Annotated in this window: 45 protein-coding genes (2 of these 45 cut by a window edge); 20 read left to right on the top strand and 25 right to left on the bottom strand. The window is 74.1% G+C overall.

Going from position 1 to position 57671, the window contains the following annotated elements:
* Positions 1-593: the start of an FAD-dependent monooxygenase gene (locus tag AB0F71_RS12360; protein WP_360231599.1), read on the bottom strand. 898 nt of this gene lie to the left of the window's left edge; only the first 593 of its 1491 coding nucleotides appear in the window; its start codon is at positions 591-593; the stop codon falls past the left edge of the window.
* 158 nt (positions 594-751) lie between these two features.
* Between AB0F71_RS12360 and AB0F71_RS12365 the strand changes: the two genes are divergently transcribed.
* Positions 752-1726, top strand: a complete 975-nt coding sequence (locus AB0F71_RS12365; protein WP_360231602.1) for an AsnC family transcriptional regulator — start codon at positions 752-754, stop codon at positions 1724-1726.
* A gap of 18 nt (positions 1727-1744) precedes the next feature.
* Here AB0F71_RS12365 and AB0F71_RS12370 read toward each other — a convergent pair whose 3' ends face one another.
* Positions 1745-2554 carry a YhjD/YihY/BrkB family envelope integrity protein gene (locus AB0F71_RS12370; RefSeq protein ID WP_360231605.1) on the bottom strand — a complete coding sequence of 270 codons (810 nt, stop codon included), beginning with the start codon at positions 2552-2554 and terminating at the stop codon, positions 1745-1747.
* 270 nt (positions 2555-2824) lie between these two features.
* Here AB0F71_RS12370 and AB0F71_RS12375 point away from each other — a divergent pair, with 270 nt between their 5' ends.
* On the top strand, positions 2825-3022 hold the full coding sequence (locus tag AB0F71_RS12375) for a hypothetical protein (protein WP_360231608.1): 198 nt from the start codon (positions 2825-2827) through the stop codon (positions 3020-3022).
* Between the two features lie 34 nt (positions 3023-3056).
* Here the strand turns inward: AB0F71_RS12375 and AB0F71_RS12380 are convergent, their stop codons facing one another.
* A complete protein-coding gene (locus AB0F71_RS12380) occupies positions 3057-3539 on the bottom strand; it encodes an ATP-binding protein (RefSeq protein WP_360231611.1) in 483 nt (160 codons plus the stop codon).
* A 242-nt stretch (positions 3540-3781) separates the two neighbouring features.
* Here AB0F71_RS12380 and AB0F71_RS12385 point away from each other — a divergent pair, with 242 nt between their 5' ends.
* Positions 3782-4345 carry a YbaK/EbsC family protein gene (locus AB0F71_RS12385; protein WP_360231614.1) on the top strand — a complete coding sequence of 188 codons (564 nt, stop codon included), beginning with the start codon at positions 3782-3784 and terminating at the stop codon, positions 4343-4345.
* Between the two features lie 31 nt (positions 4346-4376).
* On the opposite strand, the gene AB0F71_RS12390 is transcribed toward AB0F71_RS12385, so the two are convergent.
* On the bottom strand, positions 4377-4643 hold the full coding sequence (locus tag AB0F71_RS12390) for a hypothetical protein (RefSeq protein ID WP_360231617.1): 267 nt from the start codon (positions 4641-4643) through the stop codon (positions 4377-4379).
* Positions 4644-5059: 416 nt separating this feature from the next.
* Between AB0F71_RS12390 and AB0F71_RS12395 the strand changes: the two genes are divergently transcribed.
* A complete protein-coding gene (locus AB0F71_RS12395) occupies positions 5060-6235 on the top strand; it encodes a ricin-type beta-trefoil lectin domain protein (protein ID WP_360231620.1) in 1176 nt (391 codons plus the stop codon).
* Positions 6236-6364: 129 nt separating this feature from the next.
* On the opposite strand, the gene AB0F71_RS12400 is transcribed toward AB0F71_RS12395, so the two are convergent.
* A complete protein-coding gene (locus AB0F71_RS12400; protein WP_360231623.1) occupies positions 6365-7186 on the bottom strand; it encodes an ABC transporter permease in 822 nt (273 codons plus the stop codon).
* On the bottom strand, positions 7183-8112 hold the full coding sequence (locus tag AB0F71_RS12405) for an ABC transporter ATP-binding protein (RefSeq protein WP_360231626.1): 930 nt from the start codon (positions 8110-8112) through the stop codon (positions 7183-7185). Before AB0F71_RS12405 ends, AB0F71_RS12400 begins: the two co-directional genes overlap by 4 nt.
* A gap of 302 nt (positions 8113-8414) precedes the next feature.
* On the opposite strand from AB0F71_RS12405, the gene AB0F71_RS12410 reads away from it, so the two are divergent.
* The 3 genes from AB0F71_RS12410 to AB0F71_RS12420 all read left to right on the top strand — a co-directional run bounded on the left by AB0F71_RS12410 (position 8415) and on the right by AB0F71_RS12420 (position 11676).
* Positions 8415-9959: an MFS transporter gene (locus tag AB0F71_RS12410; protein WP_360231629.1), complete on the top strand. Its 1545-nt coding sequence runs from the start codon at positions 8415-8417 to the stop codon at positions 9957-9959.
* A gap of 106 nt (positions 9960-10065) precedes the next feature.
* On the top strand, positions 10066-10455 hold the full coding sequence (locus tag AB0F71_RS12415; RefSeq protein ID WP_360231632.1) for an SCO5389 family protein: 390 nt from the start codon (positions 10066-10068) through the stop codon (positions 10453-10455).
* A gap of 189 nt (positions 10456-10644) precedes the next feature.
* Complete coding sequence (locus AB0F71_RS12420; RefSeq protein WP_360231635.1) at positions 10645-11676, top strand: LLM class flavin-dependent oxidoreductase; 1032 nt, start codon at positions 10645-10647, stop codon at positions 11674-11676.
* A 118-nt stretch (positions 11677-11794) separates the two neighbouring features.
* Here AB0F71_RS12420 and AB0F71_RS12425 read toward each other — a convergent pair whose 3' ends face one another.
* Positions 11795-14329, bottom strand: coding sequence for a collagenase (locus AB0F71_RS12425; protein ID WP_360231638.1), 2535 nt, complete (start codon positions 14327-14329; stop codon positions 11795-11797).
* 330 nt (positions 14330-14659) lie between these two features.
* Here AB0F71_RS12425 and AB0F71_RS12430 point away from each other — a divergent pair, with 330 nt between their 5' ends.
* Positions 14660-17272: a collagenase gene (locus AB0F71_RS12430; protein WP_360231641.1), complete on the top strand. Its 2613-nt coding sequence runs from the start codon at positions 14660-14662 to the stop codon at positions 17270-17272.
* 105 nt (positions 17273-17377) lie between these two features.
* On the opposite strand, the gene AB0F71_RS12435 is transcribed toward AB0F71_RS12430, so the two are convergent.
* Complete coding sequence (locus AB0F71_RS12435) at positions 17378-18397, bottom strand: GDP-mannose 4,6-dehydratase (protein WP_360231644.1); 1020 nt, start codon at positions 18395-18397, stop codon at positions 17378-17380.
* Positions 18394-19644: an undecaprenyldiphospho-muramoylpentapeptide beta-N-acetylglucosaminyltransferase gene (gene murG, locus AB0F71_RS12440; protein ID WP_360231647.1), complete on the bottom strand. Its 1251-nt coding sequence runs from the start codon at positions 19642-19644 to the stop codon at positions 18394-18396. Before murG ends, AB0F71_RS12435 begins: the two co-directional genes overlap by 4 nt.
* A gap of 183 nt (positions 19645-19827) precedes the next feature.
* On the opposite strand from murG, the gene AB0F71_RS12445 reads away from it, so the two are divergent.
* Together AB0F71_RS12445 and AB0F71_RS12450 are read left to right on the top strand one after the other, a co-directional pair.
* Positions 19828-20517 carry a response regulator transcription factor gene (locus AB0F71_RS12445; RefSeq protein ID WP_360231650.1) on the top strand — a complete coding sequence of 230 codons (690 nt, stop codon included), beginning with the start codon at positions 19828-19830 and terminating at the stop codon, positions 20515-20517.
* Complete coding sequence (locus AB0F71_RS12450; RefSeq protein WP_360231653.1) at positions 20514-21902, top strand: HAMP domain-containing sensor histidine kinase; 1389 nt, start codon at positions 20514-20516, stop codon at positions 21900-21902. The genes AB0F71_RS12445 and AB0F71_RS12450 overlap by 4 nt, the downstream gene beginning before the upstream one ends.
* On the opposite strand, the gene AB0F71_RS12455 is transcribed toward AB0F71_RS12450, so the two are convergent.
* Positions 21877-22347 (bottom strand): hypothetical protein, encoded by a 471-nt coding sequence (locus AB0F71_RS12455; RefSeq protein ID WP_360231656.1) that lies wholly within the window; start codon positions 22345-22347, stop codon positions 21877-21879. The two genes, AB0F71_RS12450 and AB0F71_RS12455, sit on opposite strands and share 26 nt — an antisense overlap.
* 222 nt (positions 22348-22569) lie before the next feature.
* On the opposite strand from AB0F71_RS12455, the gene AB0F71_RS12460 reads away from it, so the two are divergent.
* Positions 22570-23577, top strand: coding sequence for an NADP-dependent oxidoreductase (locus AB0F71_RS12460; protein ID WP_360231659.1), 1008 nt, complete (start codon positions 22570-22572; stop codon positions 23575-23577).
* 76 nt (positions 23578-23653) lie between these two features.
* On the opposite strand, the gene AB0F71_RS12465 is transcribed toward AB0F71_RS12460, so the two are convergent.
* Positions 23654-24424 carry a phosphotransferase gene (locus tag AB0F71_RS12465; protein ID WP_360231662.1) on the bottom strand — a complete coding sequence of 257 codons (771 nt, stop codon included), beginning with the start codon at positions 24422-24424 and terminating at the stop codon, positions 23654-23656.
* Positions 24425-24523: 99 nt separating this feature from the next.
* The gene (locus tag AB0F71_RS12470; protein WP_360231665.1) at positions 24524-25351 is read right to left on the bottom strand and encodes a LysR substrate-binding domain-containing protein; all 828 of its coding nucleotides are present in this window, start codon (positions 25349-25351) and stop codon (positions 24524-24526) included.
* 67 nt (positions 25352-25418) lie between these two features.
* Between AB0F71_RS12470 and AB0F71_RS12475 the strand changes: the two genes are divergently transcribed.
* The 4 genes from AB0F71_RS12475 to AB0F71_RS12490 all read left to right on the top strand — a co-directional run bounded on the left by AB0F71_RS12475 (position 25419) and on the right by AB0F71_RS12490 (position 28182).
* Entirely contained in the window at positions 25419-26315 is an 897-nt protein-coding gene (locus tag AB0F71_RS12475; protein WP_360231668.1) for an NAD(P)H-binding protein, read from the top strand.
* Between the two features lie 102 nt (positions 26316-26417).
* Positions 26418-26828, top strand: a complete 411-nt coding sequence (locus AB0F71_RS12480) for a hypothetical protein (RefSeq protein WP_360231671.1) — start codon at positions 26418-26420, stop codon at positions 26826-26828.
* Positions 26829-26956: 128 nt separating this feature from the next.
* Positions 26957-27289, top strand: coding sequence for a putative quinol monooxygenase (locus tag AB0F71_RS12485; RefSeq protein WP_360231674.1), 333 nt, complete (start codon positions 26957-26959; stop codon positions 27287-27289).
* A 134-nt stretch (positions 27290-27423) separates the two neighbouring features.
* Complete coding sequence (locus tag AB0F71_RS12490; RefSeq protein WP_360231677.1) at positions 27424-28182, top strand: IclR family transcriptional regulator C-terminal domain-containing protein; 759 nt, start codon at positions 27424-27426, stop codon at positions 28180-28182.
* 25 nt (positions 28183-28207) lie between these two features.
* Here AB0F71_RS12490 and AB0F71_RS12495 read toward each other — a convergent pair whose 3' ends face one another.
* The 3 genes from AB0F71_RS12495 to AB0F71_RS12505 form a co-directional block, all read right to left on the bottom strand.
* A complete protein-coding gene (locus tag AB0F71_RS12495) occupies positions 28208-29014 on the bottom strand; it encodes a DUF4389 domain-containing protein (protein ID WP_360231680.1) in 807 nt (268 codons plus the stop codon).
* A 214-nt stretch (positions 29015-29228) separates the two neighbouring features.
* Positions 29229-30290 carry a hypothetical protein gene (locus AB0F71_RS12500; protein ID WP_360231683.1) on the bottom strand — a complete coding sequence of 354 codons (1062 nt, stop codon included), beginning with the start codon at positions 30288-30290 and terminating at the stop codon, positions 29229-29231.
* Between the two features lie 187 nt (positions 30291-30477).
* Positions 30478-31305 carry an alpha/beta hydrolase gene (locus AB0F71_RS12505; protein ID WP_360231686.1) on the bottom strand — a complete coding sequence of 276 codons (828 nt, stop codon included), beginning with the start codon at positions 31303-31305 and terminating at the stop codon, positions 30478-30480.
* A 95-nt stretch (positions 31306-31400) separates the two neighbouring features.
* Here AB0F71_RS12505 and AB0F71_RS12510 point away from each other — a divergent pair, with 95 nt between their 5' ends.
* On the top strand, positions 31401-31937 hold the full coding sequence (locus AB0F71_RS12510) for a helix-turn-helix domain-containing protein (RefSeq protein WP_360231689.1): 537 nt from the start codon (positions 31401-31403) through the stop codon (positions 31935-31937).
* Positions 31938-32016: 79 nt separating this feature from the next.
* Here AB0F71_RS12510 and AB0F71_RS12515 read toward each other — a convergent pair whose 3' ends face one another.
* The 4 genes from AB0F71_RS12515 to AB0F71_RS12530 form a co-directional block, all read right to left on the bottom strand.
* Positions 32017-33528: a condensation domain-containing protein gene (locus tag AB0F71_RS12515; RefSeq protein WP_360231692.1), complete on the bottom strand. Its 1512-nt coding sequence runs from the start codon at positions 33526-33528 to the stop codon at positions 32017-32019.
* Positions 33525-46826 (bottom strand): MupA/Atu3671 family FMN-dependent luciferase-like monooxygenase, encoded by a 13302-nt coding sequence (locus AB0F71_RS12520; protein WP_360231695.1) that lies wholly within the window; start codon positions 46824-46826, stop codon positions 33525-33527. The genes AB0F71_RS12515 and AB0F71_RS12520 overlap by 4 nt, the downstream gene beginning before the upstream one ends.
* Positions 46827-47065: 239 nt before the next feature.
* Positions 47066-48364 carry an MFS transporter gene (locus tag AB0F71_RS12525; RefSeq protein WP_360231698.1) on the bottom strand — a complete coding sequence of 433 codons (1299 nt, stop codon included), beginning with the start codon at positions 48362-48364 and terminating at the stop codon, positions 47066-47068.
* Between the two features lie 260 nt (positions 48365-48624).
* Positions 48625-50010 carry a DUF4190 domain-containing protein gene (locus tag AB0F71_RS12530; protein WP_360231701.1) on the bottom strand — a complete coding sequence of 462 codons (1386 nt, stop codon included), beginning with the start codon at positions 50008-50010 and terminating at the stop codon, positions 48625-48627.
* Between the two features lie 430 nt (positions 50011-50440).
* On the opposite strand from AB0F71_RS12530, the gene AB0F71_RS12535 reads away from it, so the two are divergent.
* Positions 50441-51553, top strand: coding sequence for an ABC transporter substrate-binding protein (locus AB0F71_RS12535; RefSeq protein ID WP_360231704.1), 1113 nt, complete (start codon positions 50441-50443; stop codon positions 51551-51553).
* 65 nt (positions 51554-51618) lie between these two features.
* On the opposite strand, the gene AB0F71_RS12540 is transcribed toward AB0F71_RS12535, so the two are convergent.
* On the bottom strand, positions 51619-52827 hold the full coding sequence (locus AB0F71_RS12540) for a lipase (RefSeq protein ID WP_360231707.1): 1209 nt from the start codon (positions 52825-52827) through the stop codon (positions 51619-51621).
* 224 nt (positions 52828-53051) lie between these two features.
* Here AB0F71_RS12540 and AB0F71_RS12545 point away from each other — a divergent pair, with 224 nt between their 5' ends.
* On the top strand, positions 53052-53636 hold the full coding sequence (locus tag AB0F71_RS12545) for a DinB family protein (protein WP_360231710.1): 585 nt from the start codon (positions 53052-53054) through the stop codon (positions 53634-53636).
* Positions 53637-53714: 78 nt separating this feature from the next.
* Here the strand turns inward: AB0F71_RS12545 and AB0F71_RS12550 are convergent, their stop codons facing one another.
* Entirely contained in the window at positions 53715-54215 is a 501-nt protein-coding gene (locus AB0F71_RS12550) for a hypothetical protein (protein ID WP_360231713.1), read from the bottom strand.
* Positions 54216-54506: 291 nt separating this feature from the next.
* Between AB0F71_RS12550 and AB0F71_RS12555 the strand changes: the two genes are divergently transcribed.
* Positions 54507-54950 carry a hypothetical protein gene (locus AB0F71_RS12555; protein ID WP_360231716.1) on the top strand — a complete coding sequence of 148 codons (444 nt, stop codon included), beginning with the start codon at positions 54507-54509 and terminating at the stop codon, positions 54948-54950.
* A 93-nt stretch (positions 54951-55043) separates the two neighbouring features.
* Here AB0F71_RS12555 and AB0F71_RS12560 read toward each other — a convergent pair whose 3' ends face one another.
* Positions 55044-55484 carry a VOC family protein gene (locus AB0F71_RS12560; RefSeq protein ID WP_360231719.1) on the bottom strand — a complete coding sequence of 147 codons (441 nt, stop codon included), beginning with the start codon at positions 55482-55484 and terminating at the stop codon, positions 55044-55046.
* On the opposite strand from AB0F71_RS12560, the gene AB0F71_RS12565 reads away from it, so the two are divergent.
* Entirely contained in the window at positions 55483-55665 is a 183-nt protein-coding gene (locus AB0F71_RS12565) for a hypothetical protein (RefSeq protein WP_360231722.1), read from the top strand. The two genes, AB0F71_RS12560 and AB0F71_RS12565, sit on opposite strands and share 2 nt — an antisense overlap.
* 4 nt (positions 55666-55669) lie before the next feature.
* On the opposite strand, the gene AB0F71_RS12570 is transcribed toward AB0F71_RS12565, so the two are convergent.
* The 3 genes in view from AB0F71_RS12570 to AB0F71_RS12580 are tightly spaced (at most 27 nt apart) and all read right to left on the bottom strand, a layout consistent with a single transcriptional unit that may run on beyond the window.
* Positions 55670-56278, bottom strand: a complete 609-nt coding sequence (locus AB0F71_RS12570) for a response regulator transcription factor (RefSeq protein ID WP_360231724.1) — start codon at positions 56276-56278, stop codon at positions 55670-55672.
* Positions 56275-57474, bottom strand: a complete 1200-nt coding sequence (locus AB0F71_RS12575; RefSeq protein ID WP_360231727.1) for a histidine kinase — start codon at positions 57472-57474, stop codon at positions 56275-56277. Before AB0F71_RS12575 ends, AB0F71_RS12570 begins: the two co-directional genes overlap by 4 nt.
* Positions 57475-57501: 27 nt before the next feature.
* Positions 57502-57671, bottom strand: partial view of a hypothetical protein gene (locus tag AB0F71_RS12580; RefSeq protein WP_360231730.1) — the end only. 244 nt of this gene lie beyond the right edge of the window; 170 of the gene's 414 nt are visible here — the last part of the coding sequence; its start codon lies off the right edge, out of view; the stop codon is at positions 57502-57504.

Raw genomic sequence — 57671 nt, forward strand, 5'->3', positions numbered from 1 at the left:
TCGGCGCCGCTCAGCCGTACGTCCGCGGCGATCGTGGTCAAGGTACCTGCCCGGCCCGGGAATTCTGCCTTGAGCAGGGACCGTACGGTGCTGTGGCCGCCGTCGGCGGCGACCAGGTGGCGGGCCCGGACCACCTGGCCCCCGGCGAAGGTCGCGGTGACGGCCTCCTCGTCCTGGGCGAGGTCGACCAGCTCGTGGTCGCGCCGGACGGTGAGGCCCTGCCCGGCGAGGTGCTCCTCCAGGAAGGCCTCCAGCACGACCTGGGGGACGGAGCGCCAGGGCCGGCGCGGGCGGAAGGCGCCCGGCCCGGGATCGTCGGCCGACCCGGGATCGGCGGCCGGGGCGTCCGGCAGCGGGATGCCCGCGAAGTGGCTCCCGCCGACGGGGTGGTCCCCGCCGGCCAGCAGCGGTTCCAGTAGGCCGCGCTGGTCCAGCAGCTCCAGGGTGCGGGTCTGCACGCCGCCCGCCCGGGACAGGGTGCTGCGAGCGGGCAGGCGGTCGGCGACTACGGTCGACACGCCCGCCAGCAGCAGCTCGTTGGCCGCCGTCAGGCCGGTCGGGCCGGCTCCGACGACCAGTACGTCGGTGTCCATGGTGTTTCTCCTCGGGTCCGTCGGGTGGTTGCGTCCGGCTCGTGGTCCCTCGACCGGCCGGGTTCCGTTGACGGGCTCAACACTCGCTCCGCCGGGGGCCGTTGGCCCAGTGACCGGCGCGATGGTGCCGGAATCCGACACCGGCTACCCTCGGCACGGTGGAATCCGACTACGACGAGCTGGACCGCCGCCTCGTCCACGCCCTGCAGATCGACGGCCGGGCCCCGTTCAGCACCATCGCCGCCGCCCTCGGGGTGTCGGACCGCACCGTCGCCCGCCGGTACGCCAGGCTCCGCTCGACCGGCGCGGTGCGGGTGCTCGGCGGGGTCGACCCGCTCGCGCTGGGCGCCGAACTGTGGCTGCTGCGGGTGCGCTGCGCGCCCTCCGCCGCGGTCGCGGTCGCCGAGGCGCTGGCCCGCCGCCCCGACACCTCCTGGGTCAGCCTCACCTCCGGCGGCACCGAGATCACCTGCACCGTCCGCGCCGAGACCGAGGCCGACAGCGAGGCCCTGCTGCTGGCCCGGCTCCCCCGCACCCCGCGGGTCGAGGGGGTGAGCGCGCACTCAGTGCTGCACTCCTTCTACGGCGGCCCGGACAGCCTGATCGCCAAGCTCGGCCCGCTGGACGGGGCCACCGTCGCGGCCCTGCGCCCGCCCGCGGCGGCCCCGGCGGCCCACCGGCCCGGACCGCTGCGGCTGGACGACGGCGACCGCCGGCTGCTCGCCGCCCTCGAGACGGACGGCCGCGCCGGGTTCGAGGAACTGGCCACCGCCACCGGCTGGTCACCGACGACCGTCCGGCGCCGGATGACGGAGCTGCGCGAACGCGGGGTGCTCTACCTGGACATCGACTGCGACCCGCACCTGCTCGGTGTCGGAACCCGGACCCTGCTGTGGATCTCGGTCGCTCCCCCGTACCTGGAGGAGGCCGGCCGGGCACTGGCCGGGCACCCGGAGGTCGCCTTCGCCTGCGCCACGACCGGGCCCACCAACCTGTACGCCACCGTGGTCTGCGCGGACCAGCGCGCGCTGTACCGCTACCTGACCACCCGGGTGGCCGCACTCCCGGCGGTCAGCCACGTCGAGACGGCGCCGGCGATCCGGACCGTCAAGCAGGCCGCGAACCGGAGGTAGGGCCCTACCGTGCGTGGGTCACGGTGTGCGACGGGCCTGGACCAGGACGCGTCCGGCCAGCGCGCCGGCGTACACGGTGTAGCCGACGCCGATCAGCCAGGACTGGACGATCAGCACGGTGCCCACCGTCCCGTAGGAGACGGCGTTGGACACCAGCAGGGGTGCGAAGACCAGCCGGGAGAACAGCCGGAGCCCGGCCAGTGCCACCATCGTGGCGACGGCTCCCGGCAGCAGGTCCCTGGCCGGGACGCGTCCGGCGAGCAGCAGGCGCTGGAGCCACCAGAACAGCACGACGCCGCCGACCGTCGTCGCGGCGATGCGGACGGAGGGCTGGACGGCCGAGTGGCGCCACGGCAGACCACTCATGGCGGCGAGCACGATGTACCCGGTCAGCGCGGCCAGTCCGAGGGTCTGGCGCCAGACGGCGTGCCACGGCCCGCGGTCGAGCTCCCAGATGCGTTCGTAGACCCCCTGGATCGAGGCCATCAGGGAGACCCCGAAGACGGCCAGCGCGGCGAGGCCGAAGCCCGTGGTGGTGCTGAGCACCTGGCCGCGGGGGACGAAGAGCTGATGGACGGCGGCGGCGCCCCGGCCGGACAGGCCCAGCCCGTCGGTGATCCACTCGGCGATCCCGGTGCCCCGCGCCGGGAAGGCGGCGGCGATGACGATCAGCAGCGGGACGAGGGTCACGAAGAACAGCGCGGCGAAGGCCATCGAGCGCTGGAGCAGCTCGACCGTACGGCCCTGTTCCCACACGCTCCGGACCACCGTCCGCAGCAGCTGCCACCAGGTACGGACGCGCGGTGCGGCCCGGCCGCGACGGGGCACCTCAACCACCCGGGGCGGCGGGCGGCGACGGTCGTTTCAGGAGCACGGCATCCTCCCTGGTCTCGGCACCCGTGGTTCACGCCTGTTCTCGGCACCCCGTTGGCACATCCCGTCAGGATGCCACCGACGGGGCGCCCCGATGCCCCGCCGGCCCTACTCCACCCGGGCGTCGGCTCCCTTCGGCGGCGATTCATGTTCTGGGTGGTTTACTGCGCTTTCCCTGGGTACACGCGCTGGGCCACCGCCTCCGCCACGAGAGGAGTCACCGCCATGCCCGCCCAGATGACCGTCCCGACTCCCCCTGATCCGGACACCGAGCCGTTCCCCCACCCCAACCCCGCACCGAAGCCGGGCCCGGGCCCCGACCCGGTGCCGCCGCCGATCCCCCCGTTCCCGGATCCCGGCCCGATCCCCGCGCCCGATCCGGCACCGCCGCCCGAGCCGTACGCCGGCCCCGGGCGGGCCTGACCCCTCGGCCTGACCCCTCACCCCGGGGTACGGATCAGCTCCCGAAGGCCCTACGGTCGATCGCGGCGCTGCCGTCCATCGGGGCCGCGACCTCCAGCCACACCAGCTTCCCCGCGCCCTCGGCCTCGCAGCCCCAGTCCCGCGCCAACCGGTCCACCACCCGGAGGCCATGGCCACCGGGACGCCCCGGGTCGGCGAGCGGGCGCAGTTGCGGCGGGTCCGGGCTCGCGTCCGAGACCTCCACCCGCAGCCGCTCACCGTTCCACCTCAGCCGCAGTTCCCGGGGGCCGCCGGGCGCGTGCAGACACGCGTTGGAGACCAGCTCCGAGACCATCAGCAGGACGTCCTCCGCCACGGCCAGTCGCTCGGCGTCCGGGGCGGGCAGCCACTGCCAACCCACCAGGGTCCGGCGGCTGAAATCCCGGGAGCGCTGCACCGCCCCCTCGGTGCCGTACAGCACCAGCCGCCTGGTCAGGTCGGAGGACGGTGGCGCGGGTCCTTCCCGGTCACGCTTCATGCCGCACTCCTCACTCCACGCCGCCGCCGGCAGGCCGACGCACTCCTGCTCCCCCGCGGTACTCCTGCCCCCGCCGGACTGCTCGGTCGGCCGTGCCATGGCGCACTCGCGGACGGCCGGGCCCGGGAACCCGCCGCCCAGGACGGGGCCGGGCTCACCACCTCGTCCACGTCCATGCCCCTCGCCTGCCCAACCCCGCCGCCGGGAAACAGCCGGTTGCCGGTCCGCGCTAGAGTCCCCCCATGAGCGATCCGGTGCGCCCTCCCTTCGGGAACTTCACGGCCGTCCTCCCGGCACTGGAGGTCTGCGACGACCTCGCCGCCCCCGTGGCCGATGCCCTGAAGAACTGGGACGCACGGGAGGCAGCCGAGTCCGTGCTGTACGTGGACACCGACCCCGAGAAGGCGGACACCGCGGTGTTCTGCGAGTTCTACGGGGCACCGCCGGAGCTCTCCGCGAACTGCGTGGTGGTCGCGGCCAAGCGCGGCGGGGAGGTCACCCTGGCCGCCTGCCTCGCCCTCGCCACCACCCGGGTGGACGTGAACAAGGCCGTCCGTACCCACCTGGGGGCGCGGAAGGCATCGTTCGCGCCGATGGACACCGCGGTCGACCTGACCGGCATGGAGTACGGCGGCATCACCCCCGTCGGCCTGCCCGGCACCTGGCCGCTGCTCATCGACGAAGCGGTGGCCGCGGCCCCCTCCGTCCTGATCGGCAGCGGCCGACGCCGGGGCAAGCTCATCCTCCCCGGTTGGGCCCTGGCCCGGCTCCCGGGCGCCGAGGTGCTGGCAGGCCTGGCCGCCTGAGAAAGCCCGAACCGCTGCGGGCGCCCCGCGATCACAGCGTGCGCAGGGCCCGCTCGCACTCCTGGCACCGCCGCTCGGCGAGCACGGGTGGGTACCACGGGTCCCCGGGCCGGGTCGGCCGGTAGTGCGCGTGCTCCAACGGTCCGGTCTCCAGCCCGCACAGGGTGTACGGCTGCGGGTCCTCCGGAACCTCGGGATCGGCCCCGGCGGCGTGCACCGCGAACACGGTGGGTTCGACACCCTCCGCGCCGATGGCCCCGTCGGATTCCAGCTCGAAGAGCACAATGATCGATCCCATGCCCCGAGCCTCGATCATCCCCTGCCGACCCACATCCGGGGGTGGGCCGTTCGAGCCCACACCCGCCACCCTGCCGACTTCGCACGCAATCACACGACCCGGCGGCTCATCCCGCTTCCGCAGAGACCGACTTGAGAAGTGCAGGTCCTGGCCAGTTCGCGGCCGCAGTCCTGAGCGGTGCGAAGTGCGACCGAATTGGGCACGAGATCGCACAATCACCCTGCGGCTGATGTGAATTCGCCGAGCGTGAATACCACTCGAACCGTGCTGTCGTCCGTACACTTCCCAACGGGTGGAGTGGAATTCACCATTCCCGTACCGCCCGGTGTGATTTTTCCGGAAGAGCTTCCGATCCGTTCGCGACATTTCGCGTCAGTGGCATTCCCCCGCATCATCACTCCACCGAGGAGGACCCTTTGCGCTTCCGCACCAGATCCACCAGACCCACCGGACTCATCGCGCGAGCAGTCGGCGCGACCCTCTCCCTGCTGATCGCCGCCCTGGGACTCGCCGGTCCGGCGGCGGCTGCGGGCTCGACCCCCGGCTCGTACAGCTACTACGGTTTCCCCGCCGCGACCTCGGCCCTGAGCTCGGTCACCTTCGGCACCACCGTCCAGTCCGACCCCGGACGGGGCAACGTCTTCTGGTCGCACCAGTTCGGTTTCACCAACGGGGTCTCCGGCTACATCGGCATGCAGCGGCACCGCACCGATCCCGGCATGTTCCTGTTCTCGCTGTGGGGCTCGACCGGCGCACAGCCCGGCGACAGCGGCACCTACTGCCAGACCTTCGCCGAGAGCGGCAGCGGTGGCTACACCTGCCGCCTCGACGCGGGATTCACCGCGGGCCACGGCTACCGCTACGACATCACACCCGCGGCCCCCGGCTGGTACCGGGCGAAGATCACCGACACCACCGCCGGGACCTCGTTCGTGCTCGGCACCCTCCAGGTCGGTTCCGGGCTGATCCAGGCGAAGGGCATGGTCGACTGGGTCGAGTACTTCGACTGGAACAACAACGCGGCGACCTGCGCCGACGAGCCCTACTCCGCCGCCCTGTTCACCGCGCCCACCGGGGTCGACGCGACCAACGGGTCGACCGTCCACGCCACCGTCACCAGCACGTCGGTCAGCAGCACCTGCTCCAGGCAGGCGACCGTCACCCCGGTATCGGGAGGCAGCACCCACCGCGACGCCATCGGCAACAGCCCGTCCGGTTCCATCACCGGCATCGGCGGCCAGTGCGTGGACATCACCGACGGCTCCAGCACCGACGGCACCCGGCTGGAGCTGTGGCCCTGCGGCCGGTGGTCGAACAACCAGAACTGGGTGCTGGCCGACGACGGCACCGTCCACGCCCTGTTCAAGTGCATGACCGCCCTCGGCTCCGGCACCGCCAACGGCACCGCCGTCGTGCTCTCCACCTGCGACGGATCCCCCGGCCAGCAGTGGGCCCTGACCAACGGCACCCTGGTCAACCCGAACTCCCACCGCTGCCTCGACGCCACCGGCGGCAACAGCACGGCCGGCACCCGGCTGGAGCTGTGGGACTGCACCGGCAACGCCAACCAGCGGTGGCACACTCCGGCCTGACGCGGCCCGTGCCCGGCGCTCACTGCGGGCGCTGGTGGTGCTGCCCGGGTTCCTCGGCGTGGGCGGCAAGGGCGGCGGCTCGGAGGCGGCGTTCCGCCTCCGAGCCGCCGTACGGCCGTACGCACGTCGTCAGGGCGCGAGGTCCCGGCGCAGCAGCAGCGGGACGGCGGCCCCGAGGCCCGCGATCCCGACGGCCGCGAGCACGGCGAACGACCCCCAGGCGAAACCGCCTCGGGCGAGCGCGTCCCCCGGGGTGTAGTAGTGGAACGGGCTCAGGTAGCGCAGCGCGGCGGCCGGCTGCCAGGCCAGGGCGATGAAGTTGACGGCGAACCCCACGGCTCCCAGGGCGATGGTGGCTCCGACGACCTGGGCCCGGTGTCGTACCGCGGCCGAGACGGCCACGGCCGGACCGGCCAGGCAGAGCGAGAACGCGCACCCCAGGACGCCGGCGGCGAGCACACCCCGCAGCGGGACCGCGTGGTGGAGGGCGGGGGAAAGGGCCACCCCGGCGCCGATCGTGAGCGTGGCGACCCCGTTGAGGGCCAACGAGACCACCAACACGGCCGCCACCCGCTCGCCCAGCAGCCGCAACCGCGAGATCGGACGGGCCATCAGCAGTTCCACGGTGCCGGACTCGATGTCGGCCGCGACGGCCGCGGCGGCCAGCGAGCCGATGGCCGTCAGCTGCATGGCGATCCAGAAGGGGTGCACCAGGCCGGCCCCCAGCATGCCGGGATAGCTCGCGATGGACACGCCCCCGGCCGAGCCCGAGAACGCCTTCAAGGCCTTCGGGACTCCTCCGCCCGCGCCACCGAAGAGCTGCACGGGCGGCACGGCGCGGACGACCACCACGATCAGGAGCTCGAACACGACCATGCCCACGGCCAGGAACGCCAGCATCCGGCGCCGCCGGTGGAGGGCCAGCCAGAACAGGGGGAACCGGGCTCTCACGGCCGTACCTCCTGCGCGTCGACGTCCTGCCGGTAGAGGTCGAGGAACGCCTCGTCCAGTCCGGCCTCCTCCACCGACAGGTCCGTCACCGGCAACTCGGCCAGCAGCCTTCCGAGTTCACCGACCAACTCCGCCGGGGAGATCAGCAGCTGCACCTCGGCGCCGCGCCACTGCGGCGACCACCGTTCCATCCCGGGCAGCTCCCGGGGGACCGGCCCGTCGCCCAGCACCAGCCGGACCCGTCGCGCGCGCTCCTCGCGCAGCTCCGACACCCTCCGTACCGCGACCAGCCGCCCTTCCCGGACGAGTGCGACCCGGCCGCAGGCCCGCTGCACCTCCGGCAGCACATGGCTGGAGAGGAGCACCGTGCGACCGGCGGCCGCCGCCTCCGTGAGCAGTTCGAAGAAGACCTCCTGCACCAGCGGGTCCAGGCCCTCGGTCGGCTCGTCCAGCACCAGCACCTCCGGGTCGTGCTGGAAGGCCTGGACCAGGCCCAGCTTCTGCTTCATCCCGCGCGAGTACCCCCGCACCGGCCGTGCCAGGTCGCCCGCCGTCAGCCCGAGGCGCTCGCACAGGGTGCCCCGGCGGGACGTCGGAGCCCCCTGGAGGTCCCCGAGCATCCGGAGCGTCTGCGCTCCGGTCAGCTCGGGGTACAGCCGAAGCTCCCCCGGCAGGTAGCCCAGCCGTGGCGCCAGCTCGCGGTGGTCTCCGACCGGATCCAGCCCGAGCACGGACACCCGCCCGGAACTCGGCCGGAGCAGACCCACCAGACACCGGATGGTGGTGGTCTTCCCGGCCCCGTTCGGGCCGAGGAACCCGAACACCTCACCGCGCTCCACGACGAGGTCGAGTCCGTCGACACCCACCTCGCGTCCGTAGAACTTGCTCAGCGCGGCCAGCTCGATCGCCGGCCCGTTACGGTCCATACCTGCCTCCCGCCCGTCCGACACCGTCGGCGGTCGTCGTGGTACCACCAGTGCACCGCATCTGCGGCGGCGGGAACAGGGTCCACCGGGTTCTCCGTCCTCGGCCACCGGCACCTCGGGGAGATGACCCGTCCCGGCGACGGGTGACAACCGCAGGCCCCACCTGCGCGTGCCGTCCGAAAACTGATGGTTGTCGGTAATGAACGGTTGTGTTCCCTATCGCCCGGCGCTACCGTCGGTAGTGGCGAACGAATCCGTCCCCCTGCCCCCGCGTTCGCCCCCGAGCCATTGGGGAACCTGCCATGGCGACCTCGCGTGCCCTGGCCACGGCTCCGCCCGCGACCGCACGTCGGGGCCAGCACCCAGGGATTGCCCTCACCGTCATCGCGGCCACCCAGCTGATGGTGGTCCTCGACATCACGATCGTGAACATCGCCCTGCCGCACATCCAGCAGGCCCTGAGCTTCTCCACGACCAACCTGTCCTGGGTGATCAACGCCTACACGCTGACCTTCGGCGGCCTGCTGCTGCTCGGCGGCCGCGCGGGCGACATCCTCGGGCGCCGGCGGGTGTTCATCGCCGGCGTGCTGCTGTTCAGCTTCGCCTCGCTGCTCGGCGGGGTCGCCCAGTCCTCGTCCTGGCTGCTGGCGGCCCGGGCGCTGCAGGGCGTGGGCGGGGCGATCGCCTCGCCGACGGCGCTGGCGCTGATCGCCACCAACTTCAAGGAGGGGCCGGAGCGCAACCGGGCCTTCGGCGTCTACTCCGCCGTGGCCGGTGCGGGCGGGGCCGTGGGGCTGCTGCTCGGCGGCATGCTGACCTCCTGGCTGTCCTGGCGGTGGGTGCTGTTCGTCAACGTGCCGATCGGCATCGCGATCGCCCTGCTGGCGCCGCTGTACATCAACGAGTCCGAACGCCACCCCGGGCACTTCGACCTGACCGGCGCGTTCACCGCCACGGCGGGCATGGTGTCCCTGGTGTACGGCTTCATCCGGGCCTCCGACCACGGCTGGACGGACTCCGTCACGCTCACCTCCTTCGGCCTCGCGGTGGTGCTGCTGTCGGCGTTCGTCGTCAACGAGCGGCGGGTCCCGCAGCCGATCACCCCGCTGCACCTGCTCCGCGACCGCAACCGCTCCGGCGCGTACGGGCTGATGCTGTGCGTGGCCGCGACGATGTTCAGCATCTTCTTCTTCATCACCCTGTTCGTGCAGGAGATCCTCGGGTTCAGCCCGCTGCGGGCCGGGTTCGCGTTCCTGCCGATCAGCGTGGCCATCGTCGGCGCCGCCCAGTTCGCGGCGCGCAGCCAGATCCGGTGGGGCCCGAAGCCGTTCCTGGTCGCCGGGTCGGTCCTGGTCCTCAGCGGGGTGTTCTGGGCGACCCGGATCGACCTCCACAGCACCTACGTCGGCGGGATCCTCGGACCGACGCTGCTGTTCGGCTTCGGGATGGGCTCGATCTTCGTCCCGGTGATGCTCACCGTCGTCTCGCACGTGGCCCCGCACGAGACCGGGGCGGCCACCGGCAGCCTCAACGCCATGCAGCAGGTGGGTGGTTCGCTCGGCCTCTCGATCCTGGTGACGGTGTACGGCACCGCCAGCCGCAACGAGGCCCGGCAGCAGGTCGGGGCGTTCCTGCGGCAGGCCACCCCGCAGCAGGCCCTCCAGTTCAGGGCGACCGGCAGGCTCCCGGCGCCGTACTCCTCGAACGTCCTGGTGCACGGCATCACCAGCGCCTTCCAGCTGGGCCTGGTCTTCGCGGCGCTGGCCGTCCTCATCGCGGTGTTCGTCATCAAGGTGCGTCCGGCGCCGGGGGCGCCGGGCGTCAGCCCTTCGGGGGGCGGTACTTGACAGGGCGTCGGGGCGTCCAGGACAGTCCTTAGCGCACATGGTTTTCATCTTCGTTAACCATTTCCCCGTGCGCGTCCCGAGCGCGCCCCCGCGAAAGAGGACCCCCATGTCGCTCGACGTCTCCCCCGCCCTGCTCGACCAGGCCCGCGCCGGCCACGTCGACCAGGCCGACTTCCTCGACACCGTCCGCACCTCGCTCCCGTACGCCTACCAGGTCGTCGCCGAGCTCAGCACCGAACTCTCGGACGGCGAAGCCGAGTTCACCACCGACAACACCACCCCCAGCGACGAGCAGCGGGCCCAGCTGCTGCGTGCCCTGGCCAGCAACGCCATCCGCGGCAGCCTGGAGGAGCACTTCGGCGTGAAGCTCGCCTTCGTCAACTGCCACCGCGTCGGCGCCTTCCGGCCCGGCTCCGAGGACAGCGCGGCGTACCGCGAGTTCACCTCGCTGCACAACCAGATCCGCAACCAGAGCCCGGAGCTGCGCAGCTGCTGACCCGGCGCGCGGCCGGGACGGGCGCCCACCCGGGAACGGGGGCGCCCGTTGCGCCCTGTTGCGCCGCGTTACGGCCCCTTGTCCGGATCCCACGCCGATCTTGTGGCACCGCGCGCGGTCTGCGTACGGTCGACGGGCACCTCCCGTCCGGCCCTCCGGGGCCGCCAGAACCCCCGCGGAGCCGCCACCATGCCGCCCTCCCCCCGCCCGCTGCGGAAACTCGGCTTCCTCACCATCGGCCTCTTCGACGAGGCGGACCCGCGCCGGGGCCACGAGTCCACCCTCGACCTGATCACCCTCGGCGAGCGGCTCGGCTTCGACAGCGCCTGGCTGCGCCACCGCCACCTCCAGTTCGGGATCTCCTCCCCGGTCGCCGTGCTCGCCGCCGCCACCCAGCGCACCAGCCGCATCCAGCTCGGCACCGCCGTCACCCCGCTCGGCTGGGAGAACCCGCTGCGGCTCGCCGAGGACCTCGCCACCGTCGACCTGCTCTCCGGAGGACGGCTCAACCCCGGGTTCAGCGTCGGCCCGCCCGTCCACTACGAGCACGTGCGCGGCGCGCTGTACCCCGACACCGGGGACCACGAGGACTTCTCCCCGGCCCGCGCCGAACGCTTCCTCGCCCTGGTCCGCGGTGAGGACGCCTCCGACTTCGCCGGCACCGAGGGCATCGAGGTGTACTCGCGGAAGGTCCAGCCGCACTCCCCCGGGCTCGCCGACCGGCTCTGGTACGGCGCCGGCAGCCTGCGCTCGGCCCGCTGGGCGGGCGGACAGGGGCTCAACCTGCTGACCAGCAGCGTGGTCAAGCCCGAACCCGGCGACGACGCACCGGACTTCGCCGCCATCCAGGCCGAGCAGATCCGCGCCTTCCGGGCCCACCACCCCGAAGGCGAGCACGCCCGGGTGTCCCAGGGCCTGGTGGTCGTCCCCACCGACAGCGCCACCCCCGAACAGCGCACCAGGTACCGGGCCTACGCGCTCTCCCGCACCCCGCGCACCCTCACCCCGCAGGGCCCTAACCGGCTGCTCTTCGCCCCCGACCTGGTCGGCAGCTCGGCCGAACTCGCCGAACGCCTGCACGCCCACGCCGGGTTCCGGGAGGTGGACGAGGTCGCCTTCGCGCTCCCGTTCGACTTCGAGCCCGAGGACTACACCCAGATCCTCACCGACCTCGCCACCCACCTCGGCCCCGCCCTCGGCTGGACCCCCCCTGCGGGATGACGCCGGATGACGACGGACGTCGGACGACGGACGACGGACGACGGACGACGGACGACGGACGACGGACGGTGGCCCGGAGCGGGTGCTCCGGGCCACCGTGCGGCGTGCGGCGTGCGGGTCAGTACTGGGTGGTGATGGTCACGCCGCTGAAGTCGGTCTGGGCGTAGAGGCTGATGTAGCGGTAGCCGGCCGTGGTGTTGGTGACGGTCAGGCTCTGGTTGGTGGTGCCGTTGGTGGTCGAGCCGGTGGTGTAGGCGTTCGGGGTGGCCCAGGTGTCGGGGTTGTAGAGCAGGTAGGCGGTGCCGGTGCCGCCGGAGCTGGACACCTTCAGGGTGGTGGTGCCGGCCGGCAGGTAGATGTAGTAGTACGCCAGGTTGCCGGCGGTGGCGGACTGGTTGGTGCGGGAGCAGTTCTTGTCCAGCACCCGGGCGTCGGCGGCGGTGCAGCCGCTGAGGCTGCCGACCGTGACGGACTGGGTGACGGTGTTGGTCTTCCCCTTGCCGTCGGTCACCGTGAGGCTGACGTTGTAGCTGCCGGCCGCGGTGTAGCTGTGGGCGGGGTTCCGGCTGGTGGAGGTGGCGCCGTCACCGAAGTTCCAGGCCCAGGAAGCGATGGAGCCGCCGGGCTCGGTCGACTGGTCGGTGAACTGGACGGCCAGGCCGGTCGGGGCGGCGCTGAACGCGGCGGTCGGGGCGCCGCCGACCTCGCAGGCGCCGGCGGCGCAGGCGTCCAGCCAGGTGTTGAACTCGGCGTCGTAGGCGGTGCCGATCGAGTTGTAGGTCGCGTAGCCGGCGGTGTAGTCCCCGGTGCGGAAGTGGCCCAGCATGTTCTGGATGACGTCCGGGTGCTTCTCGGCCATGAAGCGGACGGCCAGGTAGCCCCACGGGTAGGTGCGGGTGGTGTCGCTGTTGTCGTAGGTGTTCTGGAACAGCGTGCTGAGCGCGTAGGTGTGCTTGGGCGCCTCGGCCATCGCCCCGGTGTCGGTGACGTTCCGGTAGCTGTAGGACACGTACTCGGCGACGCCCTCGATCCACCAGACGTCCGGCACGGATATCTGCTGGTTGAAGGCGCCCTTCAGGTCGAGGCGGCCGTCGAGGGCGTGGGTGTACTCGTGGTTGAGGTTCCACACGCCCGCGGTAAAGCCGTCGTCGCCGTTCTGGTAGGTCAGCGAGAGCGGCTGGTTCCCGGGGGCGGTCGGGTCGCCGATCAGGGTGATGCCGCCGTTGTTGGTGCTGACGCCGTAGATGCCGCCCGCGTAGGTCTGGTAGTCCTGCGGGGAGGCGAAGACCACCAGCTGCAGCGAGTTCTCGTACTGGCCGGCGATCGGGCCGCTGTCCTTGACCAGCTTGTGGAAGAACGGGTCCTGGTTCTGCAGGCTGGCGCAGACGGCGGCCAGGTCGGCGGCGGTGAGGCTCTGCGCCAGGATGGTGTGGGTGGCGTCGCAGGTGTGGCTGACCGGCAGGGCGGCGGCCTTGAGCTGGTCCGGCAGGTTGCAGACGCCGTAGTACGAGCAGTTCGCCTTGTCGTAGAAGGCGGCCATCCCGGCGACGCCGACCCAGAGCGACGCGGTGGGGCCGGTGATCGAGGAGACGTCCATCAGGCCCTTGATCAGCGGGCGGACGGTGGAGACCAGGGCGGGGTGCTCGATGAACCGGGCCGTCTCCAGGCCGGCGTTGGAGACCAGGAAGGAGTTGGTACCGCCGAGCATGCTCCGGTGGTTGAGCGCGAAGCCGTCCAGGGTGCGGATGATGCTCGGGTCGGCGGTGGCGGCCGCGACGAAGTCGGCGTTCTGGTGGCCGCGGAAGAGCGGGGTGTACACGCTGTTCGCGAAGTTCACCATGTACCAGGACGCGTCCCACGAGCTGGTGTACGCGTTCAGCACCCGCTGGTAGGTGCCGAGGTAGTGGGCCTGGAGGTTGGCGCTGTCGCTGAGGATCATCGCCTGGCCCGCGACCTGGCCGTTGCCGTCGTTGACGTCCAGGAAGTGCGGGCTCGCCACCAGGGTGTCCAGCGCGGCCTGGACGGCGGCGGTGAGCGTCGCGTCGTAGCTGCCGACGTCGCCCGGGCGGTAGTACTGCACGTAGTAGCCGGCCTGGAGGAAGTAGACCAGCTGGTAGATCCCGGTGGAGTTGTCGCCGGTGTACGAGGCGGCGGCGCTCTTGAGCCCGTTGGCGGCCGCGAGCATCTGGCTCTGCTGGAACACCCCGTGGGCGTCACCGCCGGTGAGGCGGAAGAGCGAGCTGATGCAGTCGACGGACGAGCCCTGGATGAAGGCCGCCAGGGCGGAGCCGCTCCGGCCGCTGAAATCGGCGGGGGTGCAGGAGGTGGCGGTCGGGGCCTTGGCGAGCCTGGGGGCCGGGGCCTTGGGTGCGGCCGACTGCGGGGAGCGCGGCGGGAGTTGGGCGGGGGCGAGGCGGCCGGCCTGGGTCTGGGCGTGGGTGTCGAGGCCGAAGGCGGTGCCGGTGGGGGCCGTCCCGCCGGGGTGTGCGGACGGGGCGGCCTGGCCGGGGGCCTGACCGGCGGCCGGGCTCGCCTGGGCACCGGCCTGCACCGTGGGGGCGGCGAGGCTCGGGGCGGCGGCGAGGCCGGTGACGGCGGTGGTCGCGGCGGCGAGCACCGCGAGCGAACGGGGTAGCCGGAGTCGGTGACGCATCGTCACTCCTTGCTGGGGGGTGTGGGGGTGGGCCTCGGGCAGCTGCTGCGGAGGCCGTCGCCTGGCACCGTGCCACGGTTGCCGCACCACAATCAATAGGGTGTGACATGTCACTTTGATTCGTGCACCCGAGCTTCGGATGCGAAGCACAGGAGGCGGTGGAGCAGCCCACGGGGGCGGTCCGCGGGGCCCTGCACGGACCCTTGCGATGACATATAACCTGTGACATTGTTCTGACCCTGATTCCGGTGACAGGTCACACGTCAACTTCCCCTCCGCCTCGTGGCCGACGCCGCGTCACCTCCCCCACCTCAGGACAAGGACACCGCAGTGCGTCTGCGCCAATCCCTTCCGCTCCTGGTGGCCGCCGCCCTCGCCGGGCCCGCCACCCTGCTCCCGACCCCGGCCCTCGCCGCGTCCCCGGCGTCGGCCACCGCCACCGCCTCGGCCGCCGTTGCGGCCCCGGCGGCCGACGGCCGGGCCCCGGCCGCGCCGACACCGTTCGGCGCCGAGATCGCCGCCCCGTCCTCCTCCGAGGACCTGGGCCGCACCACCGCCCCGCTCCCGCCGGAGCTGCTCGGCCAGGCGCTCCAGCCGACCGGAACGGCCGTCCAGTCCGCCCAGGCCGGCCGGACCGTCCAGAATGCCCAGAACGCCCAGCACCCGAAGGCCGCCGCCACGGCCCAGCACGCGCTGACCGCCCCGGCGCCCGCCGCGGCCGGCTGCGCGGCCTCGGACTTCGGCGGCCGCAGCGGCGCCGACCTGGTCGCCTTCGTCCAGGCCTCGACCACGGACTGCGTCAAGACGCTGTTCAACGTCACCGGCACCGACGCGGCCAACGTCTTCAAGCAGTCCCAGATGCTCGCCGTCGCCAACGCCTTCCGGGCCCAGGCGGGGAAGTACACCGGCGACAACTCCGGCAACCTGCTGCAGCTGGTGCTCTTCCTACGCGCCGGCTACTACGTCCAGTCCAACAACGCGAGCACCGTCGGTCCGTACGACGCCACGCTCACCGCCGCCGTCCAGGCCGGCCTGGACGCCTTCTTCGCGACCGCGCACCGGACGGACGTCAGCGACGCCAACGGCACCGTGCTCAGCGAGGTGCTGGTCCTGACCGACAGCGCCAACATCCAGGCCCACTACCTGAACGTCTACCAGCAGGTCCTGAACGCCTACGGCAACGGCTACAACGCCTTCCCGAAGATGGTCAACGCCGTCAACTCGGTGCTGTGGGCGCCGCTGTGGCGGGCCAACTGGAACCCGGACTACGTCAGCGCCGTCTCCGCCGACCCGGGCGTGGTCACCACGCTGGCGAACTTCGCCCAGAACCACAAGGACCTGCTCACCACCCCCAACGCCTTCCTCGCCGTCAACGCGGGCAACGACCTGGCCCGCGCCGCCGGTGACGGCCCGGCCGTCGAGGCCGTCGCCAAACCGCTGATAAAGCGGGTGCTCGACAGCACCCCCATATCCGGCGCGGTCGGCAAGCTGTACGTGTACACCGCGTACAACGCCAACCGGTTCGACAACGCGCAGTGCTCCTACTACGGCACCTGCGACCTGCCCGGCAAGCTCACCGCCGCCGTGCTGCCCAACACCCTCGTCTGCGACAACCGCACCATCCGCACCGAGGACCTCACCGCCGCCGAGCTGGCCACCGTCTGCGCGAGCCTGCGCGGCGAGGACACCTTCTTCCACAACCTGGTCAAGGACAACGGCCCGATACCCGGCCAGTACGGCAAGACCATCACCCTCGCCGTCTTCGCCAACCGGGACGACTACCAGACGTACTCCTGGGCGATCTACAACAACTCCACCGACAACGGCGGCCAGACCGTCATGGACGTCACCGACCCCAACAACAAGCCCGTGTCGGTGATGTACAAGAAGTCGTACCTCGACGGCTTCCCGGCCAACGTGTGGAACCTCAACCATGAGTACACCCACTACCTCGACAACATCTACGACATGAAGGGCAACTTCGGCACCGAGATCTCCGTCCCGGACATCTGGTGGATCGAGGGCGTCGCGGAGTACGAGTCCTACGCCTACCGCGGCACCACCGACACCCAGGCGATGGCCGAGGCCGCCACGCACCGGTACAAGCTGAGCACCGTCCTCCAGAACACCTACGACAACTCGGACACGGTGCGCACCTACCCGTGGGGCTACCTGGCCGTCCGGTACATGGTCGAGAAGCACCCCGCCGACGTCCAGAACATGCTCGGCCACTTCCGCACCGGCGACTACCAGGGCGGCTACGCCGTCTACAACGGCCTCGGCACCTCCTACGACGCCGACTTCGACACCTGGCTGAACGCCTGCGCCGCCGGCGCCTGCTACGCGGACGGCCCGACCGCCCTCTTCGGCCAGTCCGTCAACGGCGCCACCGTCACCCTCACCGACAAGTCCGTGGAGACCAACTCCCCGGCCTCACTGGCCTCCTGGCACTGGACCTTCGGCGACGGCAGCAGCTCCGAGGACCGCAACCCGGTCCACACCTACGCGGCCGCCGGCACCTACACCGTCAACCTGACCGTCACCGACAGCGCCGGCAAGTCCGCCAGCACCCCGGCCTCGGTCACCGTCACCACCGGCGGCACCACCACCCTGCCGACCTGCACCGACCCGCGCACCGACGCCCTCGGCCAGAACTGCTCCCGGCCGGACCAGGCCCGCACCGCCGGGAACCTGGACTACTTCTACGTCTACCTGCCGGCCGGCACCAGCACCCTCAAGGTCTCCACCGCCGGCGGCACCGGCACGGCGGCCCTCTACTACAACGCCGACACCTGGGCCTCCCCCAGCGCCCACACCGCCGCCTCCACCAACCCCGGCACCACCCAGAGCCTCACCGTCACCAACCCGGCGGCCGGCTACCGGTACATCAGCCTGTACGCCACCACCGACTTCAGCGGCGTGACCGTCAGCACCCAGTTCTGAAACGCCACTTGAGCGAACGCCCGAGCGGCGCGTCCCCCACCGGGGGCGCGCCGCTCGGGCCGTGCGGGGCGGTGCTGGACCGTGCCGGTCGGTGCTGGACGGTGCTCAGACCGCGTAGCGCTTCGGGTCGAACAGGTGGAGGTGCTCGGCCACCCAGGCCGAGGTCTTGGCCAGCCCCTCCTCCAGCGGGACCTCCGGCCGCCAGCCCGACCAGCTACGGGCGCGGGAGTTGTCGGACAGCAGCCGGTGCACCTCGCTACCCGCCGGGCGCAGCCGGGCCGGGTCGACCGTGATCTCGACATCGGTACGGCCGGAGGCGGCGATCAGCGCACCCGCCAGGTCGCCGATCGAGACCTCGCGCCCGGTCCCGAGGTTCACCGCCTCGCCGACCGCGCGGTCGCAGTCGGCGAGGGCGAGGAAGCCCTCGGCGGTGTCGGTGACATAGGTGAAGTCCCGGGTCGGGGTCAGCGAGCCCATCCGCAACTCCCGGACCCCGGAGTGGAGTTGGGCGAGGATCGCGGGGATCACGGCGCGGGCGGACTGGCGCGGGCCGTAGGTGTTGAACGGCCGCACCACGGTGACCGGCAGTTCGAAGGCGTGGTGGAAGCTCAGCGCCATCATGTCGGCCCCGATCTTCGAGGCGGAGTACGGGGACTGGGGCTGCAGGGGGTGGTCCTCACCGATCGGCGCGCGCAGCGCTGTTCCGTAGACCTCGCTGGTCGAGGTGTGCAGGACTCGCCGCACGCCGTGCCGCCGCGCCGCCTCCAGCACGTTCTGGGTGCCGACGACGTTGGTGTGCACGTACGCGCCCGGGGAGTCGTAGCTGTACGGGATCCCGATCAGCGCCGCCAGGTGGAACACCGTGTCGCAGCCCGCCACGGCGTCCGAGACCCGGCCCGCGTCGCGGACGTCGCCGGCCAGCATCTCGACCTGGTCGCTGCCCAGGTGGGCAGCGAGGTAGCCGCGTTCGGCGTAGGGCTTGTAGTGGACCAGGGCGCGGACCCGGGCGCCGCGGGCGACCAGCAGGTCGACCAGGGTCGAGCCGATGAAGCCCTCGGCGCCGGTGACCAGGACGGTGCGGTCGGCCCAGGCGGCGGTGGCGCTGGTGGTGGTGGCGGCAGTCATTCGGCAAGCTCCGTTTCGATGGTGCGGATCGGGGTCGGAATCGGGTTCGGGGTCAGAAGCGGGGTCGCTATCGGGTTCGGCGTCGCGGCCAGGTTCGGCGTCGCGGCCGGGCCGTGGGAACGGCCGGCCAGGCGGCGGACCCAGTCGGCCAGCAGGTCGGCGGCCCGGGCGTGGGTCCCCCCGGGCGCGGCGGCGCCCATGGCGGCCAGCCGGGACGGGTCGGCCAGCAGCGGGTCGAGCACGGCGGCCAGGGAGTCCGCGTCGGTGTCGTCGTCGCGCAGGATCCGCGCCGCCCCCGCGTCGGCGAGCACCTTGGCGTTGTGGAACTGGTGGTCGCCGGGCGCGTGCGGGTACGGCACCAGGACGGCGGGCACCCGGACGGTAGCGAGTTCGGCCACGGTCGCCGCCCCGGCCCGGCAGACCACGACGTCGCTGGCGGCGTAGGCGAGGTCCATCCGGTCCAAGTACGGCACCGCCTCGGCGACGGCGCCCCCGCCGACGGCGGCGAGCCGCTGCCGGGTGTCGTCCAGGGCCTGCGGGCCGGTCTTGATCAGCAGCCGGACGTCCGTCCGACCACGCCAGCGTTCGGCCAGGCCGAGCGCGGCCTCGGTCAGCCGGCGCGCGCCGAGGCTGCCGCCGTTGAACAGCACCAGCCGCGCACCGGGCGGAACGCCCAGCCGGTGGCGGGCCCGCGCGCGCTCGGCCTGCCGGTCCAACCGGGCCACCGCTCCGGTGAGCGGCATGCCGACGGTGACCGCCCGCTGCCGGCGCGCCTTCGGCAGGTGCTCCCTGGTCTCGTCGAAGGCGAGCGCGATCTGCGGGGTGAGGCGGGCAGCGAAGGCGTTGGCCCGCCCCGGCACGGCGTTCGACTCGTGGATCAGGCTGGGCAGTCCGGCCATCCGGGCGGCCAGCACGGCCGGCGCGGAGGCGTACCCGCCCATCCCCACCACGACCTGCGCCCGCTGGTCCTCGACCGCGCGCTGCGCCTGCTTGGCGGCGCGGACCAGGTCCGCCGGCAGCAGGTAGCGCCGGGCACCGAGCGAGGGGTCGAAGGGGATCATGTCGACGGTGTGCAGCCGGTAGCCCGCCTCGGGGATCAGCCGGGTCTCCAGGCCCCGGGTGGTACCCACGAAGGAGATCACGGCGTCGGGGTCGGCCCTCCGCAGGGCCTCCGCCAAGGCCAGGCCCGGGTAGATGTGGCCGCCGGTGCCGCCGGCACCGATCACGACCGAGAGTGGTGTGTCCATGGCTCACCACCGTGGCGGGCCGGCCTAAGAGGGCTTTAAGAGAATGCGGGCCTTCGCCCGCTATCTTTCGGTATGCCCGGAACGGCCCGTGCGCATGGAACGGCCGCGAGCACGGCACGGCCCGCGCGCACGGAACGGGCCGTCGGAGCAGGTCAACGGGGTACGAGGAGCGGAGGGTCGGCGGTGCGGATTCTGGTGGCGGACGATGACCAGGAGGTGCGGGAGGCCGTGGCCGACGGACTGACCGTCGAGGGCTACGAGGTGGTCACCGCCGTCGACGGCCACGACGCCCTGGCGAAGATCGCCTCCCACGAGCCCGACGCGGTCGTGCTCGACGTGATGATGCCGGTCCTCGACGGCCTCGCCGTCTGCCGCCAGCTGCGGGCCCTGCACGACCGCACCCCAGTCCTGGTGCTGACCGCGCGGGACAACATCGACGACCGCGTCGACGGGCTGGACGCCGGCGCCGACGACTACCTCGTCAAGCCCTTCGCCCTGGCCGAACTCACCGCCCGGCTGCGCGCACTGCTGCGCCGCGCCGCCTTCGACGCGCCCGGCGCCGAGGCCGACGCCGAACTGCGCTACGCCGACCTGGTCCTGGACCCGCGGACCCGCACCGGGCACCGCGGTTCCCGCCGGCTGGAGTTCAGCCGCACCGAGGCGACCCTGCTGGAACTGCTGCTGCGCCACTCCGGGCAGGTGCTCACCCGGGAGACGCTGCTGGAGCGGGTCTGGGGGCAGGACTTCGGCCCCGAGTCCAACTCCCTAGCCGTGTACGTCGGTTACCTGCGCCGCAAGCTGGAGGCGGGCGGCGAACCGCGCCTGGTGCACACCGTGCACGGCGTCGGCTACCGCCTGGCCGCAGACTCGTGACCCTCCGCGTCCGGCTCGCCGTGGCGACCGCCCTGGCCGTCGCCACCGTCGCCCTCGGCCTCAGCTGGGCCGCCTTCGCGGTGATCCGCTACGAACTGACCCACCAACTGGAGCTGGAGCTCACCCAGGCCGCCACCGTCGCCCTCCAGCAGCAGGGCAACGAACCGCCCGGCGTGCTCTCCGGGCAGTGCCGCTACCTGGCCGCCCCGGCCTGCACCCAGATCGTCCCGGCCGACCCGGCCCGCGCCCCCCGGACGGCCGTCGCCCCGTACCTGTTCCCGGTCACCCCGGCCGTGCGCGAGGTCGCCGCCGGGCAGCGCGCCGCCTATTTCAGCACCGCCACCGTCGCCGGGTTCCCGGCCCGGATGCTGGTCACGCCCTTCCGGGGCGGCACCGCCCTCCAGGTCGTGCTGCGCTCGGACGGGGTGGACCGCGCCGTACGACAGTCCGCGGCCGCGTTCGCCGGGCTCGGCGCCGCCGGGGTACTGGCGGCCGGGTTCCTCGGCTGGTGGGTCTCCCGGACGGGCCTGCGCCCGGTGGCCCGGCTCACCGCCACGGTCGAACGGATCACCGCCACCGGCGACCCCCACCACCGGATCACCTCCCACGCGGCCACCGGCCGCCGCCGGGACGAGGTCAGCCGGCTCGGCGAGAGCTTCGACACCATGCTCGACGCGCTGGAACGCTCGGTCACCGCCCAGCGCCGCCTGGTCTCCGACGCCTCGCACGAACTGCGCACCCCGCTGACGGCGCTGCGCACCAACGCCGAACTGCTGGCCCGCGGCGACCGGCTCACCGACGCCCAGCGCGAACGGGCCGCCACCGCCCTGGGGCGGCAGCTGCGCGAGGTCACCGGCATGGTCAACGACCTGGTCGAACTCGCCCGGGACGAGGAGCCCCAGGCTCTGGTCGAGCGGTTCCGCCTGCTGCCCCTGGTCGAGCACGCCGTCACCTCGGCGCGCGGGCACTGGCCGGGCCAGGAGTTCACCCTCTCCGTCGGACCGGGCGCCGCCGAGGCGGTCGTGCCGGGCGTCCCCGCCCGGCTGGTACGGCTGCTGGGGAACCTGCTCGACAACGCCGCCAAGTTCGGCGCCGGGCGCGGACCGGTGGAGGTCCGGGTGGCGCTGGCCGGCGACGGCGGCGACACCCTGGAGGTGTCCGTCCGCGACCACGGCCCGGGCATCGCCACCGAGGACCTCCCGTACGTCTTCGACCGCTTCTACCGCTCCGACACCGCCCGCAGCCTCCCCGGCTCCGGCCTCGGCCTCGCCATGGCCCGCCAGATCGCCCGCGCCCACGGCGCCGACCTCGTCGCCCGCGAGACCGACCCCCACCACGGCGGCGGCGCCTGCTTCGCCCTCACCGGCCTGCCCGTCGATTCCTAATCCTCTTGTCAAGCCGTTCTGGCTGGGTCGCTGGCCGTCGGTCGGCCGCCTGCTCAACAGTCACTGCTACTGAGCGACGTCGGAGCCCGGCGGCCACAAGCTCCATTTCGACCAGCGTGCCCACCAGGCCGGTCGTCCTCAGCTCGTCGGCGATGGCCCGTGCCTGTGCCAGCGACAGCCCGTGTATCTCCCGCAGAACGTGCAGGACAGGGACAAGGCTCGACTCGGGCCCCGCGAGGCGGAGTCGAGCTGGGCCGTGCTCTGCCAGCAGCGCCTGCCGAATCTCCTCGGGAGTCCCTGCGCCGCTGTCCTGCTCGCACCACGCAGTGGGACAGGTCCGGCATCTGCCTTCGGTGCCCCACCCCACCTGCCCGCGGTCGATGAACTGGCCGATGTCGCGTATCAGCACACCACCGCAGTCATCGCAACGCGTCGTGATCTTCACGCCCTGAGTGATCACCAGACTCCCCGCCTTCGGTCCTCGGTCTCCGGATCTTCCCGCCTCCGCGCCTGCCCGTCGACCGCGCTATCGGTGCCTCGACCCCCTCCTCCGCGCTTCACCACGCCCGACCCACTGAATCCGGACATTCACTAGTCATATGACTAAGCGCTTGCTTAGACTCGGCACCTGTCCTTCCACCGCGCGAGTACGCCACCAGGAGTCGTCATGACCGACGTCAACCGTCAGATCCGCCTTGCCCGTCGACCGGTCGGGGAGGTCCGGCCGGAGGACTGGGCGTACGGGGAGGAGCCCGTGGGGGTGCCCGGGGACGGGGAGTTCCTGGGGCGGACGCGGTACGTGTCGCTGGACCCGGCGATGCGCGGGTGGCTGGACGACCGGCCGTCCTACCTGCCGCCGGTGGGGCTGGGCGAGGTGATGCGGGCCGGGGCGGTGGCCGAGGTGGTCGCGTCCAACCACCCGAAGTTCCGGGTCGGCGACCACGTGGTGGGTTCCTTCGGGGTCCAGGACTACGTGGTGTCGGACGGCAAGGGCGTGGTCAAGGTCGATCCCGCGCTCGCCCCGCTGCCCACCTACCTCGGGGCGCTCGGGATGCCCGGGATGACGGCCTACTTCGGGCTGCTGGAGGTCGGCGCGCTCAAGGAGGGCGAGACCGTGGTGGTCTCCGGCGCGGCCGGGGCGGTGGGCACCATGGTCGGGCAGATCGCCAAGGTGAAGGGCTGCCGGGTGGTCGGGATCGCCGGCGGGCCGGAGAAGTGCGCGCTGCTGACCGAGGAGCTCGGCTTCGACGCGGCGATCGACTACCGCGCCGAGGACGTCCGCAAGGCGCTGCGCACCCACGCCCCGGACGGCATCGACGTCTACTTCGACAACGTCGGCGGCCCGGTCCTGGACGCCGCGCTGACCAGGCTGGCGATGCACGCCCGGGTGGTGGTCTGCGGCGCGATCAGCCAGTACAACAACGAGGACTCGGTGCAGGGCCCGTCCAACTACCTGTCGCTGCTGGTGCGGCGGGCCCGGATGGAGGGCTTCGTGGTGTTCGACTACGCCCGCCGGTACGCGGAGGCGGCGGCCGAGATCGCGGGCTGGATCGGCGAGGGCCGGATCAAGGTGAAGGAGCACCTGGTCGAGGGCACGGTCGCGGACTTCCCGGAGACCCTCGGGATGCTCTTCCGCGGGGAGAACACCGGAAAGCTGGTGCTGGGCCTGGTCTGAGCCCCGAGCCCTGGACGCACTCCGGCCGACTGGACGCACCCCGACCGCACCGGCCACACCGGCCGACTCAGCCGGCTCAGCCCTCGAGCAGGGTCGCGCGCTCGGCGCGGAGCCAGCGGCGCTCGGCCGTGATCTCGGCCACGTCGCCGCGGGCGAGGAAGGCCGCCCACGGCTGCTCGCCGCGCCCGCCGAGCCGCTCGATCCGGGCCGCCTCCCGGGTCTGGAGCGCGTCCAGGGCGTCGAGCACCGCCTCCGGCCGCTCACCGTAGGCGGTGCACAGCGCGTCCAGGCGCTCCCGCAGCACCCCGGGCCCGCTCACGGCGGCCCGGCGCTGCTGCTCGACGGAGCGCAACGGCACGGCGTACCAGGCGAGTTGGGCGAGGTCGTCGACGGCGTGGCCGGGCGCGGCGAAGTCCCAGTCGATGAAGCCGGCCAGGTGGTCGCCGTCCCATACGGCGTTCCACGGGCCCAGGTCGCCGTGCCGGATGACCAGGCCGGGCCGCCACTCCTGCTCCGCGCCCTGCCAGCTCGCCCCGGCGGGCGGGCGGAAGTCCCGGACGGCGTCGTGGTACTCGCGCAGCCAGCGCCCGAGGGCGCGGACGCCCGTGGTGGAGCGCAGGACGGCCGGCCAGGGCGCGAAGGCGGGTTCGCCGTGCAGCAGCGAGAGCACCTCCTCGCCGCCCTCGAGGGCGATCGGCCGTGGGGACCGGGTGAAGCCCGCCGCCTCCAGGTGGGCCAGCAGCGCGTGGACGGCGGGCGTCCACGGGCCGACCGGCCGGCGGATGGTGTCCCCGATCCGCCGCACCGTGGTCACGCTGCCCCGGTCCGTTGCTCCGTCCTCGATCACCGGGGCAGCGTAGCCGTCTCCGCAGGTCGGCGTCGCGCGGTTTCCCGCCCGGGCGCCCCCGGCCGATAGGCGCGCGGTGCGGTCAGGCGGGTGGCGCGGTCAGGCGGGCCGCAGCGTGGCGGTGGCGATCTCCAGGAAGTCGCGCAGCGGCTTGCCCCGCCGGTCGGCCAGGTCCGCCAGGTCGGCCGGGACGGCCAGGCAGGTCTCGACCCCGGGGACGTCGGTGACGGTCCGGTGGACGAGGTCGGGCCGGGCGTAGGAGCGCGCCACGCTCAGCGGCAGCAGGGCGATGCCGTGCCCGGAGGCGATCAGCTCGAACTTCTCCTCCAGGGAGGCCGTCCGCCGGACCGGTGCGTCGAGCATCCGCTCGCCGACGAGGTCGGCGGTGGTGAGTTCGGCGCGGGCGGCCAGCGGGTGCGTCGCGGGCAGGCAGGCGACCCGGGGCTCGTGGCCGATCGGGATGGTGCGCAGCCCCGAGTCGTCGAACGGCCTTCGCAGGTAGGCCACTTGGCAGCGGCCGTCGCGCAGCGGCGCGTCCTGCTCCCACCAGCGCGCCGGGACGAGGTCGGTCTCGACGTCCGGGTGTCGCAGCGCGAACGCGCGGATCGCCTCCGACACGTGCAGGCCGGGTGAGAAGGCGACGACCAGCCGCCGGGTGCCCTTGTCGGCGTCGTGCACGCGCTGCACCGCCGCGGCGACGGCCGCGAGGATCCCCCGCGCCTCCTCCTGGAGCTGTCGGCCGGCCGGGGTCAGTTCCACGCTGCGCGTGGTCCGGACCAGCAGGGTGCACTCCAACTCCTGCTCGATGGCCCGGATCTGACGACTGAGGACGGGTTGGGTGATGAAGAGCTGCTCCGCCGCCCGGCCGAAGTGCCGGTGTTCGGCGACCGCCGCGAAGTAGCGGAGCTTGCGCAGGTCGAGATCCATGCCTGGAAGGTATCAATGCCCAGGAAGGGTATTGGACGCCGCAGTTGGCCGGCCCGAGACTCGACACATGATCGTCATCACCACTCCCACCGGCCAGATCGGCGGCCGACTGCTCGACCTCCTGCTCACCGGGCCGCGCGCCGCCGCCGAGGAACTGCGCGTCGTCGTGCGCGACCCGGCGAGGCTCCCGGAGGCCGTCCGGGCCCGCGTCGACGTCGTCGCCGGCTCCCACGACGACCCCGAGGTCGTCGACCGGGCCTTCACCGGCGCGCACGCCGTCTTCTGGGTCGTCCCGCCCACGCGGCAGGCGCCGAGCCTGGACGCCGTCTACTCCGGGTTCACCCGGGCCGCCGCCGAGGCCCTCACCGCCCACGGCGTCCGGCACGTCGTCGGCGTCTCCGCACTCGGCCGCGGCACCCCGGTCGCCGACCGCGCCGGGCACGTGACGGCCTCCCTGGCCATGGACGACCTCCTCGCGAGCACCGGCGCGGCCTACCGGGCGCTCGCCAACCCCTCCTTCATGGACAACCTGCTGTGGCAGTCCGCCTCGATCCGGGACCGCGGCGTGTACACCTCCACCGTCGCCGCCGACCGCCCGGCGCCGCTGGCGGCCACCCGGGACATCGCCGCGGCCGCCGCCGACCTGCTGCTCGACCGCTCCTGGACGGGGACCGGCGAAGTCCCGGTGCTGGGCCCCGAGGACCTCTCCGCGAACGACATGGCGCGCGTCATGTCCGAGGTCCTCGGCCGCCCGGTCCGCTACGAGCGCCAGTCGCTGGACGACTTCCGCGCCTCGCTCGCCGGACAGGGCTACAGCGAGGCGCTGGCGGACGGCTACCTCGACATGATGCGCGCCAAGGACGACGGCCTCGACGCCGGGGTCGAGCGCACCCCGCGGACCGCGAGCCCGACGAGCTTCCGCCAGTGGTGCGAGGAGGTCCTCAAGCCGGCCGTCCTGGCCTGACCGCCAGGCGCCGCACCCGTCCCGCCGGGCGGGCACCGGCCAGCGCCGGTGCCCGCCCAACCCGGTTGACGTCCCCTCCGGACGGATGATCGGCTCCTCCCCATGGACGACCGCAAGCCCGACGACCGCAAGCCCGACAACCACGAGACCGACGACCACCTCCCCGCCGACCATCTCCCCGCCGAGGCGGTCGCCCTCCTGGAGTCGCTGCTCGCGGCGGACACCCCCGCCTTCCGCGCCCTGCGCGCCCAGATCCCCCACCTGCGGGTCACCGGCGGCTGCGAGTGCCCCTGCCCCAGCCTGGACCTGGCCCTGGCCGACCCGGCCGCCGCACCCGCCGCACCCGTCACCGGCACTCCCGCCGCCGAGGCCACCGTGGTCGACGCCGACGGCACCCCGATCGGCGGCGTCATGGTCTTCGTCACCGAGGGCCGGCTGTCCTACCTGGAGGTCTACTCCTGGGCCGACGAGCCGATCACGCGCCTCCCCTCCCCCGACCGCCTCCTGCCGTAGCGGCGCCGCGGGGCCCCGGCAGGGACGGTTTCCGGCATGGGTGGAATCGCGGTGCGGTGCATTCCGCGGGCCGGGCGGCGGTCGGGCAGGGTGGGGGCTCGACCGTCTCCCCGACCTGAGAGAGCGCCATGATCTTCATCACCGTGAAGTTCCCCGTCCGCCCCGAGCACAGCGCGCAGTGGCTCGACATCGTCGCCGAGTTCACCGAGGCCACCCGTGCCGAGCCGGGGAACCTGTTCTTCGACTGGTCCCGCAGCGTGGACGACCCGAACGAGTACGTGCTCGTGGAGGGGTTCCGGGACGGCGAGGCCGGGCGGGCGCACGTCGAGTCGGCGCACTTCCGGCAGGCCATTGAGACGCTGTCCGGCGCGGTCGCCGCCAAGCCCCGGATCATCAGCGTCGACCTCCCCGACCGCGAGGGCTGGGACCTCATGGGCGAGATCACCCCGCGCGAGGGCTGAGCCCAGCCGGGCACGTCCCAGCCAGGCCCGGCCCGGACGCCGAGCGGGCCGGACCGGGGGCCGGTGGCCTCCCCCGGTCCGGCCCCCGGCAGACTGGACGGGTCACGCAGCACCAGCAGGAGGAGCACCCCGCCATGGCCGGGCAGACCGGGCCGCGCGCCGCCGACCGCACCCTGGAGGTGCTGGAACTCGTCGCCGGGTCACCCTCGCCCGTCCCGGCCAAGGCGCTCGCCCGGAGCCTCGGCTGCGCCCTGTCGACGGCCTACACCCTCCTCGCCCCGCTCACCGAGCGCGGCTACCTGGTGCGCACCGACGGCGGCTACGCCCTCGGCTACCAGGTCTCCGCCCTCCACCGCGCGTTCCAGCGGCAGATGGGCCTCACCGACAGCATCGACGGCGTGCTGGCCCGGATGCGGCACGCCACCCGCGCCTCGGCGAACTACGTCGCCTACCAGGGCGACGGCCTGGTGATCGCCGACGTGCGCACCGTCGCCGCCGACGGCGACCAGCGGCCCGACCTCACCGTCGGCGTCGACCCGCGCTCCCACGCCTACGCCCACGGCAAGATCGCCCTGGCCGCTGCCGGCCCGGCCGCCCGCCGCCGCTACCTGGAGCAGCCCGGCCTGCGCCGCTTCACCCCGCACACGATCGCCTCCGTCGAACGGCTCGACGAGGAGCTGCGGCGGATCCGCCGCACCGGCGTCGCCCTGGACGTCGAGGAGGCCCGGCCCGGCCTGGCCTGCCTGGCGGCCCCCGTGCTCGGTACGGACGGCTCCGTGATCGGCAGCGTCTCCCTCGCCGTCCGCCCCGAGGAGCTGCGCGCCCGCCGCCACCAGCTGATCGCCGCCGTCAAGCAGGCCGCGCAGGCGGCCGCCCCGATCCACCGGCCCTGACGCCCGGCCGCCCGGCCGCCCCCCGTCAGTGCGGGCCGGGCACGAGCGGGGCGATGACGTGCTGGGTCGGGTTGACGCCGTTGTCCTCGTCGTCGTCGTCGGTGTTCACCGAGGTGGTGACCGAGCTGGTCGCCCAGGAGACCAGGCCGAGGATCAGGAAGAGGACCACCAGCCCGCGCCCGCCGCCGCTCAGCACCAGCGGACGGGTGGCCGACACCCGCTCGGGCTCGCTGTTCGGCTCCTCGCCGAACAGCCGCTTGGGGTAGGCGGAGGTGAGCATCACCAGGTAGGCGGTGTACCGCAGTTGGTAGCGCAGGATCGCGGTCGTGGCCTCGTACAGCGGCTGCGGCATCCGGCCGAGGATCAGCACCACCAGCCAGCTGATGAACGAGACCATCCACCAGCCCGCGTGCAGCAGGCCCTGCACGATCGAGGCGGGGATGACCAGGATGATCCGGAAGAGTACGGCCAGCCGGTTCAGTTCACCGGGCCGCAGCTCGACCTGCACCGGGTACTCGGGGGCGCTGAACCGGAACGGCGGGTAACGGTCCACGGTGAGCATCAGATACGCGGTGACCCTCGCCTCGTACGGGACGAACGCGGTGAGGTAGTCCGCGACGAAGCCGGGCAGCCGCCCGAGGACCAGCGCACCGAACCAGCCGATCACGGTGACCACAAAAGCCACCAGGGACAGCACCCACAGCACCACGAACTGAGGGATCAGCAGCAGCAGGCGCAGCAGCACCGTCCAGCGGTTCTGCGCGGCGGGCGCCGGCATGTCCAGGACGGGAAGCCACTCACGGCTGACGGGGGCGGGGGGAGCCTGCCACATCCGGGCCTCCACGGTCTCGGAACGACGGGACCCGGCAGTCGGGCACCGCCGGGTCCCTCCGAAGATCGCAGCCTCCCGCCCTCCCCGCGCGCCACGCTGCGCCGGACGGGTCACACCGCGCCCCGGCACCGGCCGGGGGCGGCCCCCACCGTCCGTGCGCCGATTGCCCGGATGGTCCAGGTTGCGCATTCGCCGGGGACCGGGGGTGCCGGTGTCAGAAGGCGTTCAGGGCGGCTTCGATCAGCGTCGCCACCGGTACGAGTGCCTGGCGCTGTGTCAGGCCGTCCTGGATCACGTTCTGGTACACGACGGCGAAGCTCCTGCCCCGCACGGTGTCACTGACGAGGATCCCCTCGGACAGCACGGTCTGGCCGGTCTTCAACGAGCCGATGCCGACCTTGCCGTGGGTGGCGACGAACTGTCCGCCGGGGGGCCAGATCGGCGGGCTGGTGGACGCGAAGAACGTGCCCGCCCGGGCCATGAGTGCCTTCATGTCCTGGCTGCTCGTCGGCCCGACGAGTTTGTCGTCCGCCAGGAGCGTCAGCAGTCTGACGAGCTGCCGCGCGGTGGTGCCCTGGGCCGTGTCCACGTCGTTGACACACGGGATGCGCGCGGCCGGCCAGATCCCGGCGTAGTCGCCCGCCAGCCACAGCCCCGTTGCGGAGGCGCTGTCGAAGAGGGCGGAGTCGGCGAGCTTGCCGTCGAGGTACGGGTATCCCAGACCGTGGATCGTCGTGGTGGCCCCCGGGTCGTTCTGCTGCACCATCATGTCCTCGAACGCGGCCACCTGCGCCGGAGTGAAGTCGACCGTGAAGACCCCACCGGAGGGTCCGAGTCGGAGAACGGCCGAATAGTTCGGCCGCCTGGCCTTGTCCTCGGCGCGCAACGCCGTCGACACCTTGATCTGCGACGGCGTGTGCGTGCCGATGTCCGGGTCGAAGGTGGCTTTCAGTGCGGCTTCGATGGCCGGCCAGGTGGTCAGCCCCAGGTCGCCGGCCAGCTGGTCGGCGCTCGACCGCAGGTCGAAGGCCGTGTACATCGCCGCGATCTTGATCAGGCTGGCCGAGTAGCACTCGTCCTGGTCCCGGATCGCCGCCCAGGGGTGGTTCAGCCCGCCCTCGAACCCGGTCAGCGCGACGACGATGACGGCCAGGTCGTCGACCGTCGGGGTGCCGGCGTCCGACAGCTGCTGCCGCGTGGTGTCCAGGGCGTCCTGCATGGACGGGTTGTTGTTGAACGCGAGCGGGTCGTCAACGGGACCGGTGAACAGCGGCATGACGGTTCCTCAGCACTGTGGTGGTTCCGTGCGATGCGGCGCGGGATCCATGCGGTGCGACGCGGTCCGCGACTCGACGCGTCCTTCTGACGCCCGGCGCACCTGCCCGCGCCCCGTACGGGCTGCCAACTCCAGGCTCACCCGGTCGGCGGACACGTGCAAGCCAGGAACTCTGGGAAGGGACGGATCAACGAGGACCTGTCCGGTCGAGGAGGCGACCGACCGCCTGCGCCACCGCCCCCGGCTGTTCGGCCTGGATGAGGTGGCCCGAGTCGACCACCTCGAACAGTCCGTCCGGCAGGGTCGCGACCCACTGCCGCTGGTGGGCGGTCATGGCGGTGCGCTGCGCAGCGCGGCCCCGGTCGGGGCGGGACGGCGAGAGCAGTACGGTCGGGCAGCTCGGGAGGCCGGGCGGCTCGGCGCGGAACCGGGGGATGGCCTCGACCACGGCCCTGAGCTCCTTCCTGGTCTGCGCGATCCCGGCGGGGACGAGGTCCTCGGCGAGCATGGTCGCGTAGGTGTCGGCCGGAAACGCGCGCCGGAGGTTCCCGCTGCCCAGGCGGGCGAGTGGGCGCAGCCGCACCAGCGCCTGCGTCACGGCGAGCACCCGGTCGACCTTCCCGGCGGTCCGGTCGAACCGGTCGTAGACGGGTGCGCTCTCCGGTGTCGGGTCGAGCAGCAGCAGGCCGCGCAGCCGCAGGCCCAGGCGGTCCGCCGCGCGGCGCGCGACCAGGCCGCCCATGCTGTGCGCGACGAGCACCGGAGGGGACGATCGCGGGACCACTTCCCCGATCAACGCGGCCAGGTCGGCGGCCAGGTCGTCGATGCCCAGCCGGCCCGCGGTTCGGCCGCTGCGGCCGAACCCGGCACGGTCGTAGGCCACCAGCCGGGCACGGTCGGCCAGCAGCGGCAGGACCGCGTCCCAGCTGGTCCGGCCGAGGCCCGCTCCGGCCTCGAAGACCACCCAGTCGGCGCCCCGACCTGACTCCTCGACATGGACGGAGCGCCCGTTCACGGCCACTGCACGTCCGGTTTCCCGTCTCATCCGCTGCGCTCCCCCATCCAATTTTTCAATTTCGATAACGGTATCACTCATGAAATAGTGGCGCCATGGACACCGCCGAACTGCTTCTCCACCCAGTACGCCTCCGCGTGGTGCACGCCCTGTCCGGCGGACGCGAGCTCACCACCGGCGAACTGTCCGCCCGGCTGCCCGATGTGCCGAAGGTGAGCGTCTACCGGCACGTGGCCCTGCTCGCGGAGGCCGGCTTCCTCGACGTGGCCGAGGAGCGCCGCGTCCGCAATGTCGTCGAGCGCCGCTACCGGCTGCGCCGCGACCGCCCCTCGATCGACGGCGAAGCGGCCGCGACCATGTCCCTGGAGGACCACCGCCGCGGCTTCGCCGCCGCGATGGCCGTCCTCATCGCCGAGTTCAACGCCTACCTCGACCGTGAGGGCGCGAACCCGACGGCCGACTCGGTCTCCTACCGCCAGGGCACGCTCTGGCTCAGCCCGGACGAACTCACCGAGCTCGTCGGCGAACTGGTCGCCGCCCTGCGGCCCCGGCTGGGCAACCAGCCCGGCCCGGGCCGGGTGCCGTACCTGCTCAGCCCCGTCCTCTTCCCCACCGATCCCTCAGCCCCCTGACCCGGGGCGCCACTCGGCGCCGCGCGGCGCCCAGGGCCGGTCAGGGGCGGTCTGGGGGGGTAGGGGCAGTCAGGGGCGGTCAGCCCGTCAGCTCCCGGGCCAGGCCCGCCACCATCCGCTCCAGCCAGGACCGCACCGTCTCCGGGTCGAACAGGTCGGCGTCGTACTCGGCCAGGCCCGCGTAGCCGTCCGCGTCCGGGGTGAGGAGCACGGAGAGGTCGGCGCGGGTGGACGGGCCCGGCACGTCCTCGACCTCGACGGCCAGGCCGGGGAGGTCGAGGGCGATCGCCGGGGTGCTCTGCACCGCGAGCAGGACCTGCGGGTAGCCGGCCGGCAGCCCGACGCCGCGCTCGCGCAGCGGTTCGATCAGGTGGCCGAAGGGCACCGTGGCGTGGTCCAGGGCGGTGGCCACCGCCCTCGCCGCCGTGTCCACCGCGGCCCCGAACCCGCCCGGCGGGCGGGTGGGCAGCCGGATCGGCAGGCCGGTGGTGAGCAGGCCGACGACCCGCTCGTCCACCGGCCGGGTGCGGTTGGCGTACGAGAGCACCACCAGGGTCTCCGCCGCCCCGGTCAGCTCGCCGAGCAGCCGGGCGTAGCCGGCCAGCAGCACCGCCGAGGCGGTGGTGGAGCGCGAGGCGGCGCAGCGGCCCACCGCGCCGGCCAGCGCCGCCGGGACGCGGAAGGCGAGGGTGCCGCCGCGCCCGGAGCGCTGGTCGGGGCGCGGCCGGTCGGTGGGCAGGTCCACCGCCGGCGGGGTGTCCCCCAGGACGTGGGCCCAGTGGTCGAGCGCTTCGGTGACGGCGGCCGGCGTGACCACGGTCCGCTCCCAGCAGGCGTGGTCGGTCATCCGGCCGGGGTCCGGCAGCGGAGCGCCGTCCCGGCGGTACAGCGCGCCCAGGTCGGCCAGCAGGGTGGCCAGGGACCAGCCGTCGACCACGATGTGGTGGAGCGACAGCAGCAGTACCCAGACGTCCTCGGCCGTGCGGAGCAGCCGGGCGCGCAGCAGCCGGTCGCCGTCCAGGTCGAACGGCAGGGCGCCCTCGGCCCGGGTGGCCTCGGCGAGCGTCGCGTCCTGGGCGGCGGGGGCGAGCGTGCGCAGGTCCTCGACCGGCAGCTCCACCGGGGTGTTGGGCCGCACCTGCTGGAGCAGGCCCAGCTCGGTGTCCTGGTAGCGGGTCCGCAGGCTCTCGTGGCGCTCGCTCAGCGCCGTGAGGGCGGCGGCCAGCCGCTCGGGGTCGATCGGCCCGCGCAGGGTGATGCGCTGGGTGATGTTCCACACCGCCGGGTCGGCGGAGCGGCCGTGCATCCGGTACAGCCGGTGCTGGGCCAACCCGGCCGGCGCGGCGGCGAGCGCCGCGCCGGAGCCGGTGAGGACGGCCAGCAGTCGTTCCCGGTGCGCCCGGACGAGCCCGGCGGCCTCCTCGTCCAGCGCGCCGGCCGGAGCGAGGTAGCCGAGCCGCTCGCCGGTGGTGCGCAGCACGATCCCGCGCTCGTCGAGCAGCCGGAGCAGGCGGTCCCAGTCGTGATCGGTGCCGGTGGACGCGGGGGCGGGGCCGGGTGCGGGGGCGGGGGCGGGTGCGGGGGCGGTCACAGCGTGCCCTCCTCGTAGGCCGGGGCCGGGCGCTCCTGGGCGGCCGGCAGGTGCGCGGCCATCGCGCGGACGGTGGGCCGGCGGAAGAAGTCCAGCACGCCGATCCGCAGCCCGGTGGCCTCGCGGACCCGGTTCAGCAGCCGGGTGGCGGCCAGCGAGTGGCCGCCGAGGTCGAAGAAGGAGGTCTCCACGCCCGCGGGGCGGCCGAGCTCCTCCTCCCACAGCCGTTGCACGGTGCGCTCCAGCTCGGTGGCCGGGGCGACGGCGGCCAGTCCGGCGCCCAGCGGCAGCGGTTCCGGCAGGGCGGCGGTGTCGAGCTTGCCGTTGAGGTTGAACGGCAGCTCCTCGACGGCGGCCCAGAGCCCCGGCACCATGTGCTCGGGCAGCAGGTCGGCCAGCTGGTCGCGGACCCGGGGCAGGTCGGCGGCCGCGCACCGCACGTACCCGGCCAGTGTGGTGCCCGCCGGGGTGCGGCGTCCGGTCACGGCCGCGCCGCGCACGCCCGGTACGGTCCGCAGCACGGTCTCGACCTCGCCGGGCTCGACCCGGTAGCCGCGCACCTTGACCTGGCGGTCGGCCCGGCCGAGGTACTCCAGGGTGCCGTCCGGCCGCCAGCGGCCGAGGTCGCCGGTGCGGTAGCGGCGGCCCTCCGGGGTGTCGGTGAAGACGGCGGCGGTCTCCTGCGGCCGGCCGTGGTAGCCGAGCCCGACCTGGACGCCGATCGCGTGGATCTCGCCGACCGCTCCCGCCGGGACGGGCCGCCCGGCGGCGTCCAGCAGCACGATCCGGTTGCCCGGCACCGGGCGGCCGATCGAGGCGTGGTCCGGCCCGTCCGGGTCGATCCGGCCGGAGGTGACCCCGTGGGTCTCGGTCGGGCCGTAGTGGTTGACCAGCGCGCAGCCGGGGTTGCGGGCCAGGAAGGCGCGCAGGGCGGGGGTGAGCAGCAACTGCTCGCCGCCCTGGATCAGTTCGCGCAGGTGCGGGACGGGTTCGTCGCCGAGGGCCTCGACCAGCGCGGCCAGCGGGGTGTACGGCAGGTGCAGCCGCTCGGCCCGGGTGGCGCGGACCACGGCGGCCAGCGCGGTGATGTCGTAGCGGGTCTCCTCCTCGATCAGCAGCAGGGTGCCGCCGCCGGCCAGTGTGGTCAGCACCTCCTGGACGCTGACGTCGAAGCCGCAGGAGGCGTACTGGAGGGTGCGGGCGGCCGGGTGGTCGGCGACGTTCCAGACCAGGAACGAGGCCAGGGCGAGGGTGTGCATCAGCACGCCCTTGGGCCGGCCGGTGGAGCCGGAGGTGTACAGCAGGTACGCGGCGGCCTGCGCGGAGGGGACGGGCAGCGGCGGCAGTTCCACCGCCGAGGGCGTGGCGTCGGCCTCGGCGTCCGTGTGGACCGTCGGCAGCGAGATGCCCATCAGGTCGGTGCCCCGGGCGGTGAGCAGCACGGTCGGGGCGCTGTCCGCGGCGATCAGTCGGCAGCGCTCCGCGCCCTGCACCGGGTCGATCGGCACCAGCACGGCGCCCAGCCGCAGCACCGCCAGCAGCGCGGCCACCTGGTCCGCCGAACGCGGCAGCAGCACGGCCACCCGGTCGCCCTCGCGCACCCCGGCGGCCAGCAGCCGGCGGGCCAGCTCCTCGGCCCTGGCGTACAGCGTCCGGTAGTCGGTCGGGGTGCCGTCGGCCGCGACCACCGCGACGGCCTCCGGCCGGTCGGCCACGGTGGCCGCCACCCGGGCCAGCGGGTGCGCGGGCGTCGGCTCCGCCTCCGGGCCGCACTCCAGGGCGGGGTCGGCGGGGGCGGCCGTCAGCTCGGTGAGCGGTCGGGCCGGGTCGGCGACGGCGGCGGCCAGCAGTCGCTCGAAGGCGTCGAACAGCCGGTCCACCGTGGCCCGGTCGAACAGGCTCTCGGCGTACTCCACGTGGCAGCGGATGCCCTCGGGGAGGTTGGTGAGGAAGAGCGCCAGGTCGAAGGCGGAGCGGTCGACGACATGGTCCAGCGGGCGGGCCGTCACCCCGGGCAGGTCCAGCTCGAAGACCGCGTGGTTCTCGAACTCGACCATGACCTGGAAGAGCGGGTTGCGGCTGGTGTCCCGTTGCGGGTTCAGTTCCTGGACCAGGACCTCGAAGGGCAGTTGCTGGTGCTCGTAGCCGTCCAGCGCGGTGGAGCGGACCCGGTCCAGCGCCTCGGCGAAGTCCGGCTCGCCGGAGAGGTCCAGCCGCAGCGCCAGCGTGTTGACGAAGAAGCCGACCAGGTCCTCGGTGCCGTCCGCCCGGTTGGCCAGCGGGGTGCCCAGCACCACCTCGTCCTGGCCGCTGTAGCGCTGGAGCACCCCGGCGAAGGCGGTGAGCAGCACCATGAACAGGGTCGAACGCCGGTCGCGGGCCAACTCCCGTACGCCTGCAGAGAGTTCGGCGGGCAGATGGCGGACGTGGGCGCGGCCGCGGCCGTCCGGTACGGCGGGGCGGGGGCGGTCGGTGGGCAGGGTCAGCACCGGCAGCTCGCCGCCCAGCACCTTGCGCCAGTGGTCGAGGCTCTCCTGGTACGCCCCGGCGGCCACCGCGGCCCGCTCCCGGGCGGCTTCGGCGGCCGGGGTGGTGGTGAGCGCGGGCAGCCGGTGCGGCCGCCGTTCCCGGGCCGCCCGGTACAGCTCCCCCAGCTCCCGGGTGATCACCACGGTGGACAGGGTGTCGATCACGATGTGGTGCATCGACAGCACCAGGACGTGCCGGTCCGGCCCGGTCGCCAGCAGCCCGGCGCGGAACAGCGGGCCCTCGGCCAGGTCGAAGCGGCGGGCGCCCTCGGCGGCGACCAGCCCGGCCACCGCCTCCTCGGCCGGCCCGTGCACCGGGACCCGCTCCAGCACCGGGCCGTCCGGCGCCGGGAGCACCTGCTGGAACGGTTCGCCGTCCTGCTCCCGGAAGACGGTGCGCAGCCCGACGTGCCGTTCCACCAGCGCGCGCAGCGCGGTGTCGAGCGCCTCCGGATCCAGCGGGCCGTCCAGTTCGACGGCCTTGACCTCGTTGTACTGGGCGGCGTCGGGCAGCATCCGGTGCAGGAACCACATCCGCTGCTGCGCGTAGGACAGTGCGGCGCCGCGCTCGGTGGAGCGGCGCAGCGCGTCGATCTGCGGCAGGCCGGCGGCCACCAGGTCGGGGGCGAGCCCGAAGTCGACGAAGCAGGCGATCTCGTCCGCGCCGGCCGCCCGCAGCTCGGCGAGCACGGACCCGACGCTCTCCGGGGTGCCGATCAGGGCGCGCGAGGCGCAGTAGCGCTCGTAGGCGCGCTCCAGCACGAACTCCAGGTCCTCCTCGCGGGTGTGCTCGAAGTCCAGGGTCAGGCCGAGGCTGTTGGCCATCTGCCCGAACAGCGAGAGCGAGGAGCGCAGGTAGTGGCAGAACGGGCGGTAGGCCTGCTCGCGGGCGGTGGCGAGGTCGGTGCCCAGGTAGGTGTGGACCAGCACGACGACCCGGCCGGCCTCCGGGTCCAGGCCGTGCTCGGCCCGGGTGCGCCGGTAGAGGGCGACGTTCTCGGCGAGTTGGGCGATGTCCTGGGTCATCAGGTTGGTGATCACGCCGAGGTCGTGCCGGGCTGCCTCGCGGAAGCTGTCCGGGTTGCCGACGATCGCGGTGAACATCGGCGGCTGCTCCTGCAACGGGCGCGGGTGCAGGGTCACCTCGATCGGCTCCCCGTTGCCGTTGCGGCCGCGGTAGGGCTCGCCCCGCCACAGCGCCCGGACGGTGTCGATCTGGCGGTGCATCAGCTCCTTGTGGCCGCCGTAGTTCTCCGGGAAGAACAGGAAGTCGTTGGGGTGCCAGCCGCTGGCGCAGCCCAGGCCGACCCGGCCGCCGGACAGGTTGTCCACCACCGACCACTCTTCGGCCACCCGGACGGGGTGGTGCAGCGGCAGCACCGCGCAGCCCGCGTTGAGCCGGATCCGGCTGGTCTCCCGGGCCAGCGCGGCGGCCAGCACCGAGGGGTTGGGGAAGATCCCGCCGAAGGAGTGGAAGTGGCGCTCCGGCAGCCAGACGGCGTGGAAGTCGTGCCGGTCGGCGAAGCGGGCGCTCTCCAGGACGATGCGGTACTTCTCGTCCTCCGGGGAGTCCAGGGGGTAGTCGCCGAAGAAGTAGAGGCTGAAGTCGACCGGGCGCTGCGGGTCGCTCACCGGGTGGTACGGCACGGGGGCGGTGCCGGTCTCCGGCTCGGACGGGGGCAGTTCGGCGGCCGCCGGGCGCGGGGCCGGGACCCGCACGCCGGGCGGGGCCGGAAAGAAGCCGCCGCGCCGCAGGCCGCGCAGCGACTCCCGGACGGCGTCGACCACGAACTCCAGGTCGCCGTCGGTGTGGGCGGTGGAGAGGAAGAAGTTGCGCCACTCCCAGACGTAGACCCCGCGGGTCAGCAGCTCCGGGAAGAACAGCTCCACGTCGGCCCGCGGCTCGAACCGGAACAGCGAGCCGAAGTGGGCCAGCCGGAGCGGGAACTCCTCCTCCTCGAAGAACCCGTTGAGGGTCGCGGCCAGTTCGTCGGTGCGGGCGTTCAGCCGCTCCTGGAGGCCGGGGCCGGCCTCCTTGAGGTGGCGCAGCACGGCGCCGGCCGCGGTCATCGCCAGCGGGTGCTGGATGTAGGTGCCGCCGAAGAAGGTGGTGTCCTTGGGCGGGTAGCTGTCGTCCCCGTAGTCCCAGTGGCCGCCGTCGATCCCGTCCAGGATGTCGGCCCGCCCGGCGATCGCGCCGATCGGGTAGCCGCCGCCGAGCACCTTGCCGTAGGTGGAGAGGTCCGGGGTCACGCCCCAGAAGCCCTCGGCGCCGCGCAGGTGGGGCCGAAAGCCGGTGAGCATCTGGTCGAAGAGCAGCACGATGCCGCGGCGGGCGGTCAGTTCGCGCAGCGAGCGGACGAACTCGACCGGCTGGCGCCCCGGGTGACGGCTCTGCACCGGCTCGACCAGCACGGCGGCGATCCGGTCGCCGAGCTCCTCGATGACCTGGAGACTCTGCGGATCGCCGTACCGCAGCACGATCAGGTCGGCGACGGCGCTGGCGGGGATGCCGCTCGACACCGGGACGGTCTCCCGGTCGGCGCCGTGGCCCACCGTCCGGCCCAGGGTGTGGTCGAAGTGGCCGTGGTAGGAGCCCTCGAACATGACGATCTTGTCCCGGCCGGTGAAGGCGCGGGCGAGCCGAATCGCCCCGGCGTTCGCCTCCGTGCCGGAGTTGGCGAAGGCGACCCGCTCGGTGCCGGTCAGCTCGGCCAGCAGCTCGGCGGCCTCCCCGGTCTCCGGACCGCGCGGGCCCAGCCGCAGCCCGCTGGCCAGGTGCTCGCGGACGGCCTCGGCGACGAACTCCGGGTCGTGGCCGAAGAGCAGGACGCCGAAGCCCATGGTGATGTCGACGTAGGTGTTGCCGTCGAGGTCCTCCAGCCGGGAGCCCCGGGCCCGGCGGGCGGCGAGCGGGTAGAGCATCTCCTTGGTGGCGGAGCGGAAGCCGACCACGGCGCGGCTGTCCGCGAGGGTGCGGCGGTGGCGGCGAGTGACCGCCTTGGAGGCGGCGGTGCGGGCGGTGAAGCGGGCGACCAGGCCGTCCACATGGGCGCGCTGCTGCTCGGTCAGGCCGCCGGCGGCCATGCCGGACTCGCGGGAGACGGTCACCCGGGGGCCGTGCACCTGCGGGGCGGCGGGCGCGGGGGTTGCGGGGGTTGCGGGGGCGGGAATGGCCTGGACGGCGGGGGCGACGGCCGGTGGCAGGGCGACGGGGGCCGCGGTTTGGAGGGGCGCGGGTGGCACCACCCCGGTTGCGGTCGCGGTCGCCGTCGCCATCCCCGTTCCGGCCAGCAGGCCGAGCTGGTCGCGCATCAGGTCGGAGAACTGGCCGAGGAGCGCGAGCTGGCGCTCGATCAGGCCGGTGCCGTCGGTCACCGGGGCGGACGCGACCGGAACCGGGGGTGCGGACGGGACGGCCGGTACGGGCGCGGCGGGTGCGGGGGCGGCGGGCACTGCGGGGAGAACGGGCGCGGCCGCCTGGGGAGCCGGGGCCGCGACCGGCTCGGGCACCGCGACCGGCTCCGGCGCGGCCGCCGGCAGCAGCGCGTCCCGGACGTCCGGCTCCAGCCGGTCGGCGATCAGCCCGGCCAGCCGGGCCGGGGTGTCCGCCGCCTCGAACAGTTCGCGCATCGAGATCCGTACCCGGAAGGCACGCTCCAGGTCCCGGATCATGTTGATCATCCCGAGCGAGTCGGCGCCCAGGTCGAAGAAGGGGTCGTCGGCGCCGACCGCCCCCTCGTCGTGGCCCAGCTGGCGGGCCGTCTGCTCCAGCACCCGGCGCAGCACCGCCTCCTCGGCGAGCTGCTCGGGGCTCGCGGCGGCGGCCGGGACGGTGGACGCGGGGACGGCCGGCGCGGGGACGACGGGCGCCGGGGCGGTCTGCTGGGGCGGCGGTGCCTGGTGCATGGCGGGGTCCTCGGTGGTCGGCCGGTCGGGGGCGGTGAACCAGTGGCGGCGGCGCTGGTAGACGGTGGTCGGCAGGGGCACCCGGCGGGCCGGGCCGTCCGGCCAGTCGCGGGCGGCGGCGAACCGCGCCCAGTCGATCGGGACGCCGTGGGACCACAGCGCCCCGGCCGCGGCATCGAACTGCGGCTCCTGCGGGGCGCCGCGCCGGGCACCGGCCACGAAGTGGCGGTGCGGCAGCTCCCGGCGGCCCATGCCGGTGAGCGTCGGGTGCGGGCCGAGCTCCAGGAACAGCTCGTGGCCCTGCCCGTCCAGGGCGGCGAGCACCTGGTCGAAGCGGGCGCTCTCCCGGGTCTGCCGGACGAAGTAGTCGGGCGCGGGCACGGTGCCGGGGGCCAGCACCTCGCCGCCCAGGTTGCTCACCAGCGGTACGGTCAGCGGCCGCAGCCGCAGCCGGGCGAGCTGCTCGCGGAACGGTTCGAGCACCGGGTCGAGCAGCCGGGAGTGGAAGGCCCGGTCGGTGGCGAGCCGTTCGGTGTTCACGCCCTCGGCGGCCAGGACGGCCTCGGCGGCCGCGATCTCGCGCGGCGGGCCGGACAGCACGCACTGGCCGGCGCCGTTGACCACGGCGAGCTCCACCCCGGGCAGCCGGTCGGCGAGTTCGGCGAGCCGCTGCGGGCCGGCCATCACCGCCGTCATGGCGCCGGGAGCGGTCGCCCGGTGCATCAGCCGGCCGCGCAGCGCGGTGAGGAACATCCCGTCGGCGAGGTCCAGGGCACCGGCCGCGTGGAAGGCCGCGTACTCACCGGCGCTGTGCCCGGCGACCGCGGCCGGGCGCAGTCCCAGCTCCTGCCAGAGCCGCAGCTGGGCCGCTTGCAGGGCGAACAGCGCGGGCTGCGCGGCCTCGGTGGTCCAGTCGTCGGCGGCGCCCTCCGGCACGGGGTCGAGCAGCAGCGGCAGCAGCGGTTCGTCCCAGGCCTCGCGGTGCAGCCGGTCGCACTCCTCCAGCACGGCCCGGAAGACCGGGAAGGCGCGGTGGAGTCCGGCCGCCATGCCCCGGTACTGGGCGCCCTGGCCGGTGAAGAGCAGCACCGGCCGGACGTCACCGCGCGGGGCCTCGCGGCACACCGGCGCGGTTCCCGAGGTGCGGCCCGCCAGGTGGGCCTCCAGGCCGCGGAGCAGCTCCGCCGGACCGGCGCCGGTGACGGCCAGCCGGTGGCGCAGGGCGCGGCGCCCGCCGCCCAGGGTGAGCAGCAGGTCGCCGGGGGCGGGCGCCGGCCCGGCCGCGAGGCGGTCGCGCAGCAGCCCGGCCAGGGCGGTCAGGCCCTGTTCCGTACGGGCGGACAGCGGCAGGACGGTCGGCGCCGCCTGCCGGGGGCCGTCGGCGGCGCCGGGCACGGCCGCCGCCGGGGCCTCCTCCAGCACCAGGTGGGCGTTGGTGCCGCCGACGCCCAGCGCGCTGACCCCGGCCCGGCGCGGGGTGGCGCCGGCCGGCCAGTCGCGGCGCTCGGCGGAGAGCCGGAACGGGCTCCCGGCGAGCTCCAGCGCCGGGTTGGGGCGGTCGAAGTTGACCAGCGGCGGGACGGTGCCGTGCCGCAGCACCAGCAGGGCCTTGATCAGCCCGGCCATTCCGGCGCAGGTGTCCAGGTGGCCGATGTTGGGCTTGACCGAGCCGAGCGAGCAGAAGTCGGCGGCCTGCGTCCGGGCCCGGAACGCCTGGGCCAGGGCCCGGAACTCGATCGGGTCGCCCAGCGGGGTGCCGGTGCCGTGCGCCTCGACGTAGCCGACGCTCTCGGCCGGCACCCCGGCCAGGTCGAGGGCCCGGCCGATCACGGCCGCCTGTCCGTCCACGCTGGGCGCGGTGTAGCCGACCTTGAGCCCGCCGTCGTTGTTGACGGCGGAGGCGAGGATGACGCCGTGCACGGTGTCGCCGTCCGCCAGGGCCCGGTCCAGGCGCTTGAGCAGCACGGCCGCGACGCCGTTGCCGCCGACGGTGCCGGCGGCCTCCGCGTCGAAGGCCCGGCACTCGCCGTCGGGCGAGAGGATCGACCCCTCCTCGTAGCGGTATCCGGCGGCCTGCGGGATGTGCAGGGCGGCGGCCCCGGCCAGGGCCAGGTCGCAGTCCCCGGCGAGCAACGACTGCGCCGCCAGGTGCACCGCGACCAGCGAGGTGGAGCAGGCGGTCTGCACGCCGATCGCCGGGCCGGTCAGGCCCAGCCGGTAGGCGACCCGGGTGGCGGCGAAGTCGGCCTGGTTTCCGATCGCGGTCTGCAGCGCGGACACCGGCTGGGCCGGGTCGGCCGTGCCGGCCAGGGTGTGCTGGTAGTAGGTGCGCAGCGCGTAGAGGGTCATCCCGGTGCCGGCGAAGACGCCGACCCGGCGGTGCGGGTCGGGGGCGTCGTAGCCGCCGTCCTCCAGGGCCTGCCGGCAGATCTCCAGCAGCAGGCGCTGCTGGGGGTCCATCAGCGCGGCCTCGGTGCCGCTGATGCCGAAGGCCTCGGCGTCGAAGTGGTCGGTGTCGGGCAGCGCCCCGGTCACCGGGACGAAGTCGGGGTGCCGGTACTCCTCGGGGCGCAGTCCGGCCGCCGCCAGCTCCTTCTCGGTGAACCGGGTGGTGCTGCGGACGCCGTCGACGATGTTGCGCCAGTACTGCTCGGGGGTGTCGGCGCCGGGGAAGCGCAGGGCCAGGCCGACGACGGCGATCCTGCGGTCGTCGCCGACCGGGGCACCGGCCGCCGCCCCGGTGGCGGTGGCCGGGGCGGGCGCGGGGGCCTCGGTCAGGTGGGCGATCAGGGCGTCCACGGTGGGGTGCCGGAACAGTTCGGTGGGTGCCGGGGGTGTCGGCAGGGCCGCGCTGAGGGCGCCGTGCACCCGCATCAACTGGAGGGAGCCGATGCCGAGTTCGGTCAGCGGGCGGGCCGGGTCGAGCGGGGCGTCGAGGACCGTCTCGAAGGCGTCCAGGACGGTGCGGCGCAGCTCGGCGGCGGCCGGGGCGTTCCGGTCGGCGGGGGCGTTCCGGGCGGCGGGATCCGTGACGACGGGCCGGGCGGCGGTCGGCTGCGGGGGCCGGTGCTCGTCCGTACGGCCGGCCGGCGCCTCCGCGATCGGCCGGGGTGCGGTGGCCAGCAGGTGGCGGCGTGCGGCGGGGGCGCTCGGGTCGGGCCCGGCGTACCAGCGGCCCGGGGCGCCGGCCAGCAGCAGCGCGGCCAGTCGGCGGCCGTGCGCGGCGCTCAGCACGGCGATGCCCCGGGCGGCGGAGGCCTGCTCGTGGTCGGTGGCGCGGTTCATGCCGACCCGGCTCCACAGCCCCCAGGAGATCGTCCAGGCCGGGGTGCCGGTCTCCCGGTGCAGCCGTTCGACCGCGCTCTCCAGGTAGCGGTTGGCGGCGGCGTACGCGGTGGAGCCGACGGCCTCCTGGAGGCCGACCATCGAGGAGAAGCCGACGAACTGGGCGCCGGGGCGCTGCCGGACGAGTTCGACGAGGTGGTCCGTGCCGGTGGTCTTGGCGCGCACCGCCTCCCGCCAGTCCTCCGGGCCGGTGCCGGAGAGCAGGGCGATCCGGTAGGCGCCGGCCAGGTGGAGCACGCCGTCCAGCGGTGCTCCCCAGTCCCGTTCGGCCTCGGCGACCACGGCGGCCAGCTGCTCGCGGTCCGTCACGTCGGCGCGGCGGTAGTCGACCCGGCCGCCGTAACCGGACAGCCGGTGCAGCGCGGCGCGGCGTTCGGCCGCCTCGGCGGTGGGCGCGTCCAGGTCGGTGCGACCGATCAGCAGCAGCCGGGAGCCGTGGTCGCGCAGCAGGCCGGGCAGCAGTTCGGCGGCGATCCCGCCGAGGCCGCCGGTGACCAGGTAGCGGGCGCCGGGCGAGAGCAGCGAACAGCCGCCGGCGGCAGCGGCCTCGACCTTGCCGTCGGCGTCGGCCTCGGCGTCGACATCGGCGGCCTCGGTGTCGGTCTCGACCGGTCCGAGCCGGGGCATCCAGGGGCGGCCCCGGCGCCAGGCGCTCTCCGGCTCCGGCCGGGGCTCGGCCAGCAGGGCGAGCAGGGCGGCGGCCTGCTCGGCGGTCGGCGGGCCGACCGGCAGGTCGATGTGCCGGGCGGCGGGCACCAGCTGCTCGGCCCTCGCCCCGGCGGTCAGCGCCGCCGTCAACGCCGCTGCCGGGTCGGGGAGTTCGCCGGGCAGCACGGCGTGCAGCCCGGCGCTGACGGTGACCAGCTCACCGGTCGGCGGCCGGTCGGCGAGGGCGCACAGCAGGGCGAGCAGGGCTTCGTCCGGCGGCACACTGCCCGCCGGTGAGGCGGGCCCGCCGTCCGCGCCCCAGAGGTGCACCACCCGCCCGGGGCGTTCGGCGCCGAGCGCCCGTCGCCACTGCGCGGGGTCGGCGGTCGGCGGCTGCTCCACCAGGACGGCCCCCGGCAGGGCGGCGGCCAGTGCCTGGGCGAGGGTGCCGGGGCCGGCCGGGCCGAGCAGCAGGGTCGGCCCCCCGGACCCGGAACCCTCGGAATCTTCGGGACTCTCGGATCTCTCGGAATCCTCGATACTCTCCGGAGCTTCGGGGGCGTCCGGCGCCGGGCGGGGTTCCCAGACGATCCGGCGCACGCAGTCCGGCACGGTCCGGGCGTTGGCCTCCGCCAGGTCGAGCGCCACGATGTGCTCGTCGAGCTCGCCGTCGAGCAGGCGTGCGCGCAGGGCGGTGCGCTGGATCTTGCCGCTGGTGGTGCGCGGGAACTCGGCCGCCGGCACCGGCAGCACCAGGGCGGGGGCCGGCTGCCGTCGGGCGGCCAGCACCTGGCGGACCTCGGCGGCCACCGGGGCGGCGGGGGCGGCCGGGTCGCTCGGCACGTAGGCGATCACCAGCTGTTCGGTGCCGGTGCGTTCGTCCGGGACCCCGAAGGCGGCGACGTGCCCGGAGCGCACCCCCGCCACCGAGGCGACCACGTCCTCCAGTTCGTGGCAGAAGTGGTGCACCCCGTTGACGATGATGATCTCCTTGCGACGGCCGGTGAGCACCACCTCGCCGTCGGCCAGGAAGGCGAGGTCCCCGGTGTCGAACCAGCCCTCGCCGACGAAGGCCTCGCCGTCGGCGGCCGGGTTGTTCAGGTAACCCGGTGTCACCCGGCCGGAGTTGACCTGGAGCCGGCCGACCCGGTGCTCGGGCAGGGCCCGGCCGTCCTCGCCCGCCACCCGCATCCGGGCGCCGGGGGCGGGGCGCCCCATGCTGAGGAACGCGGTGCCGCGCTCCGGGGAGTCCGGGTCCGCGGGCTCCAGCCGGCCGGTCAGCGAGTCGGTGCGCACCAGACGGCGGGCGCCGTCCTCGTGGTAGCGCTTGTAGGTGATGACGGTGCAGGTCTCGGCCATGCCCCAGCCGAGCAGCACGTGCTCCGCCCGGACGCCGAACGGAGCGGTGGCGGCCAGGAACTCGTCCAGCACCGCCTCGGTGCACTGCTCCCCCGCGTTGATCAGGGACTTGACCGAGGAGAGGTCCCAGCACCGGCCGGGGCCGGCCGCCCGCACCGCCTCGGCGACCAGCCGGTAGCCGAAGTTGGGCGACCAGGAGTGCGCGCCCCGGTAGCGCTCCAGGGTGTCCAGCCAGACCAGCGGGTCGGCGAGCACCAGCTCGGTGGGCACCTGCACCTGGTCGGCGGCCAGCACCACGTCGCGCAGGTGGAACATCAGCAGCCCGGCGACGTGGTCCAACGGCAGCCAGTTGACGGTGACGTCCTCGGGCAGGGTGCCCTGGGCGACCGCGCCGGCCACGTACTCCAGGATGCCGCGATGGGTGATCTGCACCGCCTTGGAGCGGCCGGTGCTGCCGGAGGAGAGCTGGAGGATCGCCACCTCGCCGGGGTCCGGGGCGTGCTCGGCGCCGGCGCCGGTGCCGACGGCCGCGGCGCCGCCGTCGACGGGCCGGTCGACCGCGATGACCCGCAGGCCGGGCGCCGGGTAGAGCTCCCCGAGCCGGGCCAGGCCCGCCACGGCCGGGCCGCCCGCGAGCACCGGCGGCTCCGCCAGGGTCTGCCAGGCGTGCCAGAGCTTCTCCAGGACGGGGTTGGGCTGGTCGTACGCCGGTGGACGGGCCACCGTGACCGGCTGCACGCCGCCCAGCAGACAGGCCCACAGGGTGGTGAAGTAGCCCTCCTGGTCCGGCACCTGGAGGATCACCCGGTCGCCCGCCCGCAGCCCGGCGGCGGTCAGCAGGGTGAGGGTCTCCCGGGCCCGCTCCAGCAGCCGGCGGTAGGTCAGCCTGGTCGCCCCGCCGTCGGGCCGGACCAGGTGCAGGCCGCGGTCCGGGTGCCGCTCGGCGGCGCGCAGCAGGGCCTCGGGCAGGGTGCGCGGCGCGTCCGGCTCCGGCTCGGGCAGCGGGGCGCCGACCGCCTCGGTCCCGGGCTCCTCGGCACCGGGCTCCTCGGCACCGGGCTCCTCGGCACCGGGCTCAACGGCCCCGGGCTCCGAGGGGGCAGCCGTCGGGCCGCCCGGGGTGGCACCCGCGGCCGGGCCGGATGCGCCGAACGGCCGCCAGTTCGGGGAGAGTTCGCGCAGGTGGCGGAGCGCGGGCCCGGGACCGGCCGGCGGCCGGGCCACGGCGGCGGCGAGGGCGGCGCGGTCGGGTTCGCCCAGCGCGGTCCGGACGATGCCGTCCAGGAGGTGCACCTCGGTGCCCGGGTCGGCGTCCAGCAGGGCGGCGGTGGCCCGGCGGCGCAGCGCGGCAGGGTCGGTGTCGGTGGCGGGCACCAGGTAGGCCAGCAGGCCGCGGCGGCCGTCGGCGCGCTCGACCGGCAGCACTGCGCAGTCGGCGACCTCGGGACGCAGCAGCAGCCGGGCCTCCAGGGCGCGCAGCCGGGCGCGCTCGGAACCGGTGGGGCTCATCGGCGACGGCACCTTTCGGATCGGTGCGGGGCGTGCGCGGGTAGGGCTGCCCCGGGTTGCGGAGGGTGGGCGGATCGGGGTCGCCGGTGGCCCGGTGGGGCGTCGGCGGATCCGGTGGCGCGGTACTTGCGGGTGCGGTGGCACGGTGGTCGCGGGTGCGGTCGGGCGGTGGGTGGTCTTGGGGTGAACGGCCGTGCGGTGTGCGGTGGTTCGGCGGTACGGGCTCCGGGCCGCGCGGGTCAGCGCTTCCGGGCCCGGCCGACCAGGACCAGGAAGCCGAGCGCCAGCACGATCGGGACGGCGTGCGAGACGCCGACCACGGTCAGCGGACTGAGCAGTGCCAGCAGCGATCCGCTCAGCAGCATCCCGGTGCCCATGCCGACGTTCTCGGCGGAGGCGAGCAACCCGAAGGCCTGGCCGCGCCGTTCGTCGGTGAGCGCCTGGATCCGGGTGGTGTACGAGATCTCGGTGAAGCCGTCGCCGAGCCCCGCCCCGATCGCCACCAGGAGGAACAGCGGGGTCGGCAGCCCGGTGAAGACCAGGATGAAGCAGCCGGACATCAGACAGGTGCCCAGGGCGAAAGCGCGCTCGCCCGGTTCGATGCCCCGGCGCAGCAGGAGGCGGGAGACCAGTTGTTGGGCTCCGAGGTTCCCCACCGCCCAGGTCGCCCAGAACATGCCCAGCAGCGCGGCCGGGTTACCGGGGTCGTGCTGGTTGGCGAAGACCGGCAGGCTGATGTTGTGGGCGGCGGAGCCGAAGGCGTCCAGCAGTCGGATCGCCGCCATCGCACCGACCACGGGGGCCGCGCGCAGCACGACCAGGGCCTGCCACCGGCTGCCGAATCGTTTCGTCTTGCCGCCGTCGGCAGCGTCGTCGGGCCCGACGCCGGTCGCGGCCGGGTCGGCGTCCTGCTCGGCCGCCTGCTCGGCGGGTTCGGCCCGGGTGCGCAGCGGCAGCCGGAGCACCACGGCGGCGAAGACCACGAAGCTCGACGCGTCGATCAGCAGCGCCGCGCGGAACCCGGCCCAGGCCACCACCACCCCGGCGGAGGCGAAGCCGAGCACCATGGCGGCCGAACGGCAGCTCGCCATCAGGCTGTTGGCACGGGCCCGGCGCTCAGCTCCGACCATCTCCGGGATGCTGGTGCGCAACGCGACGGCGCACACCGCGGCCGCGCCGCCGAAGACCAGCGCGAGCGGGTACAGCACCGGGATGCGCGCGGACGCCGGGGCGAGGGCCACCACGACCAGCGCCACCGCCTGGGCGAGGGCGCAGCCCGTCATCAGCCGCCGCCGGTCGACCCGGGCGACGAGCCGCCCACTGACCAGCCCACCGGCGAAACCGCCGGTCAGGCGCAGGATGAGGTACCCGGCCGTGCCGAGTGCGTTCCCGGCCGCCTCGTAGGCGAACAGGCTCAGCGCCACCAGGTCGAGCTGGCTCCCGTAGGTGGAGAGCGCGTCGCCCAGTGCCAGCCGGTAGAACACCCGGGGCAGCTTCTCGGTGGTCTGGAGCGGTACTTGCTGTGCGGTGTCCGGCACCGGTCCCCCAGGAAGGCCGCGTCGGTCGGCTCAGTGTGACATTGCACCGCAATGTAGAAGCCACCCGGCCGTAGATCAAGAGCTTGATCGTCCACTGTCCGAAAGATCGTGAGTTCGGCCGACTCGGGGTCATCATTCCGGCCAGGGTGGCGATTTGCCGTCGGTGCCACCTCGCCACCGCCCGCCGCGCCCCGCACACGCCGCGACCCCCGGCCCCGCAAAGGTCGGGGGTCGGGGGTCGCGGCGTGCCGGAGCCTGGGTCAGTTCGGCGAGCCGGTCCAGGTCACGGACTTCATGCCCTGCCCGCTGCCGTAGTAGGTGAACTGGACGGAGAACGGGTCGGCCGCGGCGTTCGGCAGCGCGTACGCGGAGACTCCGGTGGCCTCCGCACCCGGGGCCAGCGAGTTCCCGATGAACTTCATCCGGCCGCTGCCGTCGATCAGCGCGGTGACCAGGCCCCCGTTGGCGTCCTTGACGGTGGGCAGCCCCGATCCGACGAGCGAGACGTCCTTGGAGCCGGTGTTGGTGACGGTGATCCGCACCTGGATGATCGTGCTGTTCTTCGGCGCGGGGAACACGGTCTCGTCCGGGACGTACGGTGCCGGCGCGGCCATCGTGACCTTCAACCCGTCGGCGAAGGTGTAGGACTGGCCGAAGCCCAGGTGCCGGGCCTTCTCGTCGGCGGCCCTCGCCTGCTGCTCCTCCTCGAACTTCTTCTTCGCGGCGTCGAGCCGCTCCTTGGCCTTCGCCGCCCGGTCGGCGGCAGCCCGGTCGTCGGCCTCGGAGCGGAGCCGGGCGGCGCGCGCGTCGGTCTTCTCGTCCTCCTGCACGGAGTGCAGCACCACCGCGAAGACCACCCCGCCGCCGACCGAGAACAGCAGTCCGGTGACGCCCAGGATGACGCCCGCCAGGGCCACCCCCCGGTTGGTCGCCTCACCCTTGCGCACGTACCCCAGGCCGATGATGCCGAAGATCAGCGCGAGCAGGGCCGGCAGCCAGGACAGCCAGAACAGCACGACGGCCAGGCCGAGCACGGTGCCGACGATCCCGAGCACCATGCCCGCGATGCCCAGGCCGTTGCGGGGCTGGGGCGAGACCACCGGGTACCCCTGCCAGTACGGCGCGGCCGGGTACGCACCGGAGGCACCCGGGGCACCGACCGGAGCCGGGGCCGGGTAGGCAGCGGAGGCGGGGGCCGGGGTCGGGGTCGGGGTCGCCGCCGGAGGCGCGAACGGCGACTCGGCTCCCATGGCAGCGGGGGCACCGACCGGCGCGGGCGCGGCGGGCGCGGCGTCGGCAGGCGCGGCGTCAGCGGGCACGGGCGCGGGCTCCTCGGCGGAGCCATGGGCCTCGGCCTGCTCCGTAACCCCGGCCCCGGCCTCGGCGTCGGACCCGGCGTCAGCGGGCACGGGCGCCGCGGCCTTGGTGAGCGAGATCACGTCGGCGTCAGCGTCGGCGTCGGCTTCGGCTTCGACCTCGGCGGGCGCGGGCTCCGCGGCGGGGCCCTGCGCCTCGACCTGCGCCTCGACCTGCGCCTCGGCCGGTTCTGGAGCCTCGCCCTGCCCCGGGGTCAGCGGCGTCCCCGGGCCGGCGTCGGCGGGCGCCGCCCCCGGCTGCGGGCTGTCGGGCGGGACAGGAACGGTCATACGGGATCCTTCGGGAAGGTCGGGACGGTGAGCGGCTGTCCGCCCCGGGCCGAGGTCCCTCCGCAGTTCCCCCCGCACCGACGGCCCGACCTCCGGGATGCGCGCACCGGTCCGGGCCGGACCCGGGCGTCGGCATCCCGGTGGGGAGCGCGGCAGGGTCGGCGACTGATCAACATACAGGTGCCCGGTGACATCCCCGACACCGCGGGTGCCGTCATCGCGCAGGACAGGCCGCGTGCTTCGCCCGCGACTGACCACGGCCGGTTTCGCCGGGGCCGGTGCAGCGCGCTCCGGCGAAAACCGCTTGCCCGCCGGGCCCGGGGCCGGATTCAATGCCCGGCATGATCACGCAGGTGCGCCTCCTGGCCCCGCCGGTCGGCGGTCCAGGCCCTCTCCTGCCACCGGACCGTCAGGCGGGAGACGCCGGCCCATGAGTACGCCACCTTCGTCAGCCGGTGCGGAGCGGGCCGACGGGCCGACGGTGCCGATCGGCGCCCTCGTCCCGCTGAGCCGCCCGGGGTGGGTCGAGGCCGGCCGGCAGCTGCTCACCGGGCTGGAGACGGCCGTCCGGGACGTCAACGACGCGGGCGGGATCGCCGGCCGTCCGCTGGAGCTGCTGGTCCGGGACACGGCGGCCGATCCGCAGCGGGCCGCGGCGGCGGTGGAGGAGCTGGCGGGCCTGGGCGTGGTGGCCGTGGCCGGGGAGTACCACAGTGTGGTCGCCCGGGCGGTGGCCGCGCGGGCGGAAGCGCTCGGTGTGCCGTACCTCTGCTCCTCGGCCGTCCTGGACGCGCTCACCGACGGGCCGACGGACCGGGTCGCCCGGCTCTGCCCGGCCCAGTCGCACGGCTGGCGGATCTACGCGGACTTCCTCCTCGACGCGGGCCACCGCCGGATCGCCGTGGCGGCCCAGCAGAGCGTCTACTGGGCCGCCGGAACCCGGATCCTGCGCGAGCGGCTGGCTCCGCACGGCAGCACCGTGGTCGAGCTGGACGCCGGCACGCTCTCCCCCGCCGAGCTGTCCGGGGAGCTCGCCCGGCACGGCGCGACGGCCCTGCTGCTGCTGGTCGGCCACCCCGAGCCGGCCGTGCCGATCGTCCGGGCCGTCCGCCGTGACCGGCGCCTCGCCGGGGTCCTGATCGGTGCCCCGGCCGGGCAGCCGGAGTTCACGCAGTGGCAGGAGCTGCTGGGCGACGAGGGCACGGCCGTCCCGTTCCTGCGCTACCTGCCCGAGCGGCTGGGCGTCACGGGCGAGCGCGTCGCGGCGGCCGTGCGGGAGCGGCTGGGCGAGGCGCCGTCCTTCGTCGCCTTCGAGGGCTACGACACCGTCACCGTCCTCGCCGAGGTGCTGCGTTCCGCCGGGGCGGACCGGGAGCGCGTCGCCGCGGCCTGGCCGCGGGTCGACGTCGACGGCACCCGGGGGCGGATCCGCTTCACCCGGGTGCCCGGCACCGGCGTGTGGCAGTGGGCGTGGCCGCCGGTCCAGGTGGTCGACCGGGATCCGGCGGCGCCCGACCGCTTCCGGGTGCTGCGCTCCGGCTGAGCGGGCGGCGGCCGTGTCACGGCCGCTGGTTGTGCCTCAATCGTTCGCGCCACGACAGGCGTTGCTCAGCCGAGGGCGCTGAACCAGCGCACGATGTCGGCCGTGGCGGCCACGTTGGAGCCCAGGTGGCGGGAGCCCGCGAAGTCCGGGGTGCCGAGGTCGACGACCTCCGGGTCCGCGCCGTGCGCGCGCAGCGCGGCCTCGCAGTGGTCGGTGTTGGCGTCGGCGGCCTGCTCGTCGGCCTCGGCCGCGTAGAGCCGGACGGGGGCTCGCGGCGCCCAGTCGCAGGTGGCGTCGGCCACCCGGAGCGCCGCGGCGAAGCGGCCGGTCGGGTGGCGCAGCATCGCGAGGGCGCGCGGGGTGAGCAGTTCGCCGACGGTGCCGGGCGTGCCGGCGAACAGCTCCGGGCCGGTGTGCGAGCCGTCGAACAGCGCCTCGACGGTGCGGTCGTACGGCGCCTGGAACACCTCGCCCGGGGAGTCGTACAGGTGGTGCAGCCGGTTCCAGGCGACGAGCAGGTACGCGGCGTACAGCGCGCTCGACTTGGGTTCCAGGGAGCCGTCGAGCAGGGCCGGCAGTTCGGCCTCCCGGAAGGCGTAGCCGCCGCTGACCGGGGCGAGGGCGCGGAGGTGGAACCAGCGGTCCTCGCCGGCCTGGAGGGCGTGGGCGAGGCCCAGCGCCGCCGAGGCGCCCTGGGAGAAGCCGGTGACCAGGACGTCGTGGCCCAGGGTCCGGCCGGTGCGCGGGACGAAGGCGCGGGCCGCCCGGAGCATGTCCAGGGAGGCGGTGGTCTCGGACGGCACGTCCATCCAGGGGTGGGTGCCCGGCCCGGTGCCCAGGCCCAGGTAGTCCGGGGCGACGGCGGCGAACCCGGCGGAGGCGTAGGTGAGGGCGGGCGAGGTCACGAACCCGGGCCTGGCCGTGGTGGAGGGGGCGTCGCCGCGGTAGGAGGCGGTGCCGTGGGTGAACGAGACCGTCCGCAGCTCGTGTTCACCGCCGCGCGGGAGCACCAGCAGGCCGCTGGCGGTGGTCGGCCGGCCCTGCGGGTCGACGGTCCGGTACTCCAGGCGGTACGTGTCGACGCCGTAGCGGACGGCGGCCGCGTCGTACTTGGCGGCGGTCAGGGCGGTGGCGACGGCCTCCTTGCTGTCGAGGGTGCCGGTCAGCTGTGCGGAGACCAGCCGGCCGCGGTCGCCGTGGTCCGACCGGTCCGTCGGGGCCGCCGACGCCACCCCTGCCGTCACGGTCGTGGCGGCCAGGGCGGCTACGGCCACCGCAGCGCCGGTCCGGCGCCTGACGGAGCGTGATCTTCCGTTCGAGTGTGGGGAGTTCATGCCGTCGACGCTACGATCGGTCGCCCTCGAACCGCAGTCCGGCCAGCGGGTGGATCCGTCCTGGGGTTGTCCCCACCACGGTGTGCGAGCGACGGCCCGGGAGCCCTTGCGGACCACCTACGGGATCTTGAGACCACGAGCAACCCATGGCAGGCTCATGCCGCATGATCGATGATTTCGCGAAGGACAACCTGCACACGAGACTGCGTCGGGACCGCGAGGCACTGCTCTGGAAACTCGACGGCTTGTCCGAGTACGACGCCCGCCGACCTCTGACGGCGACCGGGACCAACCTCCTCGGCCTGGTCAAACACGTGGCCACCGTCGAGGCCAGGTACTTCGGCGAGGTCTTCGACCGCCCTTCCCCGGAACCGCTGTCCCGGTGGCAGGACTCCGACGGCAGCGATCTGTGGGCGACCGAGGACGAGACCCGCGCTCAGATCATCGGCTTCTACCGGCGCACGTGGGAACACTCGGATGCGACGATCGACGGACTTCCCCTCGATGCCCCCGGCCACGTGCCGTGGTGGCCGGAGCCTGCTCCCAACACCAACCTGTTCGCCGTCCTGGTCCATGTCCTCGGCGAGTCCAACCGGCATGCCGGGCACGCCGACATCCTGCGCGAGGGCGTCGACGGCCGGACCGGGATGCGTCCCGAACACGAGAAGCACATCGACGAGGAGGCCCGTGCGGCCTACCGCGCGAAGATCGAGCAGGTCGCCAGGTCGGCCGCACCGAACAAGGGCTGAGGCCCGTCCTCGAACCTGTGAGTTCGGTGGACAGGTGGTGAGCCCGGCTTCATCGTGAACCCGGTGGCGGCTTCATGCTCACGGTGTCGCGTGGGTCTCGGCGGCAGCCGGACAGTCGTGTCGGTGGGGCTGGGGTCCCGCGATGTTGAGGATGGGGTCCTCTCCTTCGGGGATCTCGAAAACGAAGACGACGCCGGAGGAGATGGCCTGGATGGCGCATTGGTCGTCGAAGGTCAGGGGCGGGTAGGGCTGCCAGGCGCAACCGGCGTGGTCAAGAGCCGCGATCACGTCCGCGTACGTGGGGTGGCCGGGGAACCTCTGCTCGGCGACCAGGCCCGCAGGGAGCTCGACGACGTCCCGCCAGGTCTGGAGGCAGATCAGGATGATCCTCTGGCAGCGGCAGACACTGAGCTCGAGGTCGCCGAGAGCGAGCAGACGCGGCCAGGACCGCCGCTTCCCGACGACCACCTCGAAGGGCTCGCCGAGCGCCTCGGTCACCGCGTTCCAGTCTGCGCCGTTCGCGACAGGACCCAGCTGTCCCGAGCGGGCGAGTTCCGTCAGGACGTCGAGTAGCTCCATGAGGCGGGAGCCTGTCAGCTGCGGACTTGGACTGTCCAACGGCTTTGCGTGGTGGTGAGCGGCCGCGCGGTGACCCAGCACGCTCGGCCCGGGATCCATCGATCGCAGTCACAAGGGCCCAGCGGAGGGCGGCGGTCTGCCGGATCGTTTTCGGTCAGTTGTGAAGATCCTGCGATCCTGACCTATCAGGGAACTGATCACCGCCGCTAGGGTGCGACGCAGCCTCGCACTTCCGCCTCCCCGGGCCGCCCTGACAGCGGCGCGGGGACGACCGATCGGACCGGTGACGCCGTGACCAGCACCCTCCGCCAGCTGACCACCCGCCTGGGACGGGCGGCCGCCGCCGTCGCCGTGCTCGCCGCCGCCTTCACCGGCACCGCGGCGACCGGCACCGCCTCCGCCACCGGCGGCTGGAGCTGCTCCGGCGCGCCCGTGCCCAGCGGCTACGTCATCACCATGTACAGCCCCAGCGGCTGCAACAACCACGGCGCGTGGTTCCAGCAGCCCGCCCAGAACCGCCTGTGGACCTGCTCGGGCTCGCCGATCGTCTCCGGGTACGTGCTGACCAACTACAACCCGCAGGGCTGCAACGGCGTCGGCGCCTGGTTCCACGAGCAGGTCCGCAACGGCATCTGGACCTGCCCGTACTCGCCGATCCCGGCCGGCTACCGCAGCACCACCTACGACGCCCGCGGCTGCAACGGCCTCGGCGCCTGGCTCACCATCAAGGCCTGACCGACCGCCGCCCCCTGCGGGCCGGGCCGACCACCGGCCCGGCCCGCCGCACTCCCCCGTCGGGCCGGCAGTCCGGCGGCGGCACGCCCCGGCTCAGCCCGTGGCCGGGCCGGCCGCCACGCAGAACTCGTTGCCCTCCGGGTCGGCCATCACCACGTGGTGCCCGTCGGCCTCCGCCAGCACCCGGCCGCCCGCCGCCACCAGCCGTGCGGCCTCCGCGGTGATCCGGGCCCAGCGCTCGGCCGGACTGCCGTGGCCCGGCACCCGAATGTCGATGTGCAGCCGGTTCTTCGCCCGCTTCGGCTCGGGCACCCGGAGGATGGACAGCCGGGGGCCCACCCCCTGCGGGTCGCAGAGCCAGGCGCCGTCGTCCGCCGAGTCGTCCTCCGGCAGGTCGAACTGTGCGAGCCACTCCGCGCGCGTCCGGAACGGGGGCGGCGGCGGCTCGTCCACGTACCCCAGGGCCGTCCGCCAGAACGCGGCGAGGAGCTGCGCGTCCGCGCAGTCGAGGGTCAGATCGATCCGGGCTGCCATGACCAGGACCGTACCGCGCCGCTCCGACATCCGCGTCCGGACCCACCTGCCAGGCCTGGCCATCGTCCACGAGCCGGTCGCCGCCGACCACGGTTCGGTGTTCGCCACCGCGGCCCCCTCCGCCGCCGCCGAGGTCGGCTTCCGGCTGCTGCCGCCGCCCGCGCCGGAGCCTGCCGGGTGAACGGCTACAGCCAGCCGCGTTCGTCGGCGGTGCGCAGGGCCTCGGTGCGGTTGCGGGTGCCGGTCTTGGCGATGGCCGAGGAGAAGTAGTTCCGGACGGTGCCCTCGGAGAGGTAGAGCTTCCCGGCGATCTCGGCGACTCCGGCGCCGGAGCGGGTGGCGTTCAGGACGTCGCGTTCGCGGGCGGTGAGCGGGGAGGTGCCGGCCGCGAGGGTGGCGGCGGCGAGTTCCGGGTCGACCACCCGCTCGCCCACCGCGACCCGGCGGACGGCGTCGGCCAGCACCTCCGCCGGGGCGTCCTTGACCACGAAGCCGAGCGCGCCCGCCTCCATCGCCCGGCGCAGGTAGCCGGCCCGGCCGAAGGTGGTGAGGATGACCACCCGGCAGTCGGGCACCTCCTGGGCGAGCACGGCGGCCGCCGCCAGGCCGTCCAGTCCGGGCATCTCGATGTCCAGCAGGGCGACGTCCGGCCGGTGCTCGCGGGCGGCCTCGACGACCTGGTCGCCGCGTCCGACGGCGGCGACCACCTCGAAGTCGTCCTCCAGGTCCAGCAGGGCGCGCAGCGCGGTGCGGACCAGCTCCTGGTCCTCGGCGAGCAGCAGGCGGATCGTCATGTCGTCCCTTCGGAGCGGGAGTCGGGCGGCCGGACGGTGACCAGCAGGCGCCACCCGCGCGGGTCGAGCGGGCCGGCCTCGACCGTACCGCCCGCCGCCGCGACGCGTTCGCGCAGCCCGGTCAGTCCCTTGCCGCTGCCGACCAGCCCGGCACCGGGGCCGCCCGCCCCGCCCCGGCCGTCGTCGCGGATCTCCACCGAGGTGGCGGTCAGCAGCACCGAGCAGCGGGCGGCGCGGGCGTGCCGGACGACGTTGGTGAGGCCCTCCCTCAGCACCCAGCCGAAGAGTTCGCGCTGGTCCGGTCCGACCGCGTCGGCCGCCGAGGGAAGGTCGGCCACCACCCCGGCGGCGCGCAGCAGTTCGCGGCCGCGGGCGAGTTCGCCCGCCACGGTGACCTCGCGGTAGCCGGAGACGGCGGCCCGGACGTCGGCCAGGGCCTGGCGGGAGAGCGTCTCCACGGCGGTCATCTCCGCCACCGCCTGGTCCACGTCCTTGACCGCCAGCCGTTGGGCCAGGCGGGACTTGACGGTGATCGCGGTGAGCGAGTGGCCGAGCAGGTCGTGCAGGTCGCGGGCGATCCGGTTGCGTTCCGCCTCGGAGGCGAGCCGGGCGACCTCGGCCCGGGCGGCCACCAGCGCCTGGTTGGTGGCGGCGATCTCGGTGAAGGCCGCGCAGGTCATCGAGGTGAACAGCAGGGCGAGCGCCTGGAATCCGCCGGGCCCGGTGTGCCAGGCGGGCACCGCCCAGGGCAGCAGCAGGGCGGCGAGGGTGCCGGCGGCCACCGCGGGGACGGTGTGCTTGTGCCACAGCACGGCGACCGCGGAGACGAGCACGGTGGCCAGGAAGAAGGCGTCCGCGTGGGCGGACGGCAGCGCGGCCAGGAACAGCGCGGTCATCGCGGCCAGCAGCACCCTGATCCGCCGCGTCCGCCGCGCCCCGGGGGCGCGCCCGGTGGTGAGCGCGAGGAGGACGTAGCAGAGGCTGAACGCGACCACGACGGCATACCCGGTGACCCCCGCCGGCCCGCTGACGTTGCGGCTGACGGCCATGGCGGTCAGCGCCGGGAAGACCAGCATCCCGGTGGCCAGCAGTATCCGCCGCAGGCCGCCCGCCCAGCGGTGGGCGGGGGCCGGCGTGCCCTCCCGGTCGAGGTCGGTCGCCCCGCCCGTCGCCCCGTCGGTCCTTGCGTCGGCCACCCGGTCGGTCACCCTTGCGCCCCTTCCTCAGGGCCGGGCGAACAGCGTGCGCAGCTGCCGTCCGTTGAGCGTCACGGCCACCCCGGCGAGGGCGAGGCCGCAAAGGCCCTGTTCGATCTTCATCCAGACCGGGAAGACGCCCGGCACCGCGATGATCGCAGCAATCGCGACCAGCATGACGCCGGAGATGATCCGCA

This window comes from Kitasatospora sp. NPDC028055 (assembly GCF_040637885.1).
Classification (GTDB): Bacteria; Actinomycetota; Actinomycetes; order Streptomycetales; family Streptomycetaceae; genus Kitasatospora.

Bases quoted from the DNA above. Each gene is read 5' to 3' on its own strand.
- AB0F71_RS12390 (WP_360231617.1), bottom strand. From the start codon at position 4,643: ATGGGATCGATCATTGTGCTCTTCGAGCTGGAATCCGACGGGGCCATC.
- AB0F71_RS12470 (WP_360231665.1), bottom strand. From the start codon at position 25,351: ATGGATCTCGACCTGCGCAAGCTCCGCTACTTCGCGGCGGTCGCCGAA.
- AB0F71_RS12385 (WP_360231614.1), top strand. From the start codon at position 3,782: ATGAGCGATCCGGTGCGCCCTCCCTTCGGGAACTTCACGGCCGTCCTC.
- AB0F71_RS12570 (WP_360231724.1), bottom strand. From the start codon at position 56,278: ATGACGATCCGCCTGCTGCTCGCCGAGGACCAGGAGCTGGTCCGCACC.
- AB0F71_RS12490 (WP_360231677.1), top strand. From the start codon at position 27,424: ATGGCCGGGCAGACCGGGCCGCGCGCCGCCGACCGCACCCTGGAGGTG.
- AB0F71_RS12560 (WP_360231719.1), bottom strand. From the start codon at position 55,484: ATGGCAGCCCGGATCGATCTGACCCTCGACTGCGCGGACGCGCAGCTC.
- AB0F71_RS12475 (WP_360231668.1), top strand. From the start codon at position 25,419: ATGATCGTCATCACCACTCCCACCGGCCAGATCGGCGGCCGACTGCTC.
- AB0F71_RS12520 (WP_360231695.1), bottom strand. From the start codon at position 46,826: ATGAGCCCCACCGGTTCCGAGCGCGCCCGGCTGCGCGCCCTGGAGGCC.
- AB0F71_RS12460 (WP_360231659.1), top strand. From the start codon at position 22,570: ATGACCGACGTCAACCGTCAGATCCGCCTTGCCCGTCGACCGGTCGGG.
- AB0F71_RS12425 (WP_360231638.1), bottom strand. From the start codon at position 14,329: ATGCGTCACCGACTCCGGCTACCCCGTTCGCTCGCGGTGCTCGCCGCC.
- AB0F71_RS12405 (WP_360231626.1), bottom strand. From the start codon at position 8,112: ATGGACCGTAACGGGCCGGCGATCGAGCTGGCCGCGCTGAGCAAGTTC.
- AB0F71_RS12380 (WP_360231611.1), bottom strand. From the start codon at position 3,539: ATGAAGCGTGACCGGGAAGGACCCGCGCCACCGTCCTCCGACCTGACC.
- AB0F71_RS12530 (WP_360231701.1), bottom strand. From the start codon at position 50,010: ATGACCGTTCCTGTCCCGCCCGACAGCCCGCAGCCGGGGGCGGCGCCC.
- AB0F71_RS12420 (WP_360231635.1), top strand. From the start codon at position 10,645: ATGCCGCCCTCCCCCCGCCCGCTGCGGAAACTCGGCTTCCTCACCATC.
- AB0F71_RS12535 (WP_360231704.1), top strand. From the start codon at position 50,441: ATGAGTACGCCACCTTCGTCAGCCGGTGCGGAGCGGGCCGACGGGCCG.
- AB0F71_RS12565 (WP_360231722.1), top strand. From the start codon at position 55,483: ATGACCAGGACCGTACCGCGCCGCTCCGACATCCGCGTCCGGACCCAC.
- AB0F71_RS12485 (WP_360231674.1), top strand. From the start codon at position 26,957: ATGATCTTCATCACCGTGAAGTTCCCCGTCCGCCCCGAGCACAGCGCG.
- AB0F71_RS12480 (WP_360231671.1), top strand. From the start codon at position 26,418: ATGGACGACCGCAAGCCCGACGACCGCAAGCCCGACAACCACGAGACC.
- AB0F71_RS12435 (WP_360231644.1), bottom strand. From the start codon at position 18,397: ATGACTGCCGCCACCACCACCAGCGCCACCGCCGCCTGGGCCGACCGC.
- AB0F71_RS12500 (WP_360231683.1), bottom strand. From the start codon at position 30,290: ATGCCGCTGTTCACCGGTCCCGTTGACGACCCGCTCGCGTTCAACAAC.
- AB0F71_RS12410 (WP_360231629.1), top strand. From the start codon at position 8,415: ATGGCGACCTCGCGTGCCCTGGCCACGGCTCCGCCCGCGACCGCACGT.
- murG (WP_360231647.1), bottom strand. From the start codon at position 19,644: ATGGACACACCACTCTCGGTCGTGATCGGTGCCGGCGGCACCGGCGGC.
- AB0F71_RS12550 (WP_360231713.1), bottom strand. From the start codon at position 54,215: ATGGAGCTACTCGACGTCCTGACGGAACTCGCCCGCTCGGGACAGCTG.
- AB0F71_RS12415 (WP_360231632.1), top strand. From the start codon at position 10,066: ATGTCGCTCGACGTCTCCCCCGCCCTGCTCGACCAGGCCCGCGCCGGC.
- AB0F71_RS12545 (WP_360231710.1), top strand. From the start codon at position 53,052: ATGATCGATGATTTCGCGAAGGACAACCTGCACACGAGACTGCGTCGG.
- AB0F71_RS12510 (WP_360231689.1), top strand. From the start codon at position 31,401: ATGGACACCGCCGAACTGCTTCTCCACCCAGTACGCCTCCGCGTGGTG.
- AB0F71_RS12495 (WP_360231680.1), bottom strand. From the start codon at position 29,014: ATGTGGCAGGCTCCCCCCGCCCCCGTCAGCCGTGAGTGGCTTCCCGTC.
- AB0F71_RS12375 (WP_360231608.1), top strand. From the start codon at position 2,825: ATGCCCGCCCAGATGACCGTCCCGACTCCCCCTGATCCGGACACCGAG.